Source organism: Streptomyces sp. NPDC001568, assembly GCF_042893755.1.
In the GTDB taxonomy this organism is placed as follows: Bacteria; Actinomycetota; Actinomycetes; order Streptomycetales; family Streptomycetaceae; genus Streptomyces.
This window is the reverse complement of the sequence record NZ_JBIAVF010000012.1, coordinates 112581-167934: the sequence shown is the minus strand read 5'-3', so window position 1 is coordinate 167934 and position 55354 is coordinate 112581. Positions and strand designations below refer to the sequence as shown.

The following is a 55354-nucleotide window of genomic DNA, read 5'->3' as shown; positions in this document are numbered from 1 at the left end:
GTGGTGGCGACGGCTGTTCGAATGCCGTCTCATTTCGCGGAACGTTACCGTATCGCGATCAGACAACCACTTCGACGCACTCACCGGGCGGATTACCTGATACCCGTTCGGTCTCCAATGCGTTCTGCAGAATCACCACCGCGGCCGCCTGGTCGATGACCGAACGGCCTTTCTTGGCGTTCCTGCCGGAAGCCCGCAGTCCCTGGGCGGCGGTGACCGTGGTCATCCGCTCGTCCACCAGCCGGACCGTCACCGGTTTGATGCCCTTGGCCAGCTCGTTCGCGAAGGTGCGCACCTTGGCCGCTGCCGGGCCCTCCCGTCCGCTGAGCGAACGGGGCAGACCGACGACGACCTCCAGGGGCTCGTACTCCGCGACGAGCTGCCGCAGCCGCCGGTGGGCGGCCGGAACGTCCCGGCCCGGGACGGTTTCCACCGGTGTGGCCAGGACCCCGTCGGGGTCGCAGGAGGCGACCCCGATCCGGGCTTCCCCGACGTCTACGGCCAGTCGGCGGCCGCGGCGCAGTGTCATCGTCAGGCCGTCTCGACCACGAGGCGCTCGACGGCGCCGATGGCCTCCGGGATCGCGGCCGCGTTCTGGCCCCCGCCCTGGGCGACGTCGGGCTTGCCGCCGCCACCGCCGCCGAGGGTCTTGGCGGCCGCGCGGACCAGCTCGCCGGCCTTGAGGCCGCGCTCGCGGGCCGCCTCGTTGGTGGCGATGACGGTCAGCGGGCGGTCGTTGGCCACGGTGAACAGGGCCACCACGGCCGGGCGGTCGCCCTGGATGCGGCCGCGCACGTCGAGGACGAGCCTGCGCAGGTCGTCGGCGCCGGTGCCGTCCGGCACCTGGCCGACGACGAGGGCGACGCCGTGGATGTCCTGGGCGTTCTGCGCGAGACCGGCGGCGGCCTGGAGGACCTTCTCCGCGCGGAACTTCTCGATCTCCTTCTCGGCGTCCTTAAGCTTGCCGAGCATGGAGGCGATCTTCTCCGGGAGCTCCTCGGGACGGCCCTTGACCAGTTCCTGGAGCTGGGCGACGACCGTGTGCTCCTTGGCGAGGAAGTTGTACGCGTCCACGCCCACCAGGGCCTCGACGCGGCGCACGCCGGAACCGATGGAGGACTCGCCGAGCAGCTTCACCAGGCCCAGCTGGGCGGTGTTGCCGACGTGCGTACCGCCGCACAGCTCCTTGGAGAAGTCGCCGATGGTGACGACGCGCACGCGCTCGCCGTACTTCTCGCCGAACTCGGCGATGGCGCCCTGCTTCTTCGCCTCGTCGATGCTCATGATCTCGGCGGTGACGTCGAGCTCGCGCGACAGCACGTCGTTGATCTTCTGCTCGACGTCGGTGAGGACCGAACCGGGGACGGCGTTCGGCGAGCCGAAGTCGAAGCGGAAGCGACCGGGAGAGTTCTCGGAGCCGGCCTGGGCGGCCGTCGGGCCGAGCGCGTCGCGCAGGGCCTGGTGCGTCAGGTGGGTGGCCGAGTGGGCACGGGCGATGGCCCGGCGGCGGTGGATGTCGATGGCGGCGTACGCGGAGGCGCCGACCGTCACCTCTCCGACCTGGACGGAGCCCTTGTGCACGGAGACACCGGGGACCGGCTGCTGGACGTCGCGGATCTCGATCACTGCGCCGGAGTCGAGCCGGATCCGTCCCTGGTCGGCGAGCTGGCCGCCGCCCTCGGCGTAGAAGGGGGTGCGGTCGAGGACGACCTCGACCTCGTCGCCCTCGGTGGCGGCCGGCGAGGAGACGCCGTTGACCAGCAGGCCGACGATGGTGGACTCGCCCTGGGTGGTGGCGTAGCCGGTGAACTCGGTGGCGCCGGAGCCGTCGGCGATCTCGCGGTACGCCGACATGTCGGCGTGGCCGGTCTTCTTGGCCTTGGCGTCGGCCTTGGCGCGGTCGCGCTGCTCCTGCATCAGGCGGCGGAAGCCGGACTCGTCCACGGCGAGGCCCTGCTCGGCGGCCATCTCCAGGGTGAGGTCGATCGGGAAGCCCCAGGTGTCGTGGAGCAGGAACGCCTTGTCACCGGAGAGGATCGTGCCGCCGGCGGCCTTGGTCTCCGTCACGGCGGTGTCGAGGATGTTCGTGCCGCCCTTGACGGCCTTGAGGAAGGCGGCCTCCTCGGCGAGCGCGACGGTCTCGATGCGCTTGCGGTCGGTGACCAGCTCCGGGTACTGCCGACCCATGGTGTCCACGACGACGCCGATGAGGTCCTGGACGACCGGGCCGGTGGCGCCCATGAGGCGCATGTTGCGGATGGCGCGGCGCATGATGCGGCGCAGGACGTAGCCGCGGCCCTCGTTGCCGGGGGTGACGCCGTCGCCGATGAGCATGGCGGAGGTGCGGATGTGGTCGGCGACCACGCGCAGCGAGACGTCCGTGCCCTTTTCGGCGCCGTACCGCACGCCGGTGAGTTCGGTGGCCTTGTCCATGACCACGCGCAGGGTGTCGGTCTCGTACATGTTCTGCACGCCCTGCAGGATCATGGCGAGACGTTCCAGGCCGAGGCCGGTGTCGATGTTCTTCGACGGCAGGTCGCCGAGGATCGGGAAGTCCTCCTTCCCGTCGCCCGCGCCGCGCTCGTACTGCATGAAGACCAGGTTCCAGATCTCCACGTAACGCTCGTCGTTGACGGCCGGGCCGCCCTCGACGCCGAATTCGGGTCCGCGGTCGTAGTTGATCTCCGAGCACGGGCCGCAGGGGCCGGGGACGCCCATGGACCAGAAGTTGTCCTTCTTGCCCAGGCGCTGGATCCGCTCGGCGGGGACGCCGATGACGTCGCGCCAGATCTGCTCGGCCTCGTCGTCGTCGAGGTAGACGGTGATCCAGAGCTTCTCGGGCTCCAGGCCGTAGCCGCCGTCCGCCACGGAGCTGGTGAGCAGCTCCCAGGCGTACTTGATGGCGCCTTCCTTGAAGTAGTCGCCGAACGAGAAGTTGCCGCACATCTGGAAGAACGTGCCGTGGCGGGTGGTCTTGCCGACCTCTTCGATGTCCGGGGTGCGGACGCACTTCTGCACGCTGGTGAGCGTGGACGCGGGCGGCTTGACCTCACCCAGGAAGTACGGCTTGAACGGCACCATGCCCGCGGGCACCAGCAGCAGAGTCGGGTCGTCCGCGATGAGCGACGCCGAAGGGACAACGGTGTGACCGCGCTCCTCGAAGAAGCTCAGCCAGCGGCGGCGGATTTCAGCCGACTCCATCAGTGGTCCTCATTCCGGTTGTACGTGACCGCCGAGCGGTTGGTTCGGTGGTTGTTCTTGTCGTGCCCGATGGCCCGCATCCGCCGCGGCCCGGGGAGGGCGGTGACGTTGTGGGGGGCATCGGGGTCCTGGGTCAGCCCCAGTGCGTCGTTCAGCTCGTCCTCGCGCTGCGTCATTCCCGCCTTGACGTCGAGGGCGAAGTCCTTGAGGCGGTGCCCCGCCTCCACTGCCTTGTCGGCGGCCTGGGCGGCGAGGCTCTCCGGCGTCAGTTTCTTGAGCTGACGGTTGACCTTGGTGGTGGCCCACACGCCGGCGGCGGCGCCTGCGGTGAACCAGAAGGCTCGGCGGAACATCGGCGGTGTCAGCCCTTCTGCTTCCGGCGGCGGGCCGCCGGCACCGTACGGCCGACGATCACGGTGCGCCGGGACGTCTTCTGCGGGTCGCGGCCGGTCGCCGCCCCGTCCGTACGACCGAGGGCCCGGCGTACGCCGTAGCCGAAGGCCGCGACCTTGACCAGCGGCCCGCCGAAGGTGGAGGCCACGGTGGAGGACAGGGCGGAGGCGTTGGAGGTGACCTCCTGCACGTCGCTGGCGATGGCGTCGACCCGGTCGATCTGGGTGCGCGCGGAGCGGACGGTGGTGGAGGCGTCCGCGAGCAGCGGAACGGCCTGCTCCGTCACGTCGGCCACCAGCTTCGTCGTCGCCTTCAGCACCTGGGCGAGCCTCACCAGTACGACGGCGAGGAAGGAGACCAGGATGGCCCAGAAGACGGCCACGAGGATCCCGGCCACCTCTCCACCGGTCACGTTGCACCGCTTCCTGAATCTGAAAACCTACGGAGAAAAGTCTCCTCCGACCCTATCGCGCCGGAGATCCGCCGCAGTACCTGAATTCCGGGGCCCGCGTGATCACCTTGTACGCAGCGCACGCGGACCAGTACCCTCCGTGTCCCATGCGACAGAGACCCCTTCGAATCAGGACCCGGGGCAATCTTCCCTCGGAGCTCAGCGGGTTCGTCGGGCGGGGTGGCGAACTGTCCCGGCTGGGACGGCTGCTGGACTCCGCGCGGCTGGTGACGATCACCGGGGTGGGCGGGGTGGGCAAGTCCCGGTTCGCGCTGGCGGCGGCCCGCGCGGTCGCCGGTGGGCCCTCGGAGGAGCCCCGCGAAGGGTCGGAGCCGGGGTCGGGGCCGCAGGAACGCCACTTCGACGGCGTGTGGCTGGCCGAGCTGTCCGGGGTACGCGATCCCGCGCTGCTGGAGTTCACCCTCGCCGAGGCGCTCGGGCTCACGGACCACACCACCCGGCCGCCCCGGACCGTCCTGGCCGAGCACCTGGCGCGGCGGCGGCTGCTGCTGGTCGTGGACGGCTTCGAGCAACTGGTCGAGGAGACGGCCGAGCTGCTGGCGGAGCTGCTGCGCCGCTCCCCCGGCCTGCGGGTGCTCGCGACGGGCCGGCGCACGCTCGGCGTGGAGGGCGAGCAGGTCTTTCCGTTGGCCCCCCTGGATCCCGCCGGGGCTCTGGAGCTGCTGGTCGGGCGGGCGGCCGCCGCCGACCCCGCCTTCGCCGTGACGGAGGCGAACCGGCCGCTGCTGACCGAACTGTGCGCCCGCCTCGACGGGATCCCGCTGGCCCTGGAGTTGGCGGCGGGCCGGCTGCGGACGCTGTCGCCCGCCCAGGTGCTGGCCCGGCTGGAGGACCGGTTCGCGCTGCTGACCGGCGGGGCGCGCGGGGCGCCGGCCCGGCACCGGGCCCTGCGGACGGCGATCGGGTGGAGCCACGAACTGTGCGCCCCCGCCGAGCGGCTGCTGTGGGCCCGGCTGTCGGTCTTCGCCGGGCAGTTCGACCTGGACGCCGCCGAGTACGTGTGCGCGGGCCCCGACCTGCCGGTGGACACGGTGCTCGACGTGGTGGGCGAACTGATCGCGCAGTCCCTGCTGGTCCGGGAGGAGACCCCGGCCGGGGTGCGCTACCGGATGCTGGAGACCGTACGGCTGTACGGGGCCGGGTGGCTGGCGTCCCAGGGTGACGCGACCCGGCTGCGGCGGCGCCACCGGGACTGGTTCATGGGCCTGGCCACCTGGTGCGAACTGGATTGGTTCAGCCCGCGCCAGCAGGAGGTGGCGGCGCTCGTGGAGGTGGAACTGGCGAACCTGCGGCTCGCCCTGGAGTGCTGCCTGGACGACCCGGAGGAACTGCACCTGGGCCAGTACCTGGCGGGCACCCTCTGGTTCTACTGGGCGGGCTGCGGCCGGCTGACCGAGGGCCGGCACTGGCTCGACCGGACCCTGGAGCCGGTCCCGGGCGACGGGCAGCAGGAGTACGAGAGCTCCCGGCTCAAGGCGCTGTGGGTGCTCGGCTACGTGGCGGTGCTCCAGGGCGACGCGGTGGCGTCGATGAGCGCCCTCCACGAGTGCCGCGACGCCGCGCTGCGGTCGGGCAACGAGGTGGCGGCGGCGTACGCGGTCCACCGGATGGGCTGCCTCGCGCTGGTCACGGACGACATGGCGCGCGCCGGCGAACTGCTGGGCTCGGCGCTGGAGCGGTACCGGGAGGCCGGTGAGCTGAACAGCAACGTCCTGATGTGTCAGGTGGAGCTGGCGATGGCGATGGCGTTCCAGGGCGAGCTGGCGGGAGCCGCCACGCTCTGCGAGGAGGTCCGGGAGATCTGCGAGGACCGCGGGGAACGTTGGACGAAGGCGTACGCCCTGTACGTGTTGGCGTACGCGGCCCTGGACGCGGGGGACACGGCCCGTGCCCGACACTTGCTGACCGAGTGCGTCACGGTCAACCACGCGTTCCGGGACCTGGTGGGGCTGGTGCTGGCCGTGGAGCTGCTGGCCCTGGTCACGGTCACCGAGGGCCGGCCGGCGGAGGCGGCGGTGCTCCAGGGCGCGGCGGAGCCGATGTGGGGCGGGGTGGGCGTGCGGCTGTTCGGGTCGGGGTACTTCAACGCGCCCCGGCTGATGTGCCAGGAGCGGGCCGGCGAGGCGCTGGGCCCCGAGCGGTACGCGGTGCACGCCGCCGAGGGGCGGCAGCTGAGCGTCGACGCCCTGGTCCTGCGGGCGCGCTGGGCGCCCGGCCGGGAGGGCGGCCCGAGAACGGGAAAACCCGCCGCCCCCCGGAGGGGACGACGGGTTGACACCAGCCTGTGAGGGCTACGCCTGCCGACGGATCAGCGGGCGTAGTACTCGACGACGAGCTGCTCGTCGCAGATGACCGGGATTTCCTTGCGGTTCGGGTCACGGTCCAGGCGGAAGGCCAGGGCCTTCAGGTTGACCTGCAGGTAGCGCGGGGTCTCGCCCTCGCCTGCGTAGCCACCCTCACGGGCAACCTGGAACGGAACCTTCTCGCGGCTGCGCTCGCGCACGGTGATGACGTCGTCCGGGCGGACACGGAACGACGGCTTGTCGACCTTGTCACCGTTGACCTCGATGTGGCCGTGAACGACCATCTGGCGGGCCTGGTAGATGGTGCGGGCGATGCCCGAACGCAGGACCAGGGCGTCGAGGCGACGCTCGAGCTCGACGACCAGCGCCTCGCCCGTCTTGCCTTCGGCCTTCTTGGCGCGGTCGTACGCGCGGGCCATCTGACGCTCGGAGATGTCGTACTGAGCGCGCAGACGCTGCTTCTCCAGCAGACGAACCTTGTAGTCCGAGTTCTGCTTGCGGCCACGGCCGTGCTCGCCCGGCGGGTAGGGGCGGGCCTCGAAGTACTTGACGGCCTTCGGGGTCAGCGCAATGCCGAGGGCACGCGACTTCTTGACCTTGGGTCGCTTCTGGTTCACGTGGAACCTACCTCCATGTAAGTTAGGTGAGGCTTACCTTAGCGAGGAGGACGTAATGTCTCGACCACATGGGATCCCCCTGCCCAGTGCGCGGCGAAGTTCGGATTCCAACGAAACGGAATCCGCTTTCGACGACGATAGGCAAGGTCAGCCGCGTCCCAGGGAAGGCGTTCGGCAGCTCACCGGAGCCGAACGCGTACGAACCCTCGTAGAGTCCAACGCCTCAGTATCCCTCACCCTGCCGGGTGCTCGTGACAGTCACGAGTCCGAAGAATTGGGGACAGGGGTGCCGGCCGCGCGGACCGTCACCCCGGACGGGGACGTGATTCTCCTTGTTTCCGGGGAATCCACGGCTGCCAGGGCAGCCGCTCACGCCCAGGACGACGACCTCACCGCCGTGATCGAGATCACGGACGTGGCGCCGGTGTCCGTGCCCCATCGTATCCGAGGCCGTGCGTGGCTGGCCGGGTGGCTGACGCCGGTGCGCGGGGACGACCGCGCGGTCTGCGCGGCCCTGCTCGCCGAGCGCCGTCCGGTGGGCGAACTGCTGGGCATGTCCGAGTCCCTCGACGCGCCCTACTCCGGCCGGCCCGCCTGGATGATGCTGCGCCTGGAGGTCGGCGAGATCTCCGTGGACGACCTGTGGGGCGCCGAGCACGTGGACCCCGAGGACCTCGCCGACGCCGAGCCGGATCCGATGGTGGCGCACGAGACGGAACTGCTCCAGCACCTGCACGCCGCCCACGGCGACCGGATCGCGGACCTGTGCGGGCTGCTCGGACCCCGTGAGGCGCGGGACATGCGGGCCGTTCCACTCGCCCTGGACCGCCTCGGTCTGCGCGTGCGCTTCAGGGGCGCCTCGGCGGAGTCCTCCTTCGACGCCCGCTTCGACTTCCCCGAGCCGGTCACGGACATCTGCGGCCTGCGCCGCGCCATGCACCACCTCTTCTCGGCCGCCTCACACTGAGGATCCGAAGGGGACGGCCTGAGCGGGACAGGTCGCCAGCAGTTCCTCCAGCGCCGTCTTCTCCGGCGGCGTCACGGAGAGCCCGTACTTGGCCTTGATGCCGGTGTACCGGCGTCCGTACTCGCACCAGAACTCCCGCCGCGGCGGTTTCCACTTGTCCGCGGTCCTGCTGCCCTTGTCCTGGTTCGTCTGCTTGTCCACGGCGAGCAGCACGTCGAGGTCGTTGGCGTACTCCAGCCTGCGCCCCGGCGTCCAGGCGTACGCGCCGCCCCGCCAGGCGGCGCCGAGGGCGACCACGTGGTCGGTCTGGATCTGCGAGGCGCGCCGGTAGGAGTAGGGGAGCCGCGTGCCGGTGTAAGGGTCGTCGAGCACCCCGGAGAGCACCACGCAGGGGTTGCGGTCGCCCTCGCGCAGTTCCTTCAGGTCCCGGCGCAGGACGTCGTCGCGGGTGTCGCAGCCGTTGCGGCCGCCGATGGCGTCGGTCTCGTCCGACCAGTACCGGCCGAACTCCTCCCGCTTGTACGTCTGCCAGTTCCGGCCCCATTCGACCTTCAACCCCGCCAGCCGCTCCTTGGCGGCGGCCGCGGCGGGCGGGAAGCCGGGGCCGGTCAGCGGCGCCCGCCCCACCAGCGCCGCGGCGCTCGCCCGCGCCCGGTCCGGCTCGTCGTGGTGGCAGCCGGCGAGCAGCAGCAGCGTCGCCGTCGTCGCGGCGATGAACGGAGCACGGCGTCGGCGTCCCATGGCCCGGAGGTTATGCCCGGCCCCGACGGGGAGCCGGGCGGCGCGCGACGCCCGGGGTCAGGACCCGCCGCGCAGCCGCTCGCGCACCTTGTCGACCACGTCCGCGTACCGGGCCTCGGCGCCGTAGCGGGTCGGCTCGTAGTACCGCTTGCCGTGGATCTCGTCCGGGGCGTACTGCTGCGCGGCGATGGCGCCCGGCACGTCGTGCGGGTAGACGTATCCCTGGGCGTGCCCCAGTTTCGCCGCCCCTTTGTAGTGGCCGTCGCGCAGGTGCGGCGGGACCGTGCCCGCCAGCCCGGCCCGTACGTCGGCCAGCGCGGCGCCGATCGCGGTGGTGGCGGTGTTCGACTTGGGGGCGAGCGCCAGGGCGATGGTGGCGTGCGAGAGGGTCAGCGCCGCCTCCGGGAAGCCGATCATGGCCACGGCCTGGGCGGCCGCGACGGCGAGCGGCAGGGCCGTCGGGTCGGCCAGGCCGATGTCCTCGCTCGCGGAGATCATCAGGCGCCGGGCGATGAACCGGGGGTCCTCCCCCGCGTCGATCATCCGGGCCAGGTAGTGCAGCGCCGCGTCCACGTCGGAGCCGCGGATCGACTTGATCAGCGCGCTCGCCACGTCGTAGTGCTGGTCGCCGTCCTTGTCGTAGCGGACGGCCGCGCGGTCGACCGCCTCCTCGACGGTCTGGAGCGTGATGTCCTGCTCGCCCTTGGCGAGGGCGGAACCGGCCGCCGCCTCCAGGGCGGTGAGCGCGCGGCGGGCGTCGCCGCCGGCGATGCGCAGCAGGTGCGCCTCCGCGTCCGCCGGCAGGGTCACGGCCCCGCCCAGGCCCCGCTCCTCGGTCAGTGCGCGGCGCATCAGCGCGCTGAGGTCCCCGTCCGTCAGGGGTTCGAGGGTGAGCAGCAGGGACCGCGAGAGCAGTGGCGAGATGATCGAGAAGTACGGGTTCTCCGTGGTCGCCGCGATCAGGGTGACCCAGCGGTTCTCCACGGCCGGCAGCAGGGAGTCCTGCTGGGCCTTGCTGAAGCGGTGGATCTCGTCGAGGAAGAGGACGGTGTCCTTGCCGTAGCCGCCGGCGGCCCGCTTGGCGCCCTCGATGACCGCCCGGACCTCCTTGACGCCGGCCGTGATGGCCGAGAGTTCCACGAAGCGCTTCTGCGTCGCCTGGCTGACCACGTAGGCGAGGGTCGTCTTGCCGATGCCGGGCGGCCCCCACAGGATCACCGAGGAGGCTCCGGCCGGTCCGCCGGCGCCCTCCCCCACCAGCCTGCGCAACGGCGAGCCGGGCTTGAGCAGGTGTTGCTGTCCGACCACCTCGTCCAGGGTGCGGGGGCGCATCCGGACCGCGAGCGGTGACGCCGAGGGGTCCTTCGCCCGGCGTTCCTCGGCTGCGGCGGTGAAGAGGTCTGGTTCCACACCGAAAGCCTATGCGAGGGCGCCGACAGTCCCGGCCGGGCGGCTCAGGAGGTCCAGAAGTCCCACCAGCGGGTCAGGATCAGCATGCCGATGATCCCGACGTGCAGGACGGGCATGACCCAGGCGAACTCGTCGAAGAAGCCGCGCAGCCAGGCGGGCGCGGGGAGCAGGCCCTGGCGCACGTTGTGCGCGGTCACGTACCAGAACATGAAGATGGTGGCGACCCAGGCCAGGCAGCACCACAGGCAGAGCGAGTTGATGTTGTACAGCGACTGGTAGGTGAGCCAGGCGCAGAAGACGACGCCGAACAGGGTGCCCGCGTTCAGGGTCAGCCAGTACCAGGGGCGAAAGCGCGCGCCGGCGAGCAGGCTCATGCCGACGCAGACGACGATGCCGTAGGCGACCAGTCCGAGCATGGGGTTCGGGAAGCCGAAGACGGCCGCCTGGTCGCTCTTCATGATGTTGCCGCAGGAGACGATCGGGTTCAGGCTGCAGCCCGGCGTGAAGTTCGGGTCCTCCAGCAGCTTGAACTTGTCGATCGTGATCACCCAGGCCGCGAGCAGGCCCGCGGCTCCCGTGATCACCAGCAGCAGCGCCAGGGCGCGGCTGCCGCCGAACGTCCGGGGGCCGGTTTCCGCGCCCGCACCTGTTGTCGTCATACCCGCCCGCTCCGCATCTGCAAGGTCATCAAGCACCGGCCATTGTGCCGTACGGGGGTACCTGTCGGCCGTTCGATGGGGATAAGGACGCGGGGCGGTACGGGGACCACCGGTCCCCGTACCGCCCCGCGCGGGGGCGCCGCCGGTCAGGCCAGGCGGGCCTTGACCGCGGTCACCAGGTCGGCCAGGGCCACCGGGCCCTGCTCGCCGGACTCCATGTCCTTGAGCTGGACGACGCCCTCGGCGATGTCTCGGTCGCCCGCGACGACGGCGAAGCGGGCGCCGCTGCGGTTCGCGTCCTTCATGGCGCCCTTGAGCCCCTTGCCGCCGTACGACATGTCGGCCGCGACGCCCTCCTTGCGCAGCCGCGTCACCAGCCCGAACACGGTCGCCTTGGCTTCGCCCAGGGCCACCGCGAACACCGTCGTCGCCGCCGGGATGTCCAGGGTGATGCCCTCGGCCTCCAGGGCCAGCACCGTACGGTCCACGCCGAGCGCCCAGCCCACCGACGGCAGCGCCGGTCCGCCGATCATCTCGGACAGGCCGTCGTAGCGACCGCCGCCGCCGACCGCGGACTGCGAGCCCAGGCCGTCGTGGACGAACTCGAAGGTGGTGCGGGTGTAGTAGTCGAGCCCGCGCACCAGCTTCTCGTCGTCCTCGAAGGCCACTCCGGCGGCCGTGATCAACGCCCGGACCTCCTCGTGGTACGCCTTGCAGCCGTCGCACAGGTAGTCGCGCAGGACGGGCGCGCCGACGAGCTGCTTCTGTACGTCGGGACGCTTGTCGTCGAGGACGCGCAGCGGGTTGATCTCGGCCCTGCGGACGGTCTCCTCGTCCAGGTCGAGCCCGCCCAGGAAGGCCTGGAGGGCCTCCCGGTAGACGGGGCGGCACTCCTTGTCGCCGAGCGAGTTCAGCAGGATCCGGAAGTCGCGCAGTCCCAGGCCGCGGTAGGCCTGGTCGGCCAGGATGATCAGCTCGGCGTCGAGGGCCGGGTCCTCGGCACCGATGGCCTCGGCGCCGACCTGGGAGAAGTGGCGGTAACGGCCCTTCTGCGGGCGCTCGTAGCGGTAGTACGAGCCCGAGTACCAGAGCTTGGCCGGCAGGTTGCCCTGCTTGTGCAGGCTGGCCTCCAGGGCCGCGCGCAGCACGGAGGCGGTGCCCTCCGGGCGCAGGGCGAGGTTCGAGCCGCCCTTGGTGGTGAGGGTGAACATCTCCTTGGTCACGATGTCGGTGGACTCCCCGACGCCGCGCGCGAAGAGGTTCACGTCCTCGAAACCGGGGGTCTCGATGTAGCCGTATCCGGCCGTGCGCAGCGGGGCGGAGATGGCCTCGCGGACCGCCAGGTACTTGGCCGAGTAGGGCGGGATCAGGTCGTACGTGCCCTTGGGGGCCTTGAAGGTGCTCACGGAAGTCTCGTCACATTCCTCGTCGTGGCGCGGCTTTCGGGTCCGCTGCCAGGCCGGCGGCGACCTCCCGCAGGTACGGGTTGGTCGTCCGCTCGCGGCCGATGGTGGTCTGGGGACCGTGGCCGGACAGCACCACGGTGGAATCGTCGAGCGGCAGGCACACGCGGGCCAGCGATTCGAGGATCTCGGCGTGGGAGCCGCCCGGCAGGTCGGTGCGTCCGATGGAGCCGGCGAAGAGCAGGTCGCCCGAGAAGAAGACCGGCGGAACGTCGGCCAGCTCGGGCATCCTGAAGGCCACCGACCCCTTGGTATGCCCGGGCGCGTGCGCCACGGAGAACTCCATCCCGGCCAGCTTCAGGCTGCTTCCGTCGGTGAGCTCGCGGACGTCGTCCGGCTCCCCCACGGTCAGCTCGCCCATGAGCGGCATCCCGATGGAACGGCCGAGGGCCTTCTCCGGGTCGCTCATCATGTAGCGGTCCTCGGGGTGGATCCAGGCCGGTACGTCGTGGGCCCCGCACACCGGGACCACCGAGGCGACGTGGTCGATGTGGCCGTGGGTGAGGACGACCGCGACGGGCTTGAGCCGATGCTTCTTCAGCGTCTCCTCGACGCCCTGGGCCGCTTGGTGGCCCGGGTCGATGATCACGCACTCCTCACCCGCGGCGGGGGCGACCAGGTAGCAATTGGTCCCCCAGGCCCCGGCGGGGAACCCGGCAATCAGCACGTTCGTCCTCAATCGTCGTCCGGCGGGAGGCAGCGGATCGGAATCTGCTGCTCAGAGCCTACCGGCGCCGCTCATTACACAGCGAACCCATATACGGTACGGCCTAACCCAGCCCGGACAGCGGTACCAGAGACGCACAAGGAGACGACCCGGTGGTCACGAGCGATCAGCGTCGGCGACAGCTCGCCAGGGAGAAGTACGAGCGCCAGCAGCAGCGGCGGGCACAGGCCCGTCGCAAGTCGAGGCAACGCCTGGCCGTGATCGGCGCGGCGGCGGCCGTGGTGGTGGCCACTCTGGTGGGCCTCATCGCGGGCGGCGTCTTCGACAGCAAGGACAAGACGGTCGAGCCGGCCGCGGACGCGGCGTCCCCCTCGGCGGCGCCCACGCCCAAGCAGTCGCCGCCGGCGATGGCGATCGACGACAAGGCGAAGTACACCTTCGACCTGAAGACGAGCGCGGGCCCGATCAAGTTCGAGATGGACGCGGCGAAGACCCCGCAGACCGTGAACTCGTTCAAGTCGCTGGCCGACAAGGGCTTCTTCGACAACACGAAGTGCCACCGCCTGGTGACCGGCGGAATCTTCGTCCTGCAGTGCGGTGACCCCGAGGGCACCGGTTCCGGCGGCCCGGGCTACAACATCCCGGACGAGAACCTGGACGCGCTCGGCAAGCCGAACGAGCAGGGGCAGGTCACCTACCCGGCGGGCACCGTCGCGATGGCCAACACCGGTCAGCCCGGGACCGGCGGCAGCCAGTTCTTCCTGGTCTACAAGGACAGCCCGCTGCCCCCCCAGTACACGCCCTTCGGCACGATCGACCCGGCCGGCGTGAAGGTCCTGGAGGAGGTCGCCAAGGCCGGTACGGCCACCGGAACGCCGGACGGCGCCCCGAAGACCCCCGTGACCATCGAGAAGGGCACGGTCACCAAGAACTGACCCGTCGGACGACCGCCGGGCCGGCCCCGCCCGCCTCCCGCACGCCCCGCGTACGTCTCCCGTACGTCGATATTCCGTCGTGCGGGATGCGGACAGCCGGCCCGACGGTCGCCTATGTTGGCGTTGTGCAGGGCGGGCGCTGCCCGCCCCAGGAAACTGTGGACGATGCCCGGGGGGCGAACCCCCTCGACGGCATCAGGTGGAGGAGGCGCTGTGAGCAGCGACCCGTGGGGCCGAGTCGACGAGACCGGCACCGTGTACGTGCGTACTTCCGAGGGCGAGCAGGTCGTCGGCTCGTGGCAGGCGGGCACCCCTGAGGAGGCCCTGGCCTACTTCGAGCGCAAGTACGAGGGCCTGGTGGTCGAGATCGGCCTCCTCGAACGGCGGGTGCGGACCACCGATCTGTCCGCCAAGGACGCCCAGACGGCCATCGAGCACCTGCGCACGCAGGTGGACGAGCACCACGCCGTGGGTGACCTGGCGGCGCTGCGCGTGCGGCTCGACGCGTTGGTGTCGACCGTCGACTCGCGGCGCGAGGAGCGCAAGGTCCAGAAGGCCAAGCAGGCCGACGAGGCCCGGGCGGCCAAGGACGCGCTGGTGACCGAGGCCGAGCAGCTGGCGCAGAGCGACCAGTGGCGCTCCGCGGGCGAGCGGCTGCGGGCCCTGGTCGACATCTGGAAGGGTCTGCCGCGGCTGGACCGCAAGTCGGACGACGAACTGTGGCACCGCTTCTCGCACGCCCGGTCCGCCTTCTCCAAGCGGCGCAAGGCTCACTTCGCCGCGCTGGACGCCCAGCGCGAGGACGCGCGCAAGGCCAAGGAGAAGCTGGTCGCGGAGGCCGAGTCGCTGTCGAAGTCGACGGACTGGGGTCCGACGGCCGCCCGCTACCGCGAGCTGATGGACAGTTGGAAGGCGGCCGGCCGGGCGCAGCGCGAGTCCGAGGACGACCTGTGGAACCGCTTCCGCGGCGCTCAGGACGTGTTCTTCGCGGCGCGCGGCGAGGTCTTCGCCGAGCGGGACGCCGAGCAGGTCGAGAACCTGAAGCTGAAGGAGGAGCTGACCGTCGAGGCGGAGAAGCTCGTCCCGATCACGGACCTGAAGGCGGCCCGCGCCGCGTTCCGTTCCCTGAACGAGCGCTGGGAGGCCATCGGCCACGTCCCGCGGGACGCCCGTCCCAAGGTCGAGGGCCGGATGCACGCGGTGGAGCGCGCCATCCAGGAGGCCGAGGAGGGCGAGTGGCGGCGTACGAACCCGGAGGCGCGGGCGCGTGCCGCCGGTCTGACGGGTCAGCTCCAGGCGGCCGTCGACAAGCTGCGCGGACAGGTCGACGCGGCCCGCGCCGCGGGCAACAACGCGAAGGCCGACAAGCTGGCGCGTGAACTGGAGGGCCGACAGGCCCTGCTGGACCAGGCGCTGAAGGGCCTGGAGGAGTTCGGCGGCTGAGTCCGCGGGCTCCGTACGGCAGTGGGCGCCACCCCTCGGGGGTGGCGCCCACTGCGTCGTACGGCCGACGGTGCGGCGCTCGGCCCGCGCTACGGCCTGCGGGCCGACGTCACGCGGTAGACGTCGTAGACGCCCTCGACGCCGCGGACGGCCTTCAGGACGTGGCCCAGGTGCTTCGGGTCGCCCATCTCGAAGGTGAACCGGGAGGTGGCCACCCGGTCGCGCGAGGTCTGCACCGCCGCGGACAGGATGTTCACGTGCTGGTCGGACAGGACCCGGGTGACGTCCGACAGCAGCCGGGACCGGTCCAGCGCCTCGACCTGGATGGCGACCAGGAAGACGGAGGACTGGGTGGGCGCCCATTCCACTTCCAGCATCCGCTCGGGCTGCTGGGAGAGGGAGTCGACGTTGACGCAGTCCGCACGGTGAACCGATACGCCACTGCCCCGGGTGACGAAGCCGATGATCGGGTCGCCGGGCACCGGGGTGCAGCAGCGGGCCAGCTTGACCCACACGTCGTCGACGCCCTTGACCACGACGCCGGGATCGGCGTTGCCCCGCCGCTTGCTGCGGCCGCGGGCCGGCGGGATGCTCTCCTCCATGTCCTCGTTGGCCGCGTCCTCGCCACCGAGGGCCTGCACCAGCTTCTGCACGACGCCCTGCGCGGCCACGTGGCCCTCGCCGATCGCCGCGTACAGCGAGGAGATGTCGGGGTAGCGCATCTCGTGGGCGAGCGTGACGAGGGAATCGCCGGTCAGGATGCGCTGGATCGGCAGGTTCTGCTTGCGCATGGCCCGCGCGATGGCGTCCTTGCCGTGCTCGATCGCCTCGTCGCGGCGCTCCTTGGAGAACCAGCCGCGGATCTTGTTCCGGGCCCGGGGCGACTTGACGAAGCCGAGCCAGTCGCGGGACGGGCCCGCGCCCTCGGCCTTGGAGGTGAACACCTCGACCAGGTCGCCGTTGTCGAGGGTCGATTCGAGCGGTACGAGCCGTCCGTTGACCCGCGCCCCTATCGTCCGGTGACCGACCTCGGTGTGGACGGCGTACGCGAAGTCCACGGAGGTCGCGCCGGCGGGCAGCGCGATGACGTCGCCCTTGGGCGTGAAGACGAAGACCTCGTTGCGGGAGAGGTCGAAGCGCAGCGAGTCGAGGAACTCGCCCGGGTCCTCGGTCTCCTTCTGCCAGTCGAGCAACTGCCGCAGCCAGGCCATGTCGTTGACGGTGTCCTGGCCGGCGCTGCCCTTGGCGGCCTGCGGGACGTCGGTGCGGACCTTGGAGGTGCCGGCGACGGTCTGCTGCTTGTACTTCCAGTGCGCGGCGATGCCGTACTCGGCGCGGCGGTGCATGTCGAAGGTGCGGATCTGCAGTTCGACCGGCTTGCCGCTGGGCCCGATGACCGTCGTGTGCAGCGACTGGTACATGTTGAACTTGGGCATCGCGATGTAGTCCTTGAACCGGCCGGGGACCGGGTTCCAACGCGCGTGCACCGTGCCGAGGGCCGCGTAGCAGTCCCGCACCGTGTCCACGAGGACGCGGATGCCCACCAGGTCGTAGATCTCCGCGAAGTCACGGCCGCGGACGATCATCTTCTGGTAGACGCTGTAGTAGTGCTTGGGGCGGCCCGTGACCGTGGCCTTGATGCGGGCGGCCCGCAGGTCCGTCATCACCTCGTCGGTGACGACGGCCAGGTACTCGTCGCGCTTGGGGGCGCGCTCGGCGACCAGCCGCACGATCTCGTCGTACATCTTGGGGTAGAGGATCGCGAAGGCGAGGTCCTCCAGCTCCCACTTGATGGTGTTCATGCCGAGGCGGTGGGCCAGCGGCGCGTAGATCTCAAGGGTCTCGCGGGCCTTCTTCTCCTGCTTCTCCCGCTTGAGGTACCGCATGGTGCGCATGTTGTGCAGGCGGTCGGCGAGCTTGATGACCAGGACCCGGGGGTCCTTGGCCATGGCGACGACCATCTTGCGGACGGTCTCGGCCTGCGCGGCCTCGCCGAACTTCACCCGGTCCAGCTTGGTGACGCCGTCGACCAGCAGGGCGACCGCGTCGCCGAAGTCGCGGCGCAGCTGCTCCAGGCCGTACTCGGTGTCCTCGACCGTGTCGTGCAGCAGGCCGGCCATCAGGGTGGCCGGGTCCATGCCGAGCTCGGCGAGGATGGTGGTCACCGCGAGCGGGTGGGTGATGTACGGGTCGCCGCTCTTGCGCTTCTGGCCCCGGTGCCAGCGTTCGGCGACCTGGTAGGCCTGCTCGATCTGGCGCAGCGTCTCCGTGGAGATCTTCGGGTCGTTGCTGCGGACTATGCGCAGGAGGGGTTCCAGTACCGGGTTGTACGGGTTGGAACGCTGCACACCGAGGCGGGCCAGGCGGGCGCGCACCCGGTTGGAGGATCCGGCCTGCTTCGCCGGAGCGGGCTTGACCGGCGGGGCCGGCGGCGCCGGAGGGGGCGTGGCGGCAGCCGCCGCGGCCGGCTCGGCCTGCGGGTCGGGCTGCGCGGCGGAGAGTGGCTGGACCTCGTCTGGCAAGAGCGCTCCTCACGGGGGTCCCCCCGGACGGAGTCTGGGGGAGGATCCGGGGCCCCGGTCAGGTCCGGATAACCCATGGTAGCGAGGGTTGCGCCGGCCCGTTCCCCCACGCCCGCCCCACGGGACGTCGCCCCTGCGGCCACTCCCGGCGCAAGCGGAAGCGGCGGGCCCCCGGGAGGTTCCGGGGGCCCGCCGCTTCCGACAGGCACTGCGGGTCGCCGCCGGGGGGCGACGTCCGGGCTCAGACCACGATCAGGGCGTCCAGCGGGGCGCCCGCGAGGGCGTCCGTCAGCCTGGCCCGGCCCGGGAGGAACGACAGCTCCATCAGGACCGCGACGCCCGCGACCTCCGCGCCGGCCCGCCGGATCAGCTCCAGCGAGGCTCCGGCGGTGCCGCCGGTGGCGAGCACGTCGTCGATGACCATGACCTTGTCACCGGCGGTGAGGTCCTCCGCGTGGACCTCGATCTCCGCCGTGCCGTACTCCAGCTCGTAGGACTGCGCGAGCGTGGCGCCCGGCAGCTTTCCGGCCTTGCGGACCGGTACGAAGCCGATGCCCGACTGCACGGCGACCGGGGCGGCCAGGATGAACCCGCGCGCCTCCAGGCCGACGATCTTCGTGGCGCCGTACCGGACGGCCAGCTCCGCCAGCGCGTCCGTCAGGGCCGCGAAGGCCTTCGGGTCGGCCAGCAGCGGGGTGATGTCCTTGAACATCACGCCCGGCTTCGGGTAGTCCGGTACGTCCTTGATCCGGCTGAGCAGCAGCTCGCGGACCTCGGGGGAACAGGAGGTCACCGACGCCGCCTCCCCTGGCCGCCGGAGACGGGCTCGGAGGAGTCGCCGGAGTCGGCGCCCCCGTCCCCGTCGACCGGCTCACCCTTGGCCGCGGCGGCCGCGCGCTTGGCCAGGACCCGCTTCTTGAGGGCCTTCATCGCCGGCTCGCGCTCCTTCAGGTCCACGACCAGCGGGGTCGCGATGAAGATCGAGGAGTACGCACCGGCCGCGAGGCCGACGAACAGCGACAGCGAGATGTCGTTGAGCATGCCCGCGCCCAGGAAGCCGCCGCCGATGAACAGCAGCGCCGCGACGGGGAGCAGGGCCACGACCGTGGTGTTGATCGAGCGGACCAGCGTGCCGTTGATGCTGCGGTTGGCGATCTCGCTGAAGGTGAAGCGGGTCTGCTTCGTGATGTCCTTCGAGCCCTCCTTCAGACCGTCGAAGACGACGACGGTGTCGTAGAGGGAGTAACCGAGGATGGTCAGCAGACCGATGACCGTACCCGGGGTGACCTCGAACCCGACCAGCGCGTACACGCCGACCGTGATGGTGAGGTCGTGGATCAGGGCGATCAGCGCGGCGACCGCCATCCGCCACTCGAAGGCGATCGCGAGGTAGATCACCACGAGGATCATGAAGATGCCGAGGCCGGTCCAGGCCTTGTTGGCGATCTGCTCGCCCCAGCTCGGTCCCACGAGGTCGGCGTTGATGTCGGCCGCGTTGACCTTGAGGTCGGTGGCGAGCTTGCCCTTGACGTCGGCGGCCGCCGCGGTGTCCAGACCGGAGATCTGGATGCGCATGCCGCCGGAGCCGAGCTCCTGGACGATCGCGTCGTGACCGGAGATCTTCTCCGCGGCCTCGGTCGCGTGGGCGACGCTGGCGGTCGTCTTCGGGGTGGTGAAGACGGCACCGCCCTTGAACTCGATGCCCATGTTCAGGCCCTGGACCGCCAGGGCGACGATCGCCGTGATGGTGATCAGGATGGAAACGCCGTACCAGAGAAAGCGCTTGCCGACGAAGTCGTAGCCGACCTCACCGCGGTACAGCCTGGCGCCGAGATCTCCCAGCTTCGACATCTCTCACGCCTCCTTTGCGTCGACGGGGGCGGGTACGGGGCCGGTGCGGCGGGATCCGCGCAGCGGCGGCTTGGCACCGAGCCGCTTCGGGTCGAGCCCGGACCACGGGTGACCGCTCGAGAAGAACTTCGTGCGGGCCAGCAGCGTCATGATCGGCTTGGTGAAGAGGAACACCACGACCACGTCGAGCAGGGTCGTCAGACCCAGTGTGAAGGCGAAGCCCTGGACCTTGCCCACGGTGACGATGAACAGCACCGCGGCGGCGAGGAAGGACACGAAGTCCGACACCAGGATCGTGCGCCGGGCGCGCGGCCACGCGCGCTCGACGGCCGGACGCAGGGTGCGGCCCTCGCGGATCTCGTCCCGGATGCGTTCGAAGTACACGATGAACGAGTCCGCCGTGATGCCGATCGCCACGATGGCGCCGCAGACCGCCGGCAGGTTGAGGGCGAAGCCGATGCCCTTGCCGAGGAGCGACATGATCGTGTAGGTCAGCACCGCGGACACCAGGAGGCTGATGATCGCGATGAAGGCCAGACCGCGGTAGTAGACCAGCAGGTAGATCACCACGAGGACGAGGCCGATGGCGCCGGCGATGAGACCGGCCTTCAGCTGCTCGCCACCGAGCGCGGGGGTGACGGTCGTGACGCTGTCCTCCTGGAAGGACAGGGGCAGGGCGCCGTAGGACAGCATGTTGCCCAGGTCCTGGGCGCTCTCCTGGGTGAAGCCGCCGGAGATCTCGGCGTTGCCGCCGGTCAGTGCCTGGCTGACGGAGGGGTCGGAGATGACCTTGCCGTCGAGGACGATCGCGAACTGGTTCTGCGGGGACTGCTTGGTGGCCAGCTCACCGGTGATCTTGGCGAACTTGTCGGCGCCCTTGTCGGTGAACTGCATCTGGACGATCCAGCCGCCACCGCGCTGCGTGTCGACGACGCCCTTGGCGTCCTTGACGTCCTGGCCGTCGACCTGGGCCGGACCGAGGACCCACTTGAACCACTGGGTGTCGCGCTGGCCGCAGGCGACCATCGAGTCCTCGGGCTTGGCGCCCTGGCCGGCCGCGGTGCGCTGCGCCGGGTCGGTGCAGTCCAGTGCGGCGAACTTCGTCTGCAGGTCGGCGACGGCGGGGTCCACCGGCGGGGCGCTCGCGTCGGGGGACGCGGACGGCGACCCGGACGGGGCACCGGAAGCCGAGGCGGAAGGGGTCGCCTTGTTGTCGTCTGCCTTCTTCGACCCGCTCGCCGAGGGCGAGGGGGTGGGCGCGCTGGGGGCCTTGAGGGCCTCGCTGAGTGTGCGGCCCTGGGAAGTGGCGCTGGACGACGGGGTGGCCGGGGCGGACGGCTTGCCGCTGCCCTCGGCCTTCGGCGGCGCGGAACCGCTCGTGGAGGGGCTCGGGGAGCCGCTCGGAGTGGCCTCGGGGGCGATCGGGGCGCCGTCGGCGACGGCGAGCACCGGGCGGAAGTAGAGCTGCGCGGTGGTACCGACCTGTTCGCGCGCCTGCTGCTCGTTCACACCCTTGGGGATGTTCACGATGATGTGGTCGGTGCCCTGCGTCTGGACCTCGGCCTCCGAGACGCCGAGACCGTTGACACGGCGGTCGATGATGCCGACCGCGGTGTTCATGTTGGTCTCGTTGATGGCGTTCGGCTTGCCGGGCTCGCTCTTCGCCTTGAGCGTGATGCTCGTACCGCCCGCGAGGTCGATGCCCAGGCGGGGAGTGGTCTGCTTCGAGAGGAACATCCCCGCGGTGAGCGCCACCATCGCGATCAGGATGAGGGCCAGGGCGCGCCCCGGCCTCCCCTGAGCCCCCGTGGGCCGCCGGCCCTTCTTCGGTGCTGCCACCTTGTCGTTTCTCCCTGTCCAACCGTCCCGCGCCGGGTCAGCGCGCGGACGGCCACGAAATGTGTGGTGGGGACCCCTGCCCCCCGCAGAAGTTCACTGCGGGTACCGCGGCGGTCGCCGGTCGGGCGCCACCGCGGTTCCCGGCCCGGTGCTACTTGGCGCCGGGCTCGCCGTCCTTGGGCTCGTCGCCCTTGGGCTCGTCGCTCTTGCCCAGGTCGAGCTTCGGGGCGTCGGTGGCGTCGGTGGACGCGTCCTTCGACAGATCGGCCTTGGGCTGGTCCGTCTTGGGGGCGTCGGCCTCGGTCAGCGAGGAGGCGTCGTCCGGCACGACCGGCGTGTCGTTCGTCGGATCATCGGTGATGCCGTGGACGATGCGGTTGTACTCCTCGTCCTCGAGGACGGCGCCGATGGAGTTCTTCGCGTAGATCGCGTGGACACCGGGAGCCACCTCCAGGGTGACCGTGTCCTCACCGATCTCCTTCACCGTGGCGTACATGCCGCCGATGGTGCGGACACCGGTGCCGGGCGTCATTTCGTTGCGCATCTGCGCGGCCGCCTGCTGCTTCTTCTTGGCGGAGCGGGTCATCAGGAACATGGCCCCGATGAGCACGATGAACGGGAGGAGTGTCACGAGATTCACGGGACGGAGATCCTTCGCACGACCGTACGGACGACGGCCTTCTTCTACGGGGGTGGGCACGCCGACCCGAAGGGTCGGCATCGGCGGAGTCTAGGCGAGTCCGCACCGATGGAACAACGCCCAGCATGGCACCGCAGTTCCTGACCGGTCGAACCTCCGCGCCGTCAGGACCTGAACAAGCCCTGTTGTCCGCTTGATCCGCTCGCGCCGTGCTGCGGCGGTACGAGCCCCAGGTGGGCCCATGCGGCGGGGGTCGCGACCCGCCCGCGCGGGGTGCGGGCCAGCAGGCCCTCCCGGACCAGGAAGGGCTCGGCGACCTCCTCCACCGTCTCCCGTTCCTCCCCGACCGCGACCGCGAGGGTGGACAGGCCGACGGGACCGCCGCCGAACAGCTTGAGCAGGGCCTCCAGCACGGCCCGGTCCAGCCGGTCGAGGCCGCGCGCGTCCACCTCGTAGACCTGGAGTGCCGTCTCGGCGACCGTCCGGTTGATCACCCCGTCGGCCCTCACCTGGGCGTAGTCCCGGACCCGGCGCAGGAGCCGGTTGGCGATGCGGGGGGTGCCGCGGGAGCGTCCGGCGATCTCGGCGGCGCCGGCGGTGTCGATCTCGACGTCGAGGAGGCGGGCGGAGCGGTGGATGACGCGTTCCAGCTCCTCGGGAACGTAGAACTCCATGTGCCCGGTGAAGCCGAAGCGGTCGCGCAGCGGCGGGGGCAGCAGTCCGGCGCGGGTGGTGGCGCCGACGAGGGTGAAGGGCGGCAGTTCCAGGGGGATGGCGGTGGCGCCGGGGCCCTTGCCGACGATGACGTCGACGCGGAAGTCCTCCATGGCCATGTACAGCATCTCCTCGGCGGGCCGGGACATGCGGTGGATCTCGTCGAGGAAGAGGACCTCGCCCTCCTGGAGGGAGGAGAGGATCGCGGCGAGGTCGCCGGCGTGCTGGATGGCGGGGCCGGAGGTGATCCGGATCGGGGCGCCCATCTCGGCCGCGATGATCATGGACAGGGTGGTCTTGCCGAGGCCGGGCGCGCCCGAGAGCAGTACGTGGTCGGCGGTGGCGCCGCGCTGTTTGGCCGCCTTGAGCACGAGGTCCAGCTGCTGGCGGACCTTCTCCTGGCCGACGAACTCGCCGAGGTCCTTGGGGCGCAGCGCGGCCTCGACGGCCGTGTCCTCCCCGTCGGCGGCGGAGGCCACGATGCGGGCCTCGTCCTCGGCGGTGCTCTCGTCGTCCCAGTTCACGGTGTCGCTCTGCCTTCTCGGTATGCGCTGTGGTCGGTCGTACGCGGCTGCGGTCAGCGGGCGCGGTTCAGGGACTGGAGGGCCGCGCGCAGCAGCTGCGGGACCGGGGCGGAGCCGCCGGCGGCGATGGCGGCCTCGGCCTGCGGGGTGACGGCGCCGACCGCCTCGTCCGCGTCGCGGGAGGCGTAGCCGAGGCCGATCAGGGCGGCCTGGAGCTGTTCGCTCCAGGGGGCGGGGCCCGCGGCCGCGGCCCGCTGGGCTCCGACGAGGCCGCCGGCGCCCAGCGGGGAGCCCAGTTTGTCCTTGAGGTCCAGGAGGAGCTTCTGGGCGCCCTTCTTGCCGATGCCGGGCACGGCCGTCAGGGCCTTCTCGTCGCCGGTGGAGACGGCGAGGCGCAGCGCGTCGGGGCTGTGCACGCCGAGCATCGCCTGGGCGAGCCGGGGGCCGACCCCGCTGGCGGTCTGGAGCAGCTCGAAGACCTGGCGCTCGTCGTCGTCGGCGAATCCGTACAGGGTGAGCGAGTCCTCCCGGACGACCAGGGAGGTGGCCAGCCGGGCCGGCTCGCCGAGGCGCAGGGCGGCGATGGTGTTCGGCGTGCAGTGGACGGCCATGCCCACTCCCCCGACCTCGACGACGGCCAGGGTGGGGGCGAGCGCGGCGACGGGGCCGCTGACGAAGGCGATCATCGGATACGGCCTTTCGAGGCGTGCAGGGCGACCGCCTGCTGGAGGCGGTTCTGGGCGGGGGCCCGCCAGATGTGGCAGATGGCGAGGGCGAGGGCGTCGGCGGCGTCGGCCGGGCGGGGCGGTTCGGCGAGCCGCAGCAGGCGGGTCACCATGGCGCCGACCTGCGCCTTGTCGGCCCGGCCGGTGCCGGTGACGGCGGCCTTGACCTCGCTGGGGGTGTGCAGGGCGACCGGGATGCCGCGCCGGGCGGCGCACAGCATGGCGACGGCACTGGCCTGGGCGGTGCCCATCACGGTGCTGACGTTGTGCTGGCTGAAGACCCGCTCCACGGCCACGACCTCGGGCCGGTGCGCGTCGAGCCATTCCTCGATGCCCTGCTCGATGGCGACCAGCCGGTGGCCCAGTTCGGCGTCCGCCGGGGTCCGGACGACGCCGACGCCGATCATGGTCAGGGGGCGGCCGGCGACGCCCTCGACCACGCCGACGCCGCACCGCGTCAGCCCCGGATCCACGCCGAGTACTCGCACCGCGTCCCCCTCCCTCGCTCACCCGTCCGCGTCCGTGCAGGTTAGCGGGCGCCACTGACAAAGCGACGGGCCGACGGGGTGTGTCCCCGTCGGCCCGTCGCTGGTGCCCGGTCAGGCGTCGACCTGCTCCATGACCTCGTCCGACACGTCGAAGTTGGCGAAGACGTTCTGCACGTCGTCGCTGTCCTCCAGCGCGTCGATCAGCTTGAAGATCTTGCGCGCGCCCTCTTCGTCCAGCTCGACCTGCATGGTCGGCAGGAAGTTGGAGTCGGCCGAGTCGTAGTCGATGCCGGCCTCCTGGAGGGCGGTGCGGACCGCGACCATGTCGGTGGCCTCGCTGATGATCTCGAAGCTCTCGCCGAGGTCGTTGACCTCTTCGGCGCCGGCCTCCAGCACCGTCTCCAGGACGTCGTCCTCGGAGAGCTCGCCCTTGGGCAGGAGCACGACGCCCTTGCGGTTGAACAGGTACGAGACCGAGCCCGGGTCGGCCATCGAACCGCCGTTGCGGGTCATGGCGACGCGGACGTCGGAGGCGGCACGGTTGCGGTTGTCGGTGAGACACTCGATGAGCACCGCGACGCCGTTGGGGCCGTAGCCCTCGTACATGATCGTCTCGTAGTCGGCGCCGCCGGCCTCGAGGCCGCCGCCGCGCTTGACCGCGGAGTCGATGTTCTTGTTCGGGACCGAGCTCTTCTTCGCCTTCTGGATGGCGTCGAAGAGGGTCGGGTTGCCATCGATGTCGGCGCCGCCCATACGGGCCGCGACCTCGATGTTCTTGATCAGCTTCGCGAAGAGCTTGCCGCGCTTGGCGTCAACCACGGCCTTCTTGTGCTTCGTCGTAGCCCATTTAGAGTGGCCGGACATCTGCCTGTCTCCTTCGCGTCACCAACAGTGTTCGCCTCAGATCCTACCGGGACGCCGTTGGAGCCCCGCGCGCACCATGTCGACGAAGTGGGCGTGGACGCGGTCGTCGCCGGTCAGTTCGGGGTGGAACGAGGTGGCCAGCACGTTGCCCTGCCGGACGGCCACGGTGTGGCCCTCGTACGTGGCCAGTACCTCGACGGCGCCGCCGACGGACTCGACCCACGGGGCGCGGATGAAGACGCCCTCGACGGGGCCGCCCGCTATGCCCGCGAACTCGATCTTCGCCTCGAAGGACTCGTTCTGCCGGCCGAACGCGTTGCGGCGCACGATCATGTCGATGCCGCCGAGCGTCTCCTGGTCGTCACGACCGTCCAGCAGCTTGTCGGCCAGCATGATCATGCCGGCGCAGGTGCCGTACACCGGCATGCCGGCCCGCACGCGCTCGCGCAGCGGCTCCAGCATGCCGAACAGCACGGCGAGCTTCGACATGGTCGTGGACTCGCCGCCGGGGATCACCAGGGCGTCGACCTCGGCGAGCTCCTCGGGACGCCGGACCGGCCTGGCCACGGCGTCCGCCGCGGCCAGGGCGATCAGGTGCTCCCGTACGTCGCCCTGGAGTGCCAGGACACCAATCACGGGGTTGGTCATCGCAGTGACTACCAGCCGCGGTTGGCGTAGCGCTCGGCCTCGGGGAGGGTGTCGCAGTTGATGCCGACCATGGCCTCGCCCAGGTTGCGGGAGGCGTCCGCGATGATCTTCGGGTCGTCGTAGAAGGTGGTGGCCTTCACGATGGCGGCGGCGCGCTTGGCCGGGTCGCCCGACTTGAAGATGCCGGAGCCCACGAAGACGCCCTCGGCACCGAGCTGGCGCATCAGCGCGGCGTCGGCGGGGGTGGCGACGCCACCGGCGGAGAACAGCACGACCGGGAGCTTGCCGAGCTCGGCGACCTCCTTGACGAGCTCGTACGGGGCGCGCAGGTCCTTGGCGGCGGCGAACAGCTCGTTGTTGTCGTAGCCGCGCAGGCGGGCGATCTCGTTCTTGATCTGGCGCAGGTGACGAACGGCCTCGACGACGTTGCCGGTGCCGGCCTCACCCTTGGAACGGATCATGGCCGCGCCCTCGGCGATGCGGCGCAGGGCCTCGCCCAGGTTGGTGGCGCCACAGACGAAGGGGGTGGTGAACGCCCACTTGTCGGAGTGGTTGACCTCGTCGGCCGGGGTCAGGACCTCGGACTCGTCGATGTAGTCGACGCCGAGGGACTGCAGGACCTGCGCCTCGACGAAGTGGCCGATGCGGGACTTGGCCATGACGGGGATCGAGACGGCCTCGATGATCTCTTCGATCATGTTCGGGTCGGACATGCGGGCCACGCCGCCGTCCTTGCGGATGTCCGCGGGGACCCGCTCCAGGGCCATGACGGCCACGGCGCCGGCGTCCTCGGCGATCTTCGCCTGCTCGGCGTTGACCACGTCCATGATCACGCCGCCCTTGAGCTGCTCGGCCATGCCGCGCTTGACGCGGGAGGTGCCGATGGCCGACTCAGCGGACTGGGGGGAGGTGGGAAGCGTGCTCACGGGTTGACCTCACTCGAAAGGAAGACGGGTGCTACTCCACTGAGAAAACCCCACCGACCAGGCCACGACAAGGGCCAATGTGGAGCCGGTGGCCTCTCCATTTGTCCCTCGCGGCTCTAGGAGGTCTCCGGGGGCGGCACTCCCGGGCCCCGCCGGACGGCCCGGATCCGGCCGCAAGGATCCAAGGGAGGTCCTAGGCCGGCCGGTCCGCCAGGTCCGCCGGAGGCTCATCGTCCATTTCGAAGGCGAGCGGGAACGGAGCGTGTCCCGCCAGTCTGAACCAGCGCACCTTGCGGTGTCGTCGCAGCGCGCGGGCCGCGCGTACGGCGTCGTTCAGGAACCGCCGCGCCATCGGAACCCGGCGCACCGCCGCCGCCAACTCCTCGGCGGCGGCCTCGCCGCCCGGGGCGGCCTTCAGCACCTCGACCTGGTCGGCGTCCGCGAACACCGCGCGCAGCGCCTGGCTGAGCTCGCTCTCGGCGACCTCGCGGTGCTCCTCCTCGGCCTGCCGGGCGGCGTGCGCGGCCTCGTACAGGACGAGGGAGGACGCGGGGTCCAGCGCCCCGGAGGTCGCCACCTCCACCACCACCGAGGCCCGTCGCACGAGCTGTGCGTCGAGTGCGGCCCGAGCGGCGTCCATCCGGGTGTGCAGCCGGTCGAGACGGCCGGCGGTCCAGCTGAGGTAGACGCCGACGACGCCCAGCGCCACGGCGATCCAGACAAGGTTTTCGATCACGGGCCGCGACACTACCCGCCCGGGCGCCGCCCCCGCTCACCCCTGCCCGCACGGAACCTCCGAGGGCCCCCTAGGCTGCGCCGACGACGTCCGGGGGGAAGGAAACGACATGCGGATCGACCCACGTGCGCGCGGGCCGCTGGCCGGCCTGCTGCTGCTGCTCTGCGCCGCCTGCGTCGCCGTCATCTCGACGAGCGGGATCGACGGCGGCCCGGCCCTGACGGTGCAGGCGGGCCAGGACCACGCGTTCCTGCTCTTCTGGCTGATCCTGGGCTCGCTCATCGGAGCCGTCCTGCTCGGCCTGCGCCGCGGCCAACTCCGCGCGGGTCTGCTGCTCGTCCTCGGCCTCGCGTCGGCGCTGCTCCTGTGCGCCTCCCCACTCGTCCTCCTGCTCGGCGGCGGCACGGAGGAGGAGCGGCGGAGCCCCGCGCCCGGCCGGGACGACCGGGTCCTGGTCGTCGAGGACGGCTCGATCATGATGGACCCGATCCGGTACGTCCGGGTCCACCAGGGCACATGGCCGCTGGAGCGGCGGTGGGCCGTCGCCGAGTTCAACGGTGGCACCGGTGAGCACGAACTCCGCGACGTGCGCTGGAGCGGCCCCGACGTGATCCGGATGACGACCGCCGACGGCGAGGTCCACGAGGTGGCCCTCTCCCCCGACGGCCGCCCGGAGCGCAGGATCAACCGCGGCTGACGGCCCGCCCGTAGGGCGTGTGGCGAACGTGGCGTCGCGGGCCGGGCGCGACTTCCGCAAGACCTCCTACGAAGGCGTGGAGTCCCGCGAGAAGCCCAGTCGGGTGCGCAGGGACACCCGCTCGTCGGCGGCGACCGCGGCCGCTCCGTCCGTGACGGTCTCGTAGACGGCCAGGATGTCCGCGCCGACCGTCGACCAGTCGAAGCGGCGTACGTGCGCGGAGCCGCGGGCGCTCAGTTCGGCCCGGCGGGCCGGGTCGCGGAGCAGGGCGACGGCCGCGTCGGCGAGGGAGGCGGAGTCCTCGTTCGCGAAGAGTTCGCCGGCCGCGCCCTGGTCCAGGACCTGGGCGAAGGCGTCCAGGTCGGAGGCCAGGACCGCCGCTCCCGCGGACAGGGCCTCGACCAGGATGATCCCGAAGCTCTCGCCGCCGGTGTTGGGGGCGACGTAGACGTCCACGCTGCGCAGCAGGCGGGCCTTGTCCTCGTCGGAGACCATGCCGAGGAACTCGACGCGGGAGCGCAGCTCCGCGGGCAGGGAGGCGACGGCCTCCTCCTCGTCGCCGCGGCCCGCGACCAGCAGTCGTACGTCGGGGCAGGCCTCGACGATCCGCGGGAAGGCGGCCATGAGCACGGGCAGGCCCTTGCGGGGTTCGTCGATGCGGCCGATGAAGCCGAGCGTCTGCCCGCCCCACTCCGCCTTGGGGTCGGCGTCGGCGAAGAAGTCGACGTCCACGCCGTTCGGGATGACGACGGCGTCACCGCCCAGGTGCTCCACGAGGGTGCGCCGGGCGTACTCGCTGACCGCGATCCGCGCGCTGATCTTCTCCAGGGCCGGCTGGAGGATCGGGTACGCGGCGATCATGGCGCGGGAGCGCGGGTTGGAGGTGTGGAAGGTGGCCACGATCGGCCCCTGAGCGGCCCAGCAGGACAGCAGCCCGAGCGAGGGGGAGGCCGGCTCGTGGATGTGGATGACGTCGAAGACCCCGTCGTGCAGCCAGCGCCGTACCCGGGCGGCCGACAGGAAACCGAAGTTCAGCCGGGCGACCGACCCGTTGTAGGGCACCGGCACCGCCCGTCCCGCCGAGACCACGTAGGGCGGCAGCGGGGTCTCGTCGTCGGCCGGGGCCAGCACCGACACCTCGTGGCCCAGCCGGATCAGGTGTTCCGCCAGGTCACGGATGTGGAACTGGACGCCGCCCGGAACGTCCCACGAGTACGGGCACACGATGCCGATCTTCACTGCGGGCGCTCCTCGGAGTCGGCCGGGGCGGCCAGGTCGTCCAGCCACAGTCGTTGCAGCATGTGCCAGTCCTGCGGGTGCTCGGCGATGCCCTCGGCGAAGGCGTCCGCGACGGCCTGGGTCATGGTGGCGGTCTTCTCGATCCGCGTACCGGTCCCCGGAACCGGCACCTCGGGGTGGATCCGGCCGAACATCACCGGCGATTCCCCGTAGTGCAGGGTCGCCGGGAGCAGCACGGCCCCCGTCTGCTGGGCCAGCAGGGCGGGCCCGGCGGGCATGCGGGCGGTGGCGCCGAAGAAGTCCACCTCGATGCCGGAGGACGACAGGTCCCGGTCGGCGACGAGGCAGACGAGGCCGCCGGCGCGCAGCCGGCGGGCCAGGGTGCCGAAGGCGGCGCCGCCGCTGTGCGGCAGGACCTCCATGCCGAGGCTCTCCCGGTAGGCCACGAAGCGGTCGTAGAGCGACTCGGGCTTGAGCCGCTCGGCGACGGTGGTGAACGGGACGCCGATGTGGCCGATGGCCCAGGCGCCGGCGAGGTCCCAGTTGGCCAGGTGGGGCAGCGCCACGACGACCCCGCGCCCGCTCGCGAGGGCTTCGCGCAGCAGGTGCTCGTCCTGGAACCGGACTTCCTTGCCGAACCGTTCGGGGTTCATCGTGGGCAGTCGGAAGGACTCCATCCAGTAGCGCATGTAGGAGCGCATGCCGGCCTTCGAGAGTTCCCGCAGCCGCTCGGGCGAGGCGTCGGGGACCACCCTGGCCAGGTTGGACTCCAGGCGGAGCACGCTCTTGCCGCGGCGCTTCCAGACCACGTCGGCGATCCTGCGGCCGAGGGCGACCGCGGCCGGTTCGGGGAGCTTCTTCACCCCCGCCCAACCGAGCCCGTAGAGGCCGTCGACCAGCTTGTCCTGCGCCGTGCCCATCAGGTGGTACCGCTCTCGGTGGAGGACTGGGGTCCGGCGGCGGCCTCGGCCGCGTCGGCCTCGGCGGCTTCCCGGCGTACGGTGACCACCCGCTGGATCAGGGTGACGAGCGAGCCGACGGCGACGACCCACAGCGCGATCGGCAGCAGGACACCGATCCACGAGGGCACCCCGAAGATCTGCAGGCCGGACAGACCGGCCGCGACCAGGGAGATCACCAGCCGCTCGGCCCGTTCGATGAGCCCGTTGACGGCGACCGGAAGCCCGATCGACTCGCCGCGGGCCTTGGTGTACGAGACCACCTGGCCGCTGGCCAGGCAGAAGATCGCCACCGCGCAGAGGATGTTGTCGTTCCCGGAGCCCGCGTACCAGAGCGCGAGCCCGCCGAAGATCGCCGCGTCCGCCACCCGGTCGAGGGTCGAGTCGAGGAACGCGCCCCACCGGCTGGAGACGCCGGCCTGGCGGGCCATGTTCCCGTCCACCAGGTCGGAGAACACGAAGAGGGTGATGGTGATCGTGCCCCAGAAGAACTCGCCCCTGGGGAAGAAGACCAGCGCTCCGGCCACCACGCCGGCGGTGCCGATCAGGGTGACCGCGTCGGGGCTCACCCCCCGACGGAGGAGAAACGCGGCGAACGGCGTGAGAACACGCGTGAAGAATGCACGCGCGTACTTGTTCAGCATGGCCTTCCCGGAGGGTCGCTGGGCCGCACGGCCACCACGGCCACCGGCTGGCCCATCGTAGCCGGCGCCCGGGGCCCGCACGGTCGCGCACCCACCGGTTCGTTCCCGGCGATCCGCCAGGAGGGTCCGGTTCACGCCAGGGGCCGGCGAGGGTACGACGTATGGACGCAGTGTGACGGCGGTGCAAAGCTCGAAGAACCCCGATCACCCCTCCTCACCGCGACACCGGGAGGCACGAGCACCATGGGAGCCACATCACACCAAGCCGGGGCCGCCGGCAGGGCACTGACGGCCGACCGCCCCGCTTCCGTACGGAACGTCGTGCTGGTCGGCCACAGCGGCGCCGGGAAGACCACTCTGGTCGAGGCGCTGGCCCTGACCTCCGGGGCCGTGAACAGGGCCGGACGGGTCGAGGACGGCACTTCCGTCTCCGACTACGACGAGATCGAGCAACGCCGGCACCGGTCCGTCCAGCTCTCGCTGGTGCCCGTCGAATGGGCCGGAATCAAGATCAACGTCCTGGACACCCCCGGATACGCCGACTTCGTCGGAGAGCTCAGGGCCGGTCTGCGCGCCGCGGACGCGGCCCTCTTCGTCGTCTCCGCCTCGGACGGCATCGACGGGGCCACCCGCATGGTCTGGGACGAGTGCGAGGCCGTCGGCATGCCGCGCGCCATCGTCGTCACCCATTTGGAGGCAGCCCGGGCCGACTACGCGCAGATGGCCGACGTCTGCGGGGAGATCTTCGGCGCGGACGACCCGGACGCCGTCGTCCCCCTGTACCTGCCGCTGCACGGACCGGCCGGCGTCGACGGCCACACCCCGGTGACGGGCCTGCTGGGCCTGCTCTCCCGGCGCGTGTACGACTACACCTCGGGCGAGCGCGTCGAACGCGATCCGGACCCCGCCGAACTCGCCCTCATCGACGCCGCCCGCTCCCGCCTCATCGAGGGGATCATCGCCGAGAGCGAGGACGAGGGCCTGATGGACCGCTACCTCGGCGGCGAGGACATCGACCTGAAGACCCTGGTCGACGACCTGGAGCGGGCCGTCGCCCGCGGTACCTTCCACCCCGTCCTGATGGCCGCCCCCGCCGCCGACGGCGCCCGCCAGGGCCTCGGCACCGTGGAGCTCCTCGAACTGATCACGGGCGGCTTCCCCACCCCCCTGGAACGCGCCCCGCTCACCGTCACCTCCCCCGACGGCTCCCCGCACCCCGATGCCACGTGCGATCCCGCCGGGCCGCTGCTCGCCGAGGTCGTCAAGACGTCCTCCGACCCGTACGTCGGCCGCGTCTCGCTCGTCCGCGTCTTCTCCGGCACCCTGCGCCCCGAGCAGGCCGTCCACGTCAGCGGCCACGGCCTCGCCGACCGCGGCCACGAGGACCACGACCTCGACGAGCGCACCGGCGCCCTCACCTCCCCCTTCGGCAAGCAGCAGCGCATCCTCGGCCAGTGCATCGCGGGCGACCTCGCCTGCGTGGCCAAACTCACCCACGCGGAGACCGGCGACACCCTCTCCGCCAAGGAGGCCCCGCTGCTGATGGAGCCCTGGCGGATGCCGGAACCGCTGCTCCCCCTCGCCATCGAGGCACACAGCAAGGCCGACGAGGACAAGCTCTCCCAGGGGCTGGCCCGCCTGGTCGCCGAGGACCCCACCATGCGGCTGGAGCAGAACCCGCACACCCACCAGCTCGTCCTGTGGTGCCTCGGCGAGGCCCACCAGGACGTCGCGCTGGAGCGGCTGCGGAGCCGCTACGGAGTCCAGGTCGACCCCGTCGCCCACAAGGTGAGCCTGCGCGAGACCTTCGGCGCCAAGGCCGCCGGTCGCGGCCGGCACGTCAAGCAGTCCGGCGGCCACGGCCAGTTCGCCATCTGCGAGATCGAGGTCGAGCCGCTGCCGGCGGGCAGCGGCATCGAGTTCGTCGACAAGGTCGTCGGCGGCTCGGTCCCCCGCCAGTTCATCCCGTCCGTGGAGAAGGGCGTCCGCGCCCAGGCGGCCCGGGGGCTGGCGGCGGGCCATCCGCTGGTCGACGTACGGATCATCCTGCGCGACGGCAAGGCGCACTCCGTGGACTCCTCCGACGCCGCGTTCCAGACCGCGGGCGCCCTCGCCCTGCGCGAGGCGGCCACCGGCGCCGCGATCCACCTCCTGGAGCCCGTAGCCGAGCTCGACGTCCTCGTACCGGACGAGTACGTCGGCCCGGTCATGAGCGACCTCGCCGGCCGGCGGGGCCGCGTCGTCGGCACCGAGCAGGCGGGCGCCGGCCGGACCCGGGTGCGCGCCGAGGTCCCGGAGATCGAGATCGACCGGTACGCCGTGGACCTGCGCTCGGTCTCGCACGGCACGGGACGGTTCACGCGGGCGTACGCCCGGCACGAACCGATGCCGGCGCCGATCGCGGACAAGCTGCGCGAACAGGCCGAGAAGGGAAGCCATCTGACATAGCGCCAGAGGAGCCGCCCACCCAACCGGCTTGCGGTGGGCGGTATTTCCCTGTCCCATGACCATGGGGTGACGTCCGCCGATAAACTCTTCCGCGCGGCGGGGAGCACGAGCGGCGAGCACGGCACGGCACGGAGCCGGGCGCGGTACGACAAAGAGCACAGTGGCACGGCGATGGGGGCAGCGGTGGCGGACGACGGATTCGACTTCAGGCCCGGGGCACAGATTCCTCTCCAGGGGGGCGGCGGCCAGACCGCGGCGACCAACGCGTTGGCCTCCGCCGCGTACCGCGACGGCGGCAAGGACACCAAGCTGTCCTCCATACTCGGGGCCAACAGCGAGCTGCACCCGGCCTCGATCAAGGAGCCCAAGCTCTCCCTCTTCGAGCCGAACCTCGGCGAGGCCTTCTGCCGCGCCGTGGAGGCCCGCACCCTGGGCGCCGGCCGCAAGCCCCTCATCCAGTCCTTCGGCGCCGACCCGCAGACCGTCGTGGAGCACTGCCTGGCCGCCTCCCGCATCCGCAAGGACCGCGACCGCCGGCTGCGCATGATCACGCTGGTCTGCGGGGTGCTGTTCCTCCCCGGGACGCTGCTGTGGCTGGGCCTCTTCCAACTGCGCAAGTCCCTGTCGAAGGGGGGCGGGAAGACGAGCTGGATCGGGACCGCGCTGCTCGTCGCCATCGCCCTGTTCGCCGCGATCCTCCTGTACCGGGTGATCAAGCGCGAGCCCGGCAGCGGCTTCCTGGAGCTGTACCTGCTCGGCTCGCTCGCCGCCCCGGTCATCGGCTGGTACCTGGCCCGCCGGATCTGCGAGAACACCGCCGCCGACCTGCGTTCGCGCTGGGACGGCCTGCTCGGCGGCGGCGGCGTCGCCGCGAAGATCCCCGACGCGGTGCCCGGCAACCCCGACGAGAAGGCCCGCGAGGACCTGCGCCACCAACTGGCGAAGCTCACCGCCGAGGACCGCAGCAACTCCGTGTTCTACGCCGGCCCCAAGGGCATCCTCGGCATGGGCACCCGCTGGGGCAGCTGGCAGATGGCCGAGGAACTGACCCCCGCGACCGAGGGCCACGAGATCCACCCGTTCCGCAGCTGGGACGTCATACGCGCGATCGACACCCAGCTGCGCAAGCTGGAGCGCGGCCCGCTGCACACCGGCGGTTTCCCGGCGGCCTCGATCCAGCACTGGATCGTGACACCCGTCGGCGAGGGCGCGGGCGAGGTGGCCCGGCCCACCGGCGAGAACGTCGACACCTTCCTGATCAAGTCGCACGAGATCACCCGGATCTGCAACGAGCAGCAGTTCAGCGCGGGCAACCGGCACTACCTCGGCATCCAGTACCCGCTCTGGGACGGCCAGCTCGTGATCACGATGCTGGTCACCGTGACCGTGCTCTACAAGACCCTGCGCGTGGACGTCACCGCCCACGCGCTGGGCCCCGTCCACGGCCTGTTCACCACCAAGTCCAAGGCTCCCGTGGTGGAGGTCCCGAAGTCGGTGCGCTTCTGGGAGACGGTGGAGCGTCCGCTGCGGCTCGTGGACGCCTCCGAGGTCGTACGGCTGGCTGTCCGCGCACCCCTGACCTGGTACCCCCCGCTGCTGGAGCACTTCGGCGGCAAGCTGGTCCTGCCCGAGCCCTTCGGCCTGCGGCACGTCTGGGCCGGCTCCATGTGGCGCCACCGCTTCATGGCGGACGACGCACTGCGCACGGTCGCCCCCGTACTGCGGTCCGTGCACGCGGCGACGTTCAAGGTGTTGGAGGAGAACGGCGTCGACACCGACCGCTTCACCAACCGTTCCTCGATCATGAGCGGCCTGATCCAGGAGCCCTCCCCCCGCAAGGCGGACGTGTACGAGTAAGTACGCTGGAGGCGACCCGCTCGCGGGCGGGGTGAACCCGAGGAGGAGCCGTGACCGAGCGCAAACCGCCCGGCGTCAGTTTCGAGTCCTTCGTGGACCGGCAGATCCGCGAGGCCGAAGCCCGGGGCGACTTCGAGGACCTGCCGGGCTGGGGCAAGCCGATGGCCTCGCTCGACGCCCCGTACGACGAACTGTGGTGGATCAAGGGGAAGATGCACCGCGAGGGCTTCTCCTCCCTGCCGCCGGCGCTCGCGCTGCGCAAGGAGGCCGAGGACGCCCTGGAGGCGGCCCGCGCGGCCCGTTCGGAGCGTCAGGTACGGGCGGTCCTGACGGCGGTCAACGAAAAGATCGCGGCGGCCCTGCGGATGCCCCCGCCGGGCCCGCCCCTGAACCTGACCGAGTTCGACGTCGAGGCCGTCCTGACCGAATGGCGGGCCGCCCGCCCGTCCTGAGAACGGGGGCTGGGCGGGCCCACGGGCCCGCCCCCTCGTACCGGCCGGCAGCGGCTAGTCGACCGGCCAGGCGTCCGAGAGCATCTGGCGGGTCTCCGCGAGGAGTTGCGGCAAGACCCTGGTGTGCCCGACGACCGGCATGAAGTTCGCGTCCCCGCCCCAGCGCGGAACGATGTGCTGGTGCAGGTGCGCCGCGATGCCGGCGCCGGCGGCGGCGCCCTGGTTCAGGCCGATGTTGAACCCGTGCGCCCCGGAGGCCTTGCGCAGCGCCGTCATGGCCCGCTTCGTCAGGTCGGCGAGCTCGGCCGTCTCGGGGCCGTCGAGCTCGGTGTAGTCGGCGACGTGCCGGTACGGGACGACCAGCAGGTGGCCACCGTTGTAGGGGTAGAGGTTGAGCACCGCGTACACGTGCTCGCCCCGCGCCACGATCAGCCCGTCCTGGTCGGACATCTCCCGAAGCCCGCAGAAGGGACAGCCGTCCCCGGCCTCCGGGCCGGTCGGCTTGTTCTCCCCTTGGATGTAGGCCATCCGGTGAGGCGTCCACAGACGCTGGAACGCGTCCTGCGTGCCCACTCCGCCCTGCTGCTCCGGCTCAATCGTCATGGGATGCAGCATATGACCTCGCCCGCACGTACGAGGAAGGCCCCCGGAAAGTGATCACTTTCCGGGGGCCCGCCGTGCCGTCGTGCCCTGGATCAGACCTGGACGCGGTCGGCGACGACCTTGGCCAGCTTGGCCAGCGCCTCGTCCTTGGCGATGCCGTTCTCCTGCGAACCGTCGCGGTAGCGGAAGGAGACGGTGCCCGCGGCCATGTCCTCGTCACCGACGATGATCATGAACGGCACCTTGAGCTTCTGGTGGTTGCGGATCTTCTTCTGCATGCGGTCGGAGGAGGCGTCCACCTCGACCCGCAGGCCCTGCTTCTTCGCCTCGGCGGCGAACTCCTGCAGGTACTCCACGTGCCCGTCACCGATCGGGATGCCGACGGCCTGGACGGGGGCCAGCCACGGCGGCATGGCGCCCGCGTAGTGCTCCAGCAGCACGGCGAAGAAGCGCTCGATGGAACCGAAGAGCGCACGGTGGATCATGACCGGGCGCTGACGGGAGCCGTCGGGGCCGGTGTACTCCAGGTTGAAGCGCTCCGGCAGGTTGAAGTCGAGCTGCACCGTCGACATCTGCCAGGTGCGGCCGATCGCGTCACGGCACTGGACGGAGATCTTCGGACCGTAGAACGCGGCGCCGCCCGGGTCCGGGACCAGGGGCAGGCCCTGCTTCTCGGCGACCGACTGGAGAACGGCGGTGGCCTCCTCCCAGACCTCGTCCGAGCCGACGAACTTCTCCGGGTCCTTGGTCGACAGCTCCAGGTAGAAGTCGGTCAGACCGTAGTCGCGGAGCAGGTTCAGCACGAAGGTGAGGGTGCGGTCGAGCTCCTCCGCCATCTGCTCCTTGGTGCAGTAGATGTGCGCGTCGTCCTGGGTGAAGCCGCGCGAACGGGTCAGGCCGTGCACCACGCCGGACTTCTCGTACCGGTACACGGTGCCGAACTCGAAGAGGCGCAGCGGCAGTTCGCGGTAGGAGCGGCCGCGCGCGTCGAAGATCAGGTTGTGCATCGGGCAGTTCATGGGCTTGAGGTAGTAGTCGGTACCACCGTCGAGCTGCATGGGGGGGTACATGCCCTCCGCGTACCAGTCCAGGTGACCGCTCTTCTCGAAGAGGGCGCCCTTGGTGGCGTGCGGGGTGTAGACGAACTCGTAGCCCTCTTCCTCGTGGCGCTTGCGCGAGTAGTCCTCCATGGTGCGGCGGATGACGCCGCCCCGCGGGTGGAAGACGGCCAGGCCGGAGCCGATCTCGTCCTGTACGGAGAACAGGTCGAGCTCGGTGCCGAGGCGGCGGTGGTCGCGCTTCTCGGCCTCGGCGAGGAAGTCGAGGTGGGCCTTCAGCTCGTCCTTCGACGGCCAGGCGGTGCCGTAGATGCGCTGGAGCATCGGGTTCTTCTCGCTGCCGCGCCAGTAGGCGGCGGCGTTGCGCATCAGCTTGAACGCCGGGATGTTGCGGGTGGTGGGCAGGTGGGGACCTCGACAGAGGTCCTTCCAGCACAGGTCGCCGGTCTTGGCGTCGAGGTTGTCGTAGATGGTCAGCTCGCCGCCGCCCACCTCGACGTTCGCGCCGTCGTCGGTCGAGGCCGAGCCCTTGATGCCGATGAGCTCCAGCTTGTACGGCTCGTCGGCGAGCTCCTCGCGGGCCGCCTCGTCGGAGACCACGCGACGGGAGAACCTCTGCCCGCGCTTCTGGATCTCCTGCATCTTCTTCTCGATGACCTTGAGGTCCTCGGGGGTGAAGGGCTTCGCGACGTCGAAGTCGTAGTAGAAGCCGTCCCGGACCGGGGGGCCGATGCCCAGCTTGGCCTCGGGGAAGAGCTCCTGCACGGCCTGCGCCATGACGTGCGCGGTCGAGTGGCGCAGGATGTCCAGGCCGTCCTCGGAGGAGATCTCCACCGGCTCGACGGTCTCGCCGTCCTTCACCTCGTACGCGAGGTCCTTCAGTTCACCCGCGATGCGCGCGGCGACGATGGTGCGCTCGCCGGCGAAGAGCTCGGCCGCCGTAGTGCCCGTGGCCACCACGCGCTCGTCCCGCTCGGAATCGCGTTGGATGATCACACGGACGTCTGACACCGGTCTCTCCTGACTGAGGGGGTGCGCGAGCGAACACTGCGCGCCTGAATCGTACCGAGCCGAGTGCCCGCGCAGCGAAACGGTTAACGGGGCGTACCCGGCCGGCGGCCCCCGCCGGGGTCGCCGGGGCCCCCGCGCGGCGGCCGTGGGTAGCGTGGGGGCCGCCCGCGCCCCGTCCCGCTCGCCCCCGAAGGGAACCCGAACCGCATGCCGAACCCGCTCCTGCGTCCGCTGGACCTGGCCGACGAGGCCACCGCCGCCTCGGTGTACCGGATCGGTCGCGCCTCCTACGCCGTGGAGGCCGACCTGATCGGCTTCGACGGCATCCCGGCGCTCCGCGAGAGCCTCCAGGAGATGCGGGAGCGTCCGCTGCACTGGCTGGGGGCCGTCTGCGCCGACGGCTCGGTCGCGGGCTTCCTCGCCTGGGCGCGGGAGCCCGACGCGGTCATCGGGGTCGACCGGCTGTGCGTGGACCCGGCGTGGTTCCGCCGGGGAATCGCCTCCCGGCTGATGCGCCACCTCCTGACGGACGCGTTCCCGGACCGCACGGTCGAGGTGTGCACGGGCGCGGCGAACGCCCCGGCCGTGGCGCTGTACGAGGGCCTCGGCATGGTTCGGCACGAAGACTTCTCCCCGGTCCCGGACCTGCTGATGGCGCACTTCAGCCGACCCGCGCCCTGACGGTCCCCCGCGGGGCGGGCTACTCGTCCGAGGGGAGCACGTCCTGCGGGTCGAAGGCCGCGTCCAGTGACTTCATCAGGCGGTCCCGCTCGACCTCGTCCAGCGGCACGGGCGTCACGTCGGTGGCCCCGGTGAGCCGGCGGAAGCCGCCGCGGCGTTGCAGTCGGCCGCTGACCCGCACGGGCAGTCCGACCAGGTGGGCGTGGCCCGCGATGCGGTACGCCTCCTCGTCGAGGGCGGCCCGTACGTACGGCACCTCCGCGCCCGCCAGCACCCGCAGCCGTACGGTGCCCCCTCCGCCGGCGGCCGAGCGCCGCATCCGCACCACCGACCCGGCGACGCGGACGGCGACGGCCGGCTCGTCCCGGGTGTAGCGGTCGGCGGCCTCGCGCAACACGGGCAGGTCGCCCGGCGAGAACTCGACCGGCTCGGGCCGGGCGGCGCACCCCGCGGGCACTCCGGCGGCGGGCGCCCAGGCCAGCGCGACGCGGACCCCCTCGGAGCCCCGCACCAGGGCGATGAGCGCGTCGGCGAGTTCCCGGCTGACCCCGGCGGCGACGGCCGCGTCGAAGGCTTCCATTCCTCCGGTGGCCCGTCGGTAGTCCACCGCTTCGCGGGCCGCGTGCAGGGCGTGGTGCAGCCGGATCACCGGCCCCCGTCCACCGCCGACCGGAACGTACGCGGTCAGCCGACGGCCGCCCGGGGAGGGGCCCACCAGTACGCCGTCCAGGGTCCGTTCGGCCTGCGCGCGGTGGCGGGCGCCGTAGTAGCCGGCCCGGGCCCGGTCGGCGAGGGCCCCGGCCAGCAGCATCCGGCGCGCCGCCGAGCGCAGCTGTTCCTGCACGGTCCAGACGGCCTCGCCCTGGCGGCCGTAGGGGCCCTCGGGGAGGATCTCCCGCTCCCAGCGGATCTCGTCGCTCGGTACGCTCAGCCCGAACAGGACCTCCCGGGCCGACGGGAGGCCGCTGCGGGAGAGCGCCGTCAACGCCTCCTCCAGCAGGTCGGAGCAGTCCGGGAAGGCGCGGTTCTCGGGGACGAGCAGGCTGGCGGCCCCGCCCGTCGGCCGGCCGGGCGGCGGGGTCCAGCGGCCGTAGCGGCCCGCCGCGCCGCCCCGCCGGAGCCAGCCGTGGCGGTGCAGCAGCGCACCGAGCACCTGGGGGTCGACCTGGGCGGGATCGGGCGCACCCGGTTCCGGCTCCGGGGAAGACAGCGGTTCGAGGTGCGGGGGCTGCCGGTTCATCAAGGTGTCCCTCCCGACCCGACCCGGGTCATGATCTCGCACAGCGCCCGGTCGTCGAAGATCCGCGTGGTGGGGATCCGTACGGTGGTCCGGCGCCGGCCGGTCACGGGGTGTCCGGCGAGGTTGGTCCAGTAGCAGCAGTGCCGCAGGTCGAGCCGGTCGTGCCCGGCGCCGATCCACTGGTCACGCTCCCGCGGTACGAGCATGACGACGAGGATCTTGTGGACCGCGACCGGCGTGCGGGCCAGCTTCACCAGGTGTTCGTTGTCGAGGGTGAAGCCGAAGGTCTCGCCCGTCGGCCGCGGTGGCACCTGGTAGGTGGCCTTCAGCTGCACCTTGACGGTCACTTCGTCGTCGACGACGTGTTCGGGCGCGCCGTGGCTGACGTGCCAGTCGATGCCGTTGTCCGGAAAGGGCTGGGACAACGAGCAGCCGGCCGCGGCGGCGACGGCGTGGAGGTAGCCCACCTGGAGCGTCTCCATGCAGGCGGTGGTGGCGAGCGTGCCGCGCAGCGGTCCGGTCGCGGGACCGGTCCGTGTCTGCAGCACCCCGCCCGGTTCGGGCTGTGCGAGCGCCATGGCCGGCTCCCCATGCCTTCCGGGCCCTGCCGTGAGTGGTGTCGGGGTGATGACCGGTCATGTGCGCGGTCCCCCAGTTCAGTTGTCTCCGCACCCGGGGGGCCGCAAACGGCGTACGGGGCAAACAGCCCGGGTATCACCGATGCGGGCGGGGGTGGCACGCTCCGAGACGACGGCGTCCGGGTGCTCCCCATCTGCCGACCGGGGACGAGGAGTTCGCCATGACGCGCTGGTACGAAGGCCCGCTGGCCTCATTCGACACGGAGACGACCGGAGTTGACGTCGAGCAGGACCGGATCGTGTCCGCCGCGCTCGTCGTGCAGGAGTGTGCGGGCGGCCGGGTCCGCACCACCCGCTGGCTGGTCAATCCCGGCATCCCGGTACCGCCGGGAGCCACGGAAGTGCACGGCCTGACCGATGAGCACCTCCAGCGCCACGGCCGTTGGCCCGCGCCGGTGGTGGAGGAGATAGCCCGCGCCCTGGGCGAGCAGCAGGTCGCGGGGCGCCCGGTGGTGGTCATGAACGCGCCGTTCGATCTGACGCTGCTGGACCGGGAGTTGCGTCGGCACCGGGCGTCCTCGTTGTCCCGGTACCTGGACAACAGGCCGCTGACGGTGCTGGATCCGCGGGTCCTGGACAAGCACCTGGACCGCTACCGCAAGGGCCGTCGCACGCTGACGGACCTGTGCGCGCACTACGGGATAGAGCTGGAGGGCGCGCACGACGCGTCGGCGGACGCGTTGGCGTCGCTGGAGGTCGTACGGGCGGTGGGGCGCAGGTTCGCGGGGAGGCTGGAGCGGTTGACGCCGGCCGAGCTGCACACGTTGCAGGCCGTGTGGCACGCGGCGCAGGCGCGCGGCCTGCAGGCGTGGTTCGCGCGGCAGGGGACGCCGGAGTCGGTGGATCCGCACTGGCCGCTGCGTCCGGAGCTGAACCAGGCCGCGTGACATGGCGGGGTGGACGCGGCGCGACGGGGCCGTACATGCGGAAGGCCGGTCCGTCATCAGACGGACCGGCCTGTCCCGGTGGGCGATACTGGGATCGAACCAGTGACCCCTTCGGTGTGAACGAAGTGCTCTCCCGCTGAGCTAATCGCCCGGGAACGGACTGAACAATACAAGAGGCGTGGGGTCTGTTCAAACCGCTTCCGGGCCGGCCGTCAGCCGGGCCGCGAGACCGCGCCGACCGGCCCGCATCATCAGGGCGTGGTTGAGCCGGAACAGCGGTCGGGCGGGCACCGCGAGCCGGCGCAGCAGGGGCGCCCGGACGTCGACCTCCTGCTCGTAGAGGGCCCGGGTGCGGCCTGATCCGGGGCCGCCTCGTGGGCGTACGGTCCACCGCGCCCAGCCCTCGATGTCGCCGCGCAGGGCGACCTCCAGCACGCCCCGCGCGGGGTCGCGGAGCAGTCCGGTCAGGCCGACGTGGATGCCGTACGGGAGGACCGAGCGGATCAGGGCGTTGCCGGTGTCCTGTCCGACGGGCTCGATCCGGCGGACCTGGGGCCACCAGGCGGGGTACTGCCCGGGGTCCTCCAGCAGGGAGAAGACGAGGGCGGGCGGGGCCTGCAGGTCCCACACGCTGCGGAAGCGGTAGTGCGTCCAGCGGTGCATGGCTCCAGTCTGACGCGCCGGGGGGCTTCGCGTGGTCGGTTCGGCGGACCTCGCTCCCGGGTGTACTCAGGGCCGATCTGAGTACGCCCGCCCATGTCCTGATGCCGTGACGGGCGCCACACTCCGCGTATGAACACCCCCTTCCCGCCGGCGTCGTTCCCGGCACTGCCGCCGGCCGAGGAGCTGACGCTCATCGACCGCGAGCTGGTCCAACTCGATGCCCGGCGGCACTATTTGCTGTCCCGGCGGAACTGGTTGATCGGCATCCTGACGCGTCCCGCGCCGGCCGTGGCCGCGCCCGCGGGGCCGGCGGTGACGGCGGCGGCGCCCGCGCGCAGCGCGCAGAACGTGCTGCTGACGCTGGGCGCGGTGCTGCTGGCGGTGGCCGCGTTGGCCTTCACCCTGGTGAGCTGGGGCTCGTTGGGGATCGCCGGGCGTTCGCTGGTGCTGGCCGCGGTGACGGGCGCCGCGCTGGCTGCCCCCGTGGGGCTGCTGCGGCGGGGGCTGCGCTCCACCGCGGAGTCGGTGGCGGCCGTGGGGCTGCTGCTGACGGTGCTGGACGCGTACGCGCTGCACGCGGTCGGGCTGCCCGGCGTCGACGGGACCACCTACGCGGCGGGGGCCGCGGCGGCGCTGGCGGCGCTCTGGGCGGCCTACGGGTCGGCGCTGCCCCGGCTGCGGTTGCCGCTGCTCGCCGCGGTGCTCCTCGCGCAGGTGCCGTTGCCGCTGGCCGCGGTCGCGTCGGGGGCCGGCCCGTTGCGGGCCGGTTGGGCGGTGCTGGTGACGGCCGCGCTGGACGCCGCGCTCGCGGTGGCGCCGGCGCGGCGTTCGGTGCGGGTGACCGCCCGGGTGACGGCGTCGGTGGCGGGCGCGCTCGCGCTGTCGGCGGCCCTGGTGCTCTCGCTGGACGACCCCGGGTCGGTGGGTCCGGCGCTGCTGCTGGCGGCCGGGGCCGTACTGGGCGTGGCGGTGGCCTGGCGCGAGCCGCGGGCGTCGGCGGCGGCCCTGGTGGGCGCGCTGGCCGCGGTGGCGGCGGTCGGGTCGCTGGTCCCGGCCGGGCACGCGGCCCGGGGGGACATGTGGCCGGTGGTGGTGCACCTGGTGGCGGCGCTGCCGCTGCTGGCGGTCGTACGGGCGTCCGCCCTGCCGGCGCAGGTCCGGCGCGGCCTGCTGCGGGCGGGCGCCGGGGTGGCCGCTCTGGCGGTGTCGGCCACGACGCCGACGGTCGCCCTGGTGCTGGTCTCGCGGGTAGGGGTGCTGGGCGAGGTGTGGGCGTCGACGTCCCCCTCGGTGGCCGGCTCCGGCGCGGGGGCGGCGGCTGCGGTGGCGCTGCTGCTGGTGGCGGGGGCCGGCTGGTGGGCGGCCCGGGAGCTGCCGCGCCGGGAGCCGGCGGTGGTGGCCGCGGTGGTCGGCTGGGCGGGGGCGTTCACGGCTCCGGTGCTGCTCGGGCTGCCCGTGGCGGCGGTCCTGGGGGCGCAGACCGCGGTGACCCTGGCGGCCGGGCTGCTCGCGCTGCGGGCGTCGGAGCGGGCCGTTCGCATCGCGGCCTCGGTGTGCACGGTGGTCGGCGCCCTGAACGTGTCCCTGGGGGCGCTGGACGGCCGCGTGGCGACGTTCGCGGTGTTCGGGCTGCTGGGGGCCGGTGCCGCCCTCGGAGCGGCGTACGGGCCCGCCCGGGTCCCCGTACGGGCCGGTGGGGCGGCGGCGGCCGTCGGGTACGCGACGGCGCTCACGGTGGCGCTCGCGGCGTCGGCCGGACTCGCGCCGGCCTGGTCGGGGGTGGCGGCGCTGCTGGCTCCGGCGGCGGTGGTGGCCCTGGCTCCGCGGCTCGCGCCGGTGCGGGTCCCGGCGGAGTGCGCGGCGGCCGTGGCGGCCGTGGTGGCGGTGGCCCTCGCGGCCGGTGATCCGCCGGTGCTGGCACTGGCGCTCGCCCTGGCCGGGGTGCTGTGCTCGGCGGCGGCGCTGCGGGTGGAGCGGCGGCGCCTCGGCTGGGCGGCCGGCGCGCTGTTCGTGTCGGCGACGTGGGTCCGCCTCGGCGCCTCGGGGGTGACGGTGCCGGAGGCCTACGCGCTGCCGGTGTCGGTACTGGCCCTGGCGGTCGGTTTCCTGTCCCGCCGCAAGGACCCGGCGGTCTCCTCCTGGCCCGCGTACGGGCCGGGGCTCGGCGCGACGCTGCTGCCGAGCCTGGTGGCCGCCTGGGGCGACGCGCACTGGCTGCGGCCGCTGCTGCTGGGCCTGGCGGCGCTGGCCCTGACCCTGGCGGGCGCGCACCGGCGGCTCGCGGCCCCGCTGCTGCTGGGCGGCGTCACGCTGGCGGCGGTGGGCCTGCACGAGCTGGCCCCGTACGTGGTGCAGGTGGCGGGGGCGCTCCCCCGGTGGCTGCCGCCGGCCCTGGCGGGCCTGCTGCTGCTGATGGTGGGGGCGACGTACGAGAAGCGGCTGCGTGACGCCCGGCGGCTGCGGGTGGCCCTGGGGCGGCTCCGCTGAGGCGGACCGGCGGCGGGAACGCCGAAGGCCCGCAGACTCTCTCGGAGTCTGCGGGCCTTCGGTCCGGGTGGGCGATACTGGGTTCGAACCAGTGACCCCTTCGGTGTGAACGAAGTGCTCTCCCACTGAGCTAATCGCCCGGACGCACCGCAAACATTACCGCATGTCAGCGGTGCTCCATGACCACCCGCGACGGCCTACTGGTCCTTGATGTCCCAGGGCAGGACGAGCCCGTACTTCCACAGGTAGAAGCCGATCAGCGCGCCCGCGATGACGAGGCCCACGCTGGTCAGGATGATGTTGCGGCGCCGGACCTTGGGGTCGAGCGCCTTCTGCGCGGCCTCGCTGACCTTGCGCTTGGTCCAGCGCAGGACGAGGTGGGCCCAGGCGAACTCGGTGGCCCAGATCGCCAGGCCGGCGAAGATGGCCACCCAGCCGGGGCCGGGCAGGACGAGCATGGCGATACCGGCCCCGATGACGGCCAGGCCGACGATGAAGACGCCGACCTGCCAGCTCAGGTGGAGGCTCCGGTTGGCCTTGATGAAGGCGGGCGCCTTCGACACGTGCGGCGTTTCCTCGGCGGGCGCCCCGCCGCCGGCGGACTCGTTGGTCTCGCGGTCACTCCCCGTATTCATGCCGCCGAATCTACCGGAGCCCGAAGCACACGTGAACGCCGGTTTGGATCCGCCGTCCGAGGGACCCAGAGGTCCGCAAAACGGTCAGAGGGGTTTACAACGCCACCGTAGGTGGCATGTCGATTTCGCCGACGTGCGAATCCCCGAGCGCACACTGAGCGAAAGGCCCTGGCGCTTATGAACACCACGGTCAGCTGCGAGCTGCACCTGCGCCTCGTTGTGTCGAGCGAGTCCTCACTGCCTGTTCCCGCGGGCCTGCGGTATGACACGGCCGACCCCTACGCCGTGCACGCCACCTTCCACACCGGCGCCGAGGAGACGGTCGAATGGGTATTCGCCCGTGACCTCCTCGCGGAGGGCCTGCACCGGCCCACCGGTACCGGCGACGTCCGCGTCTGGCCGTCCCGCAGCCACGGTCAGGGCGTCGTCTGCATCGCCCTGAGCTCTCCGGAGGGAGAAGCACTGCTCGAAGCACCCGCCCGAGCACTCGAATCGTTCCTCAAGCGGACGGACGCCGCGGTTCCACCCGGGACCGAGCACCGGCACTTCGACCTCGACAAGGAGCTCTCCCACATCCTGGCCGAAAGCTGAGCCAGGCCTACCGCCGCTCGACACCGTCCGACTCGGGGCGACGGTGCGGGTCGGACAACCACATACGCACGTGCCGGCGCTGTTCTCGCGGAAGCCAACCGCGAGGGCGGCGCCGGTGCGCTCAGGGCCCCGGCGCCGCCCGCTCCCACGGGTAACCCCTTGCGGCGAGGCGCTAGAGTCGGCCACCAGCGGCGGCAGCCGATCGTCGCCGCAGGCCCGGCCTTCCAGGGAGCGACCCCGTGCAGATCCCCCACGACACCCGTCGCGCGCTCGACGTCGTCGTCGCGCTGGTGAACACCGCGGCCGAACCGGACCAGCCCGACGGGCTCTCCGACATCGGCGCGCTGCGCGGCTTCGTCCAGGAATACGCGATCAGCGACGTCGGCGAGCTCAGCGCCCGCGACCTCGCCGGGGTCCGCACCGTGCGCGCGAAGTTCGCCCAGGTCTTCGCGGCCCCGAACCCCCGTGCGGCGTCGGTACTGATCAACGAGCTGGTCGCCACGGCCGGCACCACGCCCCAGCTGACGGACCACGACGGCTACGACTGGCACGTCCACTACTTCGCGCCGGGCGCCTCGGTGGGCGACCACCTCGCGGCCGACGGCGGCATGGCGCTGGCCTTCATCGTGGTCTCCGGCGAGGAGGAGCGGCTGCGCCGCTGCGAGGCTCCCGACTGCCGGCGGGCCTTCGTGGACCTGTCGCGCAACCGGTCGCGACGCTACTGCGACAGCCGGACCTGCGGAAACCGGCTGCACGTGGCCGCGTACCGGGCACGCCGCAAGGAGGCGGACGCCCACCCCGAGGCCTCAGAGCAGGAACAGGTCGTGCACGGCGGCGAGCAGCAGCAGGGTCCCGATCACCCCTAGGAAGATCATCAAGGGGGGCTGGGAGAGGGCGAAGAGACAGCCTCGACCTTCCTCGGCGAGGGGGGTCTCGGCGACGGGCGCGGGGGCCGGCGGATCGCCCGGCGATGTTTCGAGCATGTCGGGGCGATGATCGCGCAGCCGTCGTCGGATCGGCCCCCAACACGCCAGTATCGGCGCGGTGGTTGGCCCGCACTCGTCAGTTCAGGTGGTTCCCGGCGGCTTGTGCCCCGCCCGGGCCCCGCGTGCGGTACGGCGACGGGACGCCGGGCGGAGCGGTCAGATGCCGTGCTTCTTGAGGATGGCCTCGATGTCGGAGAAGTCGTCCGCCGGGGCCGTCGGAGCCTGCCGGGTCGTGGGCGCCGGACGGGCTGCCCCGCCGAGGGAGGGAGCCGACGCCGTGGGCGCGACGGCCTCACGGGGCGGGCCGCCCCCGGTCGCCCCGGCGCCGGGGCCCTTCGCTGCGCGGCGGCGTTCGACCGTCCGCGTGATCATGAAGAGCAGCCAGGCCAGACCCAGCAACCCGAAGCCGGCCCAGACCGACGGCTTGAAGACCATCCCCGACACCCACGCCACGACACCCGTCAGCACCAGGCCGACCGGGACCAGCGCGTACGCGGCGATGCGCGTGGCCGCCAGGAACCGCCTGCGGTACGCCGTCACCGCGGCGAGGCCCAGGCCGGCCGCGGACACCGCGGAACATATGGTCTCGGCAATCATGCGGTCCTCCGGCGGTGGTCGGGCGGGCGATCCGTCCCTTCCATCCTGCACCGGTCGGCGCCGTCCGGGCCATGCCCCGGGCCCGGGCCCGCCCGATCTCCGGGACATCTCCGGGTCCCGCCTCCTCCCCAGGTCCCGGTCGGTGCGCGGGTACGGGGCTGGGAGACTGTCCCCATGACCGATTCCGTGATCCTCGACGTCTGGTGCGAACTCCAGTGCCCGGACTGCCACAGCGCTCTGGACGACGTACGCGCCCTGCGGGCCCGTTACGGCGACCGGCTGGACATCCGGCTGCGCCACTTCCCCCTGGAGAAGCACAAGCACGCCTTCGCCGCGGCGCAGGCCGCCGAGGAGGCCGTGGAGCAGGGACAGGGCTGGCCGTACACGGAGGCCCTGCTGGCGCGGACCGCCGAGCTGAGCTCGCGCGGCGAGGCCGTGCTCCTCGACGTGGCGCGTGAACTCGGCCTCGACGTGGAGGAGTTCGACACCGCCCTGATCGACGGCCGACACATCCTGATCGTCGACGCCGACCAGGCCGAGGGCAAGGCCATCGGCGTGACCGGCACCCCGACCTACGTGATCGACGGCGAGCGCCTCGACGGCGGCAAGAGCCAGGACGGCCTGCGGGCCCGCATCGAGGAGATCGCCGACCGGCTCCTCGCCGGCTGACCGGCGACCGGCCGGAGCGACCTAGAGGAGATCCTTGGCGAGGTTGAGGGACGTGGTCCGGTAGCCGAGGGACTCGTACAGCCGCACGGCCGGGGTGTTCTCGCTGAAGACGTGCAGCGCCAGGACCCGGTGTCCCTCGGCGAGGGCGGTCCGCTCGGCCAGGAGCATCAGGTCCCGGCCGTACCCGCGGCCCCGGTGGACCTCGGCGACCTCGACGTCGAAGACGTACGCGTTCCCGTGGAGCGGCGCCACCCACACCTGCCCGACGGGCGCGCCGGCCGCCTCCAGGACGCGCAGGGCGACCCCGGGGGTGTCCAGGCCGCGGGGCAGTTGCGTGTCGTGGTCGGCGGCCGATTTCGCGGCGGCGGCCTCGGGCGACAGGCCCCGCCCGACCCAGTTCGCGGCGTACGACTCCCGGGCCCGGGCGTTCCAGACCTCGTACTCGGCCTCCGTCATCGGGCGGCCGAGGACCCCGGCGGAGAGCGCGGGCGGTTCGGCGGGGAGTTCCTTGGCCATGTTGCGGCTGTACTCGACGTATCCGAGGGCGGAGGCGAGGCGCAGGCCGCCCGCGGAGCCGGCCGGCACGGCGATCCGCACGCGGCGACAGCCCCAGCCGCGCATGACCTCCTCGGCGGCGAGCGCGGCGACGGTCGCCCGCCCGCGCCGCCGGTCCGGCTCGTCGATGGCCAGGTCGCGGATCTCGCCGACCGTCGGCCCGAAGGGCGTGTCGGCGGCGATCAGGAGCGTCCCGACGCGCCTGCTGTTGACCCGGACCTCGTACGGGCGCGAACGGGCGCCGCCCTCGCTCTGCTGAAGCGGCGCGCTCGGCCGCAGGGTGGTGGTCATCGTCGATTTCTACCCGCCCCGCGGCCCCGTGACTACGGGTCGAGGTCCGAGGCCGCGCGCTCGTCGAAGACCCGCATGGCCTTCGCGGTGACCGGACCGGGGGCGCCCAGGGTGCGACCGTCGACGCGGTGGACGGCCTGGACGTCGCGCAGGCTGGAGGTGAGGAACACCTCGTCGGCGTGTTCCAGGGCCTCGAAGGGGAGGTCGGTCTCCTTGGCACCGGTCCACTCGACGGCGAGGGCCCGGGTGATCCCGGCGAGGCAGCCCGAGGCCACGGGCGGGGTGTGCAGTTCGCCGTCCAGGACGACGAACACGTTGGAGCCGGTGCCCTCGCAGAGCTGCCCGACGGTGTTGGCGAAGAGGGCCTCGGAGGCGTCCTCCCGGTGCGCCCGGGCCAGCGCGACCACGTTCTCCGCGTACGAGGTGGTCTTCAGGCCGGTCAGCGGGGAGCGCTCGTTGCGGACCCAGGGGACGGTGATCACCGCGGTGCTGTCGGGCCGCCGGGTGGTGTCGCCCAGGGCGACGATCAGGGTCGGTCCGGTCTCGCCGCGGTCGGAGCCCAGTGGGGACAGCCCGCCGGTGTAGGTGATCCGCAGCCTGCCGAGCGGGACGGGGTCGGCCTCCAGGACGGCGGCGCAGGCCCGGCGCACCTCGTCGAGGTCGGGGTCGGGCAGGCCGAGGCCACGGGCCGAGCGGGTCAGCCGGTCGAGGTGGCGGGTGAGGGCGAAGGCGCGGCCGTCGTGCGCCTTGAGCGTCTCGAAGACGCCGTCGCCCACGGTCAGGCCGTGGTCCAGGACGGACACCTTCGCGTCCTCGGCGTCCCGCAGTGCTCCGTCGAGCCAGATCCTCACCGTACGGTCCCTCCACTCAGGTCGTGCGTCTCGTGTGTGCCCGACGCTACAGCGAGCAGCCGGGCGGCCTTGAGTTCCGTCTCCGCCCACTCGCGGTCGGGGTCGGAACCCCAGGTGATCCCGGCGCCGGTGCCGAAGCACAGGCGCGGTCCGCCGGGTGCCTCCCGGTCGATCCAGAACGTACGGATGCCCACGGCGAGCCCGGCGGTGCGCCGGTCGGCGTCGACCCAGCCGATGCCGCCGCAGTAGGGGCCGCGCGGGGCGGTCTCCAGGGCCTCGATGATCCGCAGTGCGGAGGACTTGGGGGCGCCCGTGACCGAGCCGGGCGGGAAGGTCGCGGCCAGCAGCTCGGGCCAGCCGGCGCCGTCGGCGAGTTCACCGCCGACCGTGGAGACGAGGTGGACCAGGCCCGGGTGCTCCTCCACCGCGCACAGCGCGGGCACCGTGACGGACCCGGTCGCGCAGACCCGGCCGAGGTCGTTCCTGACGAGGTCCACGATCATCACGTTCTCGGCGTGGTCCTTGGGGAGCAGGTCGGCTGCGGTGCGGCCGGTGCCCTTGATCGGACCGGACTCGACGTGGCGCCCGGAGCGGCTCAGGAAGAGCTCCGGGGAGGCGGTGGCGATCTCCACGCCGTGCGCGGGGAGCCGAATCGTTCCTGCATAGGGGGCGGGGTTGCCGCGCGCGAGGAGGCTCGTCAGGGCGTCCACGTCGGCGGTGTGCGGGTCGGGCAGCGGGGCGGACATCACGCGGCAGAGGTTGGCCTGGTAGACCTCCCCGGCCGCGATGTGCTCGCGGATCCGGCGGACACCGCTGACGTACGCGGCCCGGTCCAGGGAGGAGGACCACTGGTCCCGCCCGGGCCCGGACCAGGCGCCCGGCACGGGCGGGGGCACGGGATCGGGTCGTACGTCCCCGAAGCGCGCGCAGACCAGCCGGCCCTCGAAGTCGGCGGCCACCGCCCAGAACCCGGTGGAGTCGAGGGCGGCGGCGTCACTGGTGACGTCGCGGAGGTCGGTCGCGAGGAGGCCGCCGAAGCGGGCGAGGGGAGGCAGGTCGTGAGGCAGGTCGTGCACGGCTGCGAGTCTATGACCGGTGACGCGATGGCGCCGGGGAGGTGACGGTCGGGTGACCGGCGGTGATCGTGCGGCAGCACGCTGCGGAAACGCGTTTTTGAGCTGGCCCGGGAATCCGCTAGAGTTCAACACGTCGCCAGGGAGCGAAGGGGGAACACCCCGGAGCACACACGGTGACCTGCGGACGTAGCTCAGTTGGTAGAGCACCACCTTGCCAAGGTGGATGTCGCGAGTTCGAGTCTCGTCGTCCGCTCGAAGTGGGGGATTTCTTCCCGATAACCCCCGCGGCTCCATGGTGGAGTGGCCGAGAGGCGAGGCAACGGCCTGCAAAGCCGTCTACACGGGTTCAAATCCCGTCTCCACCTCCAAGGACGATTAGCTCAGCGGGAGAGCGCTTCCCTGACACGGAAGAGGTCACTGGTTCAATCCCAGTATCGTCCACTGATCCGCAAGGATCCCCGCGCGATTAGCTCAGCGGGAGAGCGCTTCCCTGACACGGAAGAGGTCACTGGTTCAATCCCAGTATCGCGCACGCAGTTCACCGCAGCTCGTGTAGTACCGTTTCACTGCGGCTTTCGAGCCGTGGAGCCCGCGCGATTAGCTCAGCGGGAGAGCGCTTCCCTGACACGGAAGAGGTCACTGGTTCAATCCCAGTATCGCGCACCATCCGGAAGCCCCGGCCGTCGAAAGACGGCCGGGGCTTCCGCGTTGCCCGTGAGGGTCCAGGCGGGGTTCGGCTCGTCAGGAGGAGAACAACATCCGGCCGAAGCCGCCCTTGTGGTGGCCGTGGTGGCCGTGGTGCCCGTGACCGCCGTGCTGCGGGGCTCCCCAGGCGGGGGCGGGGGCGGCGTGCTGGGCCGGATAGGGCGCCGGCGGCGCGGCGGGCGGCGGGACCTGGGGGTACTGCTGGGCCGTGTACTGGGATTCCAGCCGGGTCAGCGCCTCCAACTCCCCGTAGTCGAGGAAGATGCCGCGGCAGCCGCTGCACTGCTCTATCTGGACACCGTTGCGGTTGTACGTGTGCATCATCGCGTGACACTTCGGACACTGCATGGACCGATCAACTCCTCGCCGTCTGCGTCGACACCGGATGCATGCCCGGTGACGTGGCCCTCACCCTACGACGCGGCCCCGGGCTCCAACTCCGGCGGGATCGCGGCGATTCGGGCACAGGAATCCACCATCAGGCGTTCCGCCCCGTCGAGCGGGCGCCGTTCGGCCGCCGCCTTGGCCAGGGCCAGCGCGCCGCCCTGAACGGTCAGCGCCCGGGCGGCCAGGTCGAGTTCCGGCCACGGGTCGGTACCGGGCGGGCCGGCCGCCGGGCCGCCGGCGGCGCGGTAGGCGTCCAGGAAGCGCAGCCACACCTCCGGGGCGAGCAGCCCGGCCGCGTACCAGGCCGCCGGGCGGGCCAGGTCCCAGGCGGGGGTGCCGATACCGAGGTCGTCCACGTCGATGAGCCGCCAGGGGCCGCCGGGCGCGGGGTGCCGCACCAACTGCCCGAGGTGGAGGTCGCCGTGGCACAGCGTTCCGCCGGGCGGGGCCGCCCGCTCGCCCCGGACCCAGTCGGGCAGGGTCGCGGCGGCCGCCCGCACGGCACGGGCCCCGGGGGCCGGGCCCGGGAGGTGCGGCGGGAGGCGCCGGGATGCGGGGGCGGGTGGGTCCGGGGGGTGCGGGCCGGGGGCGGGCGGGGCGTCCTGCGGGTGGGCGGGCTCCGGGAGGCGGGCGCCGTCGACGGGCGGGACGGCCCGGGCGAGGCGGCGCAGGGCGCGGGCCAGCTTGGCGGGGCCGCGCATCGGGGGGACCGGGCCGGGCAGGGCGTCCGGCGGGGTGCGGTGCAGGGCCGCGAGCAGCCGGGCGGCGGCCTCCCAGGGGGCGTCCTCGGGGCGCTCCGGGTCCACGGGGGTCCCGTACGGCCAGAGGGAGACGGGGCGGCCGTGGACGGTACCGGTCCGCAGCGGGGGCAACAGGACCCCGGCCAGGGGACCGGCTCCGGCGATCCGGAGCCGCAGTGCGAGGGCCTCCGGGTCGGTGTCGGGGGCGTGCGCCTTGGCGACGGCGTCCCCGCAGCGCACCACGGTGCCGTCGTGCCGGTCGGCGAGGAGGGCGTACGGGTGCCCGCTGCCGCCCGACCCCCAGGCGGCGAGCGCGGCGGGCAGGGCGGCGCTCACGGGGCGGCCCGCCCGTGGCCGGGGGTCCCGGCCGGCGCGGTCCCGGGGCCGGCGTACGGGCGTACGGCGGTGGCTGCGGTGCGCGTGGTCGTGCCCGGCGCGGTGTCCCGGATCATCCGGCCCCCTTCTCCCACCAGGAGGGTACGACCGATCCCGTCCCGGATCCGGAGGCGAGGGGGAAACCCCGGGATGTCGCCGTGGTGGGGCGGGACCGCTCGGTACTCCGGCGTACGCCCGGGTGGTCGTGCGAGGGGGTGCGCCGGCACGCGGGCGGTACGGGTGACGGGGCGGGGAGTACCGGGCCGTGTCGTCGGCGCGCCCGCGGTGGGGGCTGCCGTCGCGCCGGCGGGCCGGGTCCGCGGGCGCCCGGCGTCGGCGGTTCGCGCACGGGGTCGGGCGGTGTGGGTGGGGGTGTTGAAAAGGGTGCTGCCCGTCCGGCTCCCCAGCCGTACGGGCAGCACCCTTCACCTGCCGTCCGTCGCGCCCCCGTCCCCACGGGGTTCGACAGGCCGATGTCCCGGCCCGGGCCGCTCTCCCGGGCCTGGGGCGCCGCTCAGCGCCCCAGCATCACGCCCACGGACGACGCCTGCGCCACCACCTGCTCGAAGCCTCCGAAGAGGAAGAGCAGGACGGCGGCCAGGGGGAGCACCATCGCCGCGGCCACCAGCGGGTGACGCGTACCGGACTCATGGCCGTTGAACGCGAATGCCTTGCGTCCCTGCCGTGCGATGTCCGCCATGGTCCTCTCCCTGTCGTTTGGCAGCGGCGGGCTTGACCTCGGGGGACGAGTGCGACACCCGCCGCTTGTCTTCAACACTAGGCGGGCGGGGGGCTGCTGGCCTCATGCCCTCGTACCCATTGCCGGGCCTCCGGGAGGATGACGTACCCGCCCCCGACTACTCCCCTGGGTGGAGACGACTCCCCCGTTGTGAGGGTCTTCCCGGAGGGGATGACCGGAGGGTAGTGACTTCGCTCACTTCCGTCACTCCCCGCGCACGCGTGTCCTCGTGCGGGACGTTGACGCGTCCCTGCGGCCGTTCGGCCCGGCGCGGGCCGCGTCCGCCGGTCCGGATGGGTCGGTGGGCTGCCAATCACCTTGACCCGAGGGGCTCTTGGGGAATGTCACGGGTTCGGGGCAAAGAGGGCCCGATCGGGCGGCACAACCCCCAAGTGGCCTGCTCCGTACTGACGATCGAATCCTGCGGCGAGGGCGCGGCCTCTGAGCGCGCATGGCGGATGGTCCGTAAGCTGTGCCAGGTCAACAGGACGACCGGTCAGCGGGGTGGACATGGCGATGATGCGGCTCCGGCGCGAGGACCCGCGTGTCGTCGGCTCGTTCAGACTGCACCGGCGGCTCGGTGCGGGTGGCATGGGCGTGGTCTACCTGGGGTCCGACCGGCGCGGACAGCGCGTCGCCCTCAAGGTGATCCGACCCGACCTCGCCGAGGACCAGGAGTTCCGTTCCCGCTTCGCGCGGGAGGTGTCCGCCGCCCGACGGATCCGCGGCGGGTGCACCGCGCGGCTGGTGGCCGCCGACCTGGACGCCGAGCGTCCCTGGTTCGCGACGCAGTACGTACCCGGCCCCTCGTTGCACGACAAGGTCGCCGAGGAGGGTCCGCTGAC

The 55354-nt window shown here is 72.1% G+C and carries 54 protein-coding genes and 7 tRNA genes (1 of these 61 running past the window's edge); 20 read left to right on the top strand and 41 right to left on the bottom strand.

Annotated features, from left to right (window positions below):
• Positions 1-58: 58 nt before the first annotated feature.
• Genes ruvX through ACFY0I_RS23085 form a run of 4 tightly spaced genes read right to left on the bottom strand, consistent with a single transcriptional unit; the run spans position 59 to position 4006 of the window.
• On the bottom strand, positions 59-529 hold the full coding sequence (gene ruvX / locus ACFY0I_RS23100; RefSeq protein ID WP_362883395.1) for a Holliday junction resolvase RuvX: 471 nt from the start codon (positions 527-529) through the stop codon (positions 59-61).
• Positions 530-531: 2 nt separating this feature from the next.
• On the bottom strand, positions 532-3201 hold the full coding sequence (gene alaS / locus ACFY0I_RS23095; RefSeq protein WP_388898869.1) for an alanine--tRNA ligase: 2670 nt from the start codon (positions 3199-3201) through the stop codon (positions 532-534).
• Positions 3201-3554 carry a DUF6167 family protein gene (locus ACFY0I_RS23090; protein WP_388898866.1) on the bottom strand — a complete coding sequence of 118 codons (354 nt, stop codon included), beginning with the start codon at positions 3552-3554 and terminating at the stop codon, positions 3201-3203. The genes alaS and ACFY0I_RS23090 overlap by 1 nt, the downstream gene beginning before the upstream one ends.
• A gap of 8 nt (positions 3555-3562) precedes the next feature.
• Positions 3563-4006: a DUF948 domain-containing protein gene (locus ACFY0I_RS23085; RefSeq protein ID WP_388898863.1), complete on the bottom strand. Its 444-nt coding sequence runs from the start codon at positions 4004-4006 to the stop codon at positions 3563-3565.
• Positions 4007-4152: 146 nt separating this feature from the next.
• On the opposite strand from ACFY0I_RS23085, the gene ACFY0I_RS23080 reads away from it, so the two are divergent.
• Complete coding sequence (locus ACFY0I_RS23080) at positions 4153-6354, top strand: ATP-binding protein (RefSeq protein ID WP_388898860.1); 2202 nt, start codon at positions 4153-4155, stop codon at positions 6352-6354.
• 20 nt (positions 6355-6374) lie between these two features.
• Here the strand turns inward: ACFY0I_RS23080 and rpsD are convergent, their stop codons facing one another.
• Positions 6375-6986, bottom strand: a complete 612-nt coding sequence (gene rpsD, locus ACFY0I_RS23075; RefSeq protein ID WP_008740451.1) for a 30S ribosomal protein S4 — start codon at positions 6984-6986, stop codon at positions 6375-6377.
• Between the two features lie 55 nt (positions 6987-7041).
• Here rpsD and ACFY0I_RS23070 point away from each other — a divergent pair, with 55 nt between their 5' ends.
• Entirely contained in the window at positions 7042-7953 is a 912-nt protein-coding gene (locus ACFY0I_RS23070) for a DUF2470 domain-containing protein (protein ID WP_388898857.1), read from the top strand.
• On the opposite strand, the gene ACFY0I_RS23065 is transcribed toward ACFY0I_RS23070, so the two are convergent.
• The 5 genes from ACFY0I_RS23065 to ACFY0I_RS23045 all read right to left on the bottom strand — a co-directional run bounded on the left by ACFY0I_RS23065 (position 7945) and on the right by ACFY0I_RS23045 (position 12893).
• Complete coding sequence (locus ACFY0I_RS23065; protein ID WP_388898854.1) at positions 7945-8694, bottom strand: HNH endonuclease family protein; 750 nt, start codon at positions 8692-8694, stop codon at positions 7945-7947. The two genes, ACFY0I_RS23070 and ACFY0I_RS23065, sit on opposite strands and share 9 nt — an antisense overlap.
• Before the next feature lie 57 nt (positions 8695-8751).
• A complete protein-coding gene (locus tag ACFY0I_RS23060; protein WP_388898851.1) occupies positions 8752-10104 on the bottom strand; it encodes a replication-associated recombination protein A in 1353 nt (450 codons plus the stop codon).
• 44 nt (positions 10105-10148) lie between these two features.
• Complete coding sequence (locus ACFY0I_RS23055) at positions 10149-10763, bottom strand: vitamin K epoxide reductase family protein (protein ID WP_388898848.1); 615 nt, start codon at positions 10761-10763, stop codon at positions 10149-10151.
• Positions 10764-10909: 146 nt separating this feature from the next.
• A complete protein-coding gene (gene hisS, locus ACFY0I_RS23050) occupies positions 10910-12169 on the bottom strand; it encodes a histidine--tRNA ligase (RefSeq protein WP_388898846.1) in 1260 nt (419 codons plus the stop codon).
• Between the two features lie 10 nt (positions 12170-12179).
• A complete protein-coding gene (locus tag ACFY0I_RS23045; protein ID WP_388898844.1) occupies positions 12180-12893 on the bottom strand; it encodes an MBL fold metallo-hydrolase in 714 nt (237 codons plus the stop codon).
• Positions 12894-13045: 152 nt separating this feature from the next.
• Between ACFY0I_RS23045 and ACFY0I_RS23040 the strand changes: the two genes are divergently transcribed.
• Together ACFY0I_RS23040 and ACFY0I_RS23035 are read left to right on the top strand one after the other, a co-directional pair.
• Positions 13046-13828, top strand: a complete 783-nt coding sequence (locus ACFY0I_RS23040) for a peptidylprolyl isomerase (RefSeq protein WP_388898842.1) — start codon at positions 13046-13048, stop codon at positions 13826-13828.
• Positions 13829-14041: 213 nt separating this feature from the next.
• Positions 14042-15271, top strand: a complete 1230-nt coding sequence (locus ACFY0I_RS23035) for a DUF349 domain-containing protein (protein WP_388898840.1) — start codon at positions 14042-14044, stop codon at positions 15269-15271.
• 89 nt (positions 15272-15360) lie between these two features.
• On the opposite strand, the gene ACFY0I_RS23030 is transcribed toward ACFY0I_RS23035, so the two are convergent.
• The 12 genes from ACFY0I_RS23030 to ACFY0I_RS22975 all read right to left on the bottom strand — a co-directional run bounded on the left by ACFY0I_RS23030 (position 15361) and on the right by ACFY0I_RS22975 (position 27748).
• Complete coding sequence (locus ACFY0I_RS23030) at positions 15361-17793, bottom strand: bifunctional (p)ppGpp synthetase/guanosine-3',5'-bis(diphosphate) 3'-pyrophosphohydrolase (RefSeq protein ID WP_319195251.1); 2433 nt, start codon at positions 17791-17793, stop codon at positions 15361-15363.
• 241 nt (positions 17794-18034) lie between these two features.
• Positions 18035-18586: an adenine phosphoribosyltransferase gene (locus ACFY0I_RS23025; protein ID WP_388898837.1), complete on the bottom strand. Its 552-nt coding sequence runs from the start codon at positions 18584-18586 to the stop codon at positions 18035-18037.
• A complete protein-coding gene (gene secF, locus ACFY0I_RS23020) occupies positions 18583-19644 on the bottom strand; it encodes a protein translocase subunit SecF (protein ID WP_388898835.1) in 1062 nt (353 codons plus the stop codon). Before secF ends, ACFY0I_RS23025 begins: the two co-directional genes overlap by 4 nt.
• A gap of 3 nt (positions 19645-19647) precedes the next feature.
• Positions 19648-21483 (bottom strand): protein translocase subunit SecD, encoded by a 1836-nt coding sequence (secD, locus tag ACFY0I_RS23015; RefSeq protein ID WP_388898833.1) that lies wholly within the window; start codon positions 21481-21483, stop codon positions 19648-19650.
• Positions 21484-21634: 151 nt separating this feature from the next.
• Complete coding sequence (gene yajC / locus ACFY0I_RS23010; RefSeq protein WP_388898831.1) at positions 21635-22123, bottom strand: preprotein translocase subunit YajC; 489 nt, start codon at positions 22121-22123, stop codon at positions 21635-21637.
• 164 nt (positions 22124-22287) lie between these two features.
• Positions 22288-23361 carry a Holliday junction branch migration DNA helicase RuvB gene (ruvB, locus tag ACFY0I_RS23005; RefSeq protein WP_388898828.1) on the bottom strand — a complete coding sequence of 358 codons (1074 nt, stop codon included), beginning with the start codon at positions 23359-23361 and terminating at the stop codon, positions 22288-22290.
• 53 nt (positions 23362-23414) lie between these two features.
• The gene (ruvA, locus tag ACFY0I_RS23000) at positions 23415-24047 is read right to left on the bottom strand and encodes a Holliday junction branch migration protein RuvA (protein WP_388898825.1); all 633 of its coding nucleotides are present in this window, start codon (positions 24045-24047) and stop codon (positions 23415-23417) included.
• Positions 24044-24574: a crossover junction endodeoxyribonuclease RuvC gene (gene ruvC / locus ACFY0I_RS22995; RefSeq protein ID WP_388898822.1), complete on the bottom strand. Its 531-nt coding sequence runs from the start codon at positions 24572-24574 to the stop codon at positions 24044-24046. Before ruvC ends, ruvA begins: the two co-directional genes overlap by 4 nt.
• A 111-nt stretch (positions 24575-24685) precedes the next feature.
• Positions 24686-25438, bottom strand: coding sequence for a YebC/PmpR family DNA-binding transcriptional regulator (locus ACFY0I_RS22990; protein ID WP_281205810.1), 753 nt, complete (start codon positions 25436-25438; stop codon positions 24686-24688).
• A 36-nt stretch (positions 25439-25474) separates the two neighbouring features.
• Positions 25475-26086 (bottom strand): pyridoxal 5'-phosphate synthase glutaminase subunit PdxT, encoded by a 612-nt coding sequence (pdxT, locus tag ACFY0I_RS22985; RefSeq protein ID WP_388898819.1) that lies wholly within the window; start codon positions 26084-26086, stop codon positions 25475-25477.
• 8 nt (positions 26087-26094) lie between these two features.
• A complete protein-coding gene (gene pdxS, locus ACFY0I_RS22980) occupies positions 26095-27012 on the bottom strand; it encodes a pyridoxal 5'-phosphate synthase lyase subunit PdxS (protein ID WP_281205812.1) in 918 nt (305 codons plus the stop codon).
• 193 nt (positions 27013-27205) lie between these two features.
• A complete protein-coding gene (locus tag ACFY0I_RS22975) occupies positions 27206-27748 on the bottom strand; it encodes a hypothetical protein (RefSeq protein WP_388898816.1) in 543 nt (180 codons plus the stop codon).
• A gap of 109 nt (positions 27749-27857) precedes the next feature.
• Between ACFY0I_RS22975 and ACFY0I_RS22970 the strand changes: the two genes are divergently transcribed.
• The gene (locus ACFY0I_RS22970) at positions 27858-28445 is read left to right on the top strand and encodes a hypothetical protein (protein WP_388898812.1); all 588 of its coding nucleotides are present in this window, start codon (positions 27858-27860) and stop codon (positions 28443-28445) included.
• A gap of 66 nt (positions 28446-28511) precedes the next feature.
• Here ACFY0I_RS22970 and ACFY0I_RS22965 read toward each other — a convergent pair whose 3' ends face one another.
• From ACFY0I_RS22965 to pgsA, 3 genes are read right to left on the bottom strand one after another with little or no spacing between them, the layout of a single operon-like run.
• Positions 28512-29684: a glycosyltransferase family 4 protein gene (locus ACFY0I_RS22965; RefSeq protein WP_388898809.1), complete on the bottom strand. Its 1173-nt coding sequence runs from the start codon at positions 29682-29684 to the stop codon at positions 28512-28514.
• Positions 29681-30604 carry a phosphatidylinositol mannoside acyltransferase gene (locus ACFY0I_RS22960; RefSeq protein ID WP_388898806.1) on the bottom strand — a complete coding sequence of 308 codons (924 nt, stop codon included), beginning with the start codon at positions 30602-30604 and terminating at the stop codon, positions 29681-29683. The genes ACFY0I_RS22965 and ACFY0I_RS22960 overlap by 4 nt, the downstream gene beginning before the upstream one ends.
• Entirely contained in the window at positions 30604-31287 is a 684-nt protein-coding gene (pgsA, locus tag ACFY0I_RS22955) for a phosphatidylinositol phosphate synthase (RefSeq protein ID WP_388898803.1), read from the bottom strand. Before pgsA ends, ACFY0I_RS22960 begins: the two co-directional genes overlap by 1 nt.
• A gap of 243 nt (positions 31288-31530) precedes the next feature.
• Here pgsA and ACFY0I_RS22950 point away from each other — a divergent pair, with 243 nt between their 5' ends.
• From ACFY0I_RS22950 to ACFY0I_RS22940, 3 genes are all read left to right on the top strand, one after another.
• Positions 31531-33735: an elongation factor G-like protein EF-G2 gene (locus ACFY0I_RS22950; protein ID WP_388898800.1), complete on the top strand. Its 2205-nt coding sequence runs from the start codon at positions 31531-31533 to the stop codon at positions 33733-33735.
• A 183-nt stretch (positions 33736-33918) separates the two neighbouring features.
• The gene (locus ACFY0I_RS22945) at positions 33919-35592 is read left to right on the top strand and encodes a hypothetical protein (RefSeq protein WP_388898797.1); all 1674 of its coding nucleotides are present in this window, start codon (positions 33919-33921) and stop codon (positions 35590-35592) included.
• A gap of 50 nt (positions 35593-35642) precedes the next feature.
• Positions 35643-36044 (top strand): DUF1992 domain-containing protein, encoded by a 402-nt coding sequence (locus ACFY0I_RS22940; protein ID WP_388898794.1) that lies wholly within the window; start codon positions 35643-35645, stop codon positions 36042-36044.
• Positions 36045-36098: 54 nt separating this feature from the next.
• Here ACFY0I_RS22940 and ACFY0I_RS22935 read toward each other — a convergent pair whose 3' ends face one another.
• Entirely contained in the window at positions 36099-36659 is a 561-nt protein-coding gene (locus ACFY0I_RS22935; protein WP_385571922.1) for an HIT family protein, read from the bottom strand.
• An 80-nt stretch (positions 36660-36739) separates the two neighbouring features.
• Positions 36740-38716, bottom strand: a complete 1977-nt coding sequence (thrS, locus tag ACFY0I_RS22930; RefSeq protein ID WP_388898790.1) for a threonine--tRNA ligase — start codon at positions 38714-38716, stop codon at positions 36740-36742.
• Between the two features lie 207 nt (positions 38717-38923).
• On the opposite strand from thrS, the gene ACFY0I_RS22925 reads away from it, so the two are divergent.
• On the top strand, positions 38924-39397 hold the full coding sequence (locus tag ACFY0I_RS22925) for a GNAT family N-acetyltransferase (RefSeq protein WP_388898787.1): 474 nt from the start codon (positions 38924-38926) through the stop codon (positions 39395-39397).
• A 19-nt stretch (positions 39398-39416) separates the two neighbouring features.
• On the opposite strand, the gene ACFY0I_RS22920 is transcribed toward ACFY0I_RS22925, so the two are convergent.
• Both ACFY0I_RS22920 and ACFY0I_RS22915 read right to left on the bottom strand, forming a co-directional pair.
• Complete coding sequence (locus ACFY0I_RS22920; RefSeq protein WP_388898784.1) at positions 39417-40637, bottom strand: hypothetical protein; 1221 nt, start codon at positions 40635-40637, stop codon at positions 39417-39419.
• Entirely contained in the window at positions 40637-41215 is a 579-nt protein-coding gene (locus ACFY0I_RS22915) for a DUF4365 domain-containing protein (protein ID WP_388898781.1), read from the bottom strand. The genes ACFY0I_RS22920 and ACFY0I_RS22915 overlap by 1 nt, the downstream gene beginning before the upstream one ends.
• A 221-nt stretch (positions 41216-41436) precedes the next feature.
• Here ACFY0I_RS22915 and ACFY0I_RS22910 point away from each other — a divergent pair, with 221 nt between their 5' ends.
• A complete protein-coding gene (locus ACFY0I_RS22910; RefSeq protein ID WP_388898779.1) occupies positions 41437-42162 on the top strand; it encodes a 3'-5' exonuclease in 726 nt (241 codons plus the stop codon).
• A 79-nt stretch (positions 42163-42241) separates the two neighbouring features.
• Here ACFY0I_RS22910 and ACFY0I_RS22905 read toward each other — a convergent pair.
• Positions 42242-42313: transfer RNA gene (locus ACFY0I_RS22905), tRNA-Val, on the bottom strand.
• 38 nt (positions 42314-42351) lie between these two features.
• Positions 42352-42825 (bottom strand): SRPBCC family protein, encoded by a 474-nt coding sequence (locus tag ACFY0I_RS22900; protein ID WP_388898777.1) that lies wholly within the window; start codon positions 42823-42825, stop codon positions 42352-42354.
• A gap of 129 nt (positions 42826-42954) precedes the next feature.
• Between ACFY0I_RS22900 and ACFY0I_RS22895 the strand changes: the two genes are divergently transcribed.
• Positions 42955-45312, top strand: a complete 2358-nt coding sequence (locus tag ACFY0I_RS22895; RefSeq protein WP_388898774.1) for an SCO7613 C-terminal domain-containing membrane protein — start codon at positions 42955-42957, stop codon at positions 45310-45312.
• A gap of 68 nt (positions 45313-45380) precedes the next feature.
• Here ACFY0I_RS22895 and ACFY0I_RS22890 read toward each other — a convergent pair.
• Together ACFY0I_RS22890 and ACFY0I_RS22885 are read right to left on the bottom strand one after the other, a co-directional pair.
• Positions 45381-45452 (bottom strand) — tRNA-Val (locus ACFY0I_RS22890).
• Positions 45453-45509: 57 nt separating this feature from the next.
• Positions 45510-45947: a TIGR02611 family protein gene (locus ACFY0I_RS22885; RefSeq protein WP_388898771.1), complete on the bottom strand. Its 438-nt coding sequence runs from the start codon at positions 45945-45947 to the stop codon at positions 45510-45512.
• Positions 45948-46124: 177 nt separating this feature from the next.
• Between ACFY0I_RS22885 and ACFY0I_RS22880 the strand changes: the two genes are divergently transcribed.
• Positions 46125-46538: an SsgA family sporulation/cell division regulator gene (locus ACFY0I_RS22880; RefSeq protein ID WP_030011909.1), complete on the top strand. Its 414-nt coding sequence runs from the start codon at positions 46125-46127 to the stop codon at positions 46536-46538.
• A 239-nt stretch (positions 46539-46777) separates the two neighbouring features.
• Positions 46778-47404, top strand: coding sequence for a CGNR zinc finger domain-containing protein (locus tag ACFY0I_RS22875; protein ID WP_388898768.1), 627 nt, complete (start codon positions 46778-46780; stop codon positions 47402-47404).
• Here ACFY0I_RS22875 and ACFY0I_RS22870 read toward each other — a convergent pair.
• Both ACFY0I_RS22870 and ACFY0I_RS22865 read right to left on the bottom strand, forming a co-directional pair.
• On the bottom strand, positions 47345-47521 hold the full coding sequence (locus tag ACFY0I_RS22870) for a hypothetical protein (protein WP_388898766.1): 177 nt from the start codon (positions 47519-47521) through the stop codon (positions 47345-47347). The two genes, ACFY0I_RS22875 and ACFY0I_RS22870, sit on opposite strands and share 60 nt — an antisense overlap.
• Before the next feature lie 159 nt (positions 47522-47680).
• Entirely contained in the window at positions 47681-48121 is a 441-nt protein-coding gene (locus ACFY0I_RS22865; protein WP_388898763.1) for a hypothetical protein, read from the bottom strand.
• Positions 48122-48295: 174 nt separating this feature from the next.
• Here ACFY0I_RS22865 and ACFY0I_RS22860 point away from each other — a divergent pair, with 174 nt between their 5' ends.
• Entirely contained in the window at positions 48296-48790 is a 495-nt protein-coding gene (locus tag ACFY0I_RS22860; protein ID WP_388898761.1) for a DsbA family protein, read from the top strand.
• Positions 48791-48811: 21 nt separating this feature from the next.
• Here the strand turns inward: ACFY0I_RS22860 and ACFY0I_RS22855 are convergent, their stop codons facing one another.
• From ACFY0I_RS22855 to ACFY0I_RS22845, 3 genes are read right to left on the bottom strand one after another with little or no spacing between them, the layout of a single operon-like run.
• Positions 48812-49636, bottom strand: coding sequence for a GNAT family N-acetyltransferase (locus ACFY0I_RS22855; RefSeq protein ID WP_388898758.1), 825 nt, complete (start codon positions 49634-49636; stop codon positions 48812-48814).
• Between the two features lie 32 nt (positions 49637-49668).
• Positions 49669-50487 carry an aminotransferase class IV gene (locus ACFY0I_RS22850; protein ID WP_388898755.1) on the bottom strand — a complete coding sequence of 273 codons (819 nt, stop codon included), beginning with the start codon at positions 50485-50487 and terminating at the stop codon, positions 49669-49671.
• Positions 50484-51563: a chorismate-binding protein gene (locus ACFY0I_RS22845; protein WP_388898752.1), complete on the bottom strand. Its 1080-nt coding sequence runs from the start codon at positions 51561-51563 to the stop codon at positions 50484-50486. The genes ACFY0I_RS22850 and ACFY0I_RS22845 overlap by 4 nt, the downstream gene beginning before the upstream one ends.
• Positions 51564-51743: 180 nt before the next feature.
• On the opposite strand from ACFY0I_RS22845, the gene ACFY0I_RS22840 reads away from it, so the two are divergent.
• The 5 genes from ACFY0I_RS22840 (at position 51744) to ACFY0I_RS22820 (ending at position 52229) form a co-directional block, all read left to right on the top strand.
• Positions 51744-51816 (top strand) — tRNA-Gly (locus ACFY0I_RS22840).
• Positions 51817-51857: 41 nt separating this feature from the next.
• A tRNA-Cys gene (locus ACFY0I_RS22835) sits at positions 51858-51931 on the top strand.
• A 1-nt stretch (position 51932) separates the two neighbouring features.
• A tRNA-Val gene (locus ACFY0I_RS22830) sits at positions 51933-52004 on the top strand.
• Between the two features lie 19 nt (positions 52005-52023).
• Positions 52024-52095: transfer RNA gene (locus tag ACFY0I_RS22825), tRNA-Val, on the top strand.
• 59 nt (positions 52096-52154) lie between these two features.
• A tRNA-Val gene (locus ACFY0I_RS22820) sits at positions 52155-52229 on the top strand.
• A gap of 75 nt (positions 52230-52304) precedes the next feature.
• On the opposite strand, the gene ACFY0I_RS22815 is transcribed toward ACFY0I_RS22820, so the two are convergent.
• The 3 genes from ACFY0I_RS22815 to ACFY0I_RS22805 form a co-directional block, all read right to left on the bottom strand.
• Complete coding sequence (locus tag ACFY0I_RS22815) at positions 52305-52616, bottom strand: zf-TFIIB domain-containing protein (protein ID WP_384000387.1); 312 nt, start codon at positions 52614-52616, stop codon at positions 52305-52307.
• A 65-nt stretch (positions 52617-52681) separates the two neighbouring features.
• Positions 52682-53731, bottom strand: coding sequence for a phosphotransferase family protein (locus ACFY0I_RS22810; protein ID WP_388898748.1), 1050 nt, complete (start codon positions 53729-53731; stop codon positions 52682-52684).
• Between the two features lie 553 nt (positions 53732-54284).
• Entirely contained in the window at positions 54285-54470 is a 186-nt protein-coding gene (locus ACFY0I_RS22805) for a hypothetical protein (protein ID WP_362880161.1), read from the bottom strand.
• Positions 54471-55019: 549 nt separating this feature from the next.
• Here ACFY0I_RS22805 and ACFY0I_RS22800 point away from each other — a divergent pair.
• Positions 55020-55354, top strand: partial view of a serine/threonine-protein kinase gene (locus ACFY0I_RS22800; RefSeq protein WP_388898745.1) — the start only. The gene runs 850 nt beyond the window's last position; 335 of the gene's 1185 nt are visible here — the first part of the coding sequence; its start codon is at positions 55020-55022; its stop codon lies off the right edge, out of view.

What these genes read in the sequence shown, in the direction of transcription:
- ACFY0I_RS22950 (WP_388898800.1), top strand. Translation starts at nt 31,531, where the DNA reads ATGGGAGCCACATCACACCAAGCCGGGGCCGCCGGCAGGGCACTGACG.
- ACFY0I_RS22860 (WP_388898761.1), top strand. Translation starts at nt 48,296, where the DNA reads ATGACCGATTCCGTGATCCTCGACGTCTGGTGCGAACTCCAGTGCCCG.
- ACFY0I_RS22865 (WP_388898763.1), bottom strand. Translation starts at nt 48,121, where the DNA reads ATGATTGCCGAGACCATATGTTCCGCGGTGTCCGCGGCCGGCCTGGGC.
- ACFY0I_RS22925 (WP_388898787.1), top strand. Translation starts at nt 38,924, where the DNA reads ATGCCGAACCCGCTCCTGCGTCCGCTGGACCTGGCCGACGAGGCCACC.
- ACFY0I_RS22885 (WP_388898771.1), bottom strand. Translation starts at nt 45,947, where the DNA reads ATGAATACGGGGAGTGACCGCGAGACCAACGAGTCCGCCGGCGGCGGG.
- ACFY0I_RS23080 (WP_388898860.1), top strand. Translation starts at nt 4,153, where the DNA reads ATGCGACAGAGACCCCTTCGAATCAGGACCCGGGGCAATCTTCCCTCG.
- alaS (WP_388898869.1), bottom strand. Translation starts at nt 3,201, where the DNA reads ATGGAGTCGGCTGAAATCCGCCGCCGCTGGCTGAGCTTCTTCGAGGAG.
- ACFY0I_RS23065 (WP_388898854.1), bottom strand. Translation starts at nt 8,694, where the DNA reads ATGGGACGCCGACGCCGTGCTCCGTTCATCGCCGCGACGACGGCGACG.
- ACFY0I_RS22900 (WP_388898777.1), bottom strand. Translation starts at nt 42,825, where the DNA reads ATGCACCGCTGGACGCACTACCGCTTCCGCAGCGTGTGGGACCTGCAG.
- ACFY0I_RS22920 (WP_388898784.1), bottom strand. Translation starts at nt 40,637, where the DNA reads ATGAACCGGCAGCCCCCGCACCTCGAACCGCTGTCTTCCCCGGAGCCG.
- ACFY0I_RS23055 (WP_388898848.1), bottom strand. Translation starts at nt 10,763, where the DNA reads ATGACGACAACAGGTGCGGGCGCGGAAACCGGCCCCCGGACGTTCGGC.
- ACFY0I_RS22855 (WP_388898758.1), bottom strand. Translation starts at nt 49,636, where the DNA reads ATGACCACCACCCTGCGGCCGAGCGCGCCGCTTCAGCAGAGCGAGGGC.
- ruvA (WP_388898825.1), bottom strand. Translation starts at nt 24,047, where the DNA reads ATGATCGCCTTCGTCAGCGGCCCCGTCGCCGCGCTCGCCCCCACCCTG.
- ACFY0I_RS23090 (WP_388898866.1), bottom strand. Translation starts at nt 3,554, where the DNA reads ATGTTCCGCCGAGCCTTCTGGTTCACCGCAGGCGCCGCCGCCGGCGTG.
- ACFY0I_RS22895 (WP_388898774.1), top strand. Translation starts at nt 42,955, where the DNA reads ATGAACACCCCCTTCCCGCCGGCGTCGTTCCCGGCACTGCCGCCGGCC.
- secF (WP_388898835.1), bottom strand. Translation starts at nt 19,644, where the DNA reads ATGTCGAAGCTGGGAGATCTCGGCGCCAGGCTGTACCGCGGTGAGGTC.
- ruvX (WP_362883395.1), bottom strand. Translation starts at nt 529, where the DNA reads ATGACACTGCGCCGCGGCCGCCGACTGGCCGTAGACGTCGGGGAAGCC.
- ACFY0I_RS22815 (WP_384000387.1), bottom strand. Translation starts at nt 52,616, where the DNA reads ATGCAGTGTCCGAAGTGTCACGCGATGATGCACACGTACAACCGCAAC.
- ACFY0I_RS22880 (WP_030011909.1), top strand. Translation starts at nt 46,125, where the DNA reads ATGAACACCACGGTCAGCTGCGAGCTGCACCTGCGCCTCGTTGTGTCG.
- ACFY0I_RS22960 (WP_388898806.1), bottom strand. Translation starts at nt 30,604, where the DNA reads ATGGGCACGGCGCAGGACAAGCTGGTCGACGGCCTCTACGGGCTCGGT.
- pgsA (WP_388898803.1), bottom strand. Translation starts at nt 31,287, where the DNA reads ATGCTGAACAAGTACGCGCGTGCATTCTTCACGCGTGTTCTCACGCCG.
- ACFY0I_RS22935 (WP_385571922.1), bottom strand. Translation starts at nt 36,659, where the DNA reads ATGCTGCATCCCATGACGATTGAGCCGGAGCAGCAGGGCGGAGTGGGC.
- ACFY0I_RS22970 (WP_388898812.1), top strand. Translation starts at nt 27,858, where the DNA reads ATGCGGATCGACCCACGTGCGCGCGGGCCGCTGGCCGGCCTGCTGCTG.
- ACFY0I_RS22990 (WP_281205810.1), bottom strand. Translation starts at nt 25,438, where the DNA reads ATGTCCGGCCACTCTAAATGGGCTACGACGAAGCACAAGAAGGCCGTG.
- ACFY0I_RS22910 (WP_388898779.1), top strand. Translation starts at nt 41,437, where the DNA reads ATGACGCGCTGGTACGAAGGCCCGCTGGCCTCATTCGACACGGAGACG.
- ACFY0I_RS22870 (WP_388898766.1), bottom strand. Translation starts at nt 47,521, where the DNA reads ATGCTCGAAACATCGCCGGGCGATCCGCCGGCCCCCGCGCCCGTCGCC.
- ACFY0I_RS22915 (WP_388898781.1), bottom strand. Translation starts at nt 41,215, where the DNA reads ATGGCGCTCGCACAGCCCGAACCGGGCGGGGTGCTGCAGACACGGACC.
- ACFY0I_RS22805 (WP_362880161.1), bottom strand. Translation starts at nt 54,470, where the DNA reads ATGGCGGACATCGCACGGCAGGGACGCAAGGCATTCGCGTTCAACGGC.
- ACFY0I_RS23070 (WP_388898857.1), top strand. Translation starts at nt 7,042, where the DNA reads ATGTCTCGACCACATGGGATCCCCCTGCCCAGTGCGCGGCGAAGTTCG.
- pdxT (WP_388898819.1), bottom strand. Translation starts at nt 26,086, where the DNA reads ATGACCAACCCCGTGATTGGTGTCCTGGCACTCCAGGGCGACGTACGG.